Raw genomic sequence first — 57,671 nt, 5'->3', positions numbered from 1 at the left:
ACGCTATTAGCTCAAAATATAGCATTCATTATCGGTTCTTCAGGGGTTCCATATTGTTGGGAGTAGTAATTCTTGATAACTAAAGACTAGTCTGTATACTAGACTGATCAAAGCAAGGAGTTATGTTATGAATATTGAAATTGGATCATACGAAGCAAAAACAAAACTACCGGAGCTTTTGCGTGGTGTGCAATTGGGTAAGCGTTACACAATCACTCTTAGGGGTGAAGCGATTGCTGATTTAATACCATCAGGTACCTCTCAAAAAAATGAGGTTGCAGAAGCTATCATCCACATGAAGCAATTTATGAAGTCGTATCCTCCCATGCTTGGCCTTGATACTAAAGCGTTAATCGAGCAGGGGCGGGATTAATGTGTTTTATTCTTGATAATTCAGTTACGATGCGATGGCTTTTTGGAGATGGTTCGCCCAATGATAAGATGTACGCAGAGCATGTTCTGACCTCGATTACGGATGGAAATGTATTGGTACCTAGTGTTTGGTGTCTTGAAGTTGCCAATGTGATTGCAAGAGCGGAAAATAAATATGGATTGACTGAAGCACGTAGTTCAGAATTTATTCATACGCTTCAAAAGATGCACATAAAAGTCGATCCAGCAACATGCCTATATGCTATGGGGAATACTTTGCAATTAGCACGCAACTATAATTTATCAGCTTATGATGCTTCCTACTTAGAGCTTTCTCTAAGAGAAGGATGGCCGATTGCAACTCTAGACGAAGCACTTCAAAAAGCCGCAAAAAAAGCAGGAGCTAAGCTATTTAAGTGAACAACTCGACCCAAGCGGCTACATCCCATCTCCCCCCAAATTAACTCGCTAACGCTCGCTAGCTATGGACGGAGAATTTCGTGCAAACTGTTAAAATTTTTATTTCAAATAAGTTGATTCATATAGTGTTGTTAACAATGCTACGGCAATATAGCGTTAAGCAAATGAGCTAGAAGATAAAAAAAGATCAACAATCCATTAATACCTTCCCTTTCTGTGCCGAAAAGCAGTCTATTCTCGCACAGGCATAACAAGGCTTGCCGGTATTTTTCACCCCCCCGAATCAGGGCGGGATCCCACTTTAATTTGAACTCTATGTAGGCAGAATGCTCATAAGAGTATTTATCCTAATGAATACCTAACGATGAGCCTGTTTAAGCAATTAGCACTGCTCCCCGACCCGCGTAAAGATATCAATATTAAGTACCAATTGATCGATGTGATTTTCTTAGTTTTTGCCGCGATGTTAAGTGGCGCCTCGGGATGGAAATCTATCCAGGATTTTGGCGAAGCTCAGCTCGATTGGCTAAAAAAGTATGGCACTTATCAAAACGGCCTCCCACGAGGCCATTGCATTGCTAATATTATCAATGCATTAGATACGGATTTACTGGTTCAAACCTTGCTTTCATGGATTAATGAACGACGTGAGCGAACGGGTAGGACGCTGATAGCACTCGACGGTAAAACCTTACGCAGAAGCTGGTCTGAAGAGATTTGTACCGCCTTACATACCGTCAGTGCCTATGAGGTTGACGCCGGTATTACGCTCTATCAAAAAGCAGCAAACAGTAAGGGCAAAGAAGGCGAACTCGCTCGTCAAATCATCGATGCATTAGCGTTGGATAATGCGATTGTGACGCTCGATTCATTGCATTGCCAAACCTCAACGTTATCACTTATCACGCAACGCAACGCAACGCAACGGTGATTTTGTCGTGCAGCTTAAAGCCAACCAAAAGACACTGTTTGAACAGGTAAAACAGCAATTTGCTACCCTGGGTTCTGGATGTGGTGTTTAGAGAAGATGAACTCTCAATAAAGGCGCCGGAGGGCGCCGCACATATGGCTCTTTTCAATCGTGTTGCCTTGAGCCTGATTAAACAACATAAAGGCAAACAAGACAGCATTGCCAGTAAACGTAGAAAAGCCGCCTGGTCAGCCAATTTTCGCAGTCAACTTATTTTTGGATAAAATATCAGCAAAGTGGAATCCCGCCCTGCACTGCCCCCCGAATGGCTTTATCATCCTAGAGTGCTGTCATCTGGCTATATTTCACGTTGGTTACGGCAAGGTAAGGTAAACCGTTATCCTGTAGCCAATGTTGTACCACCCTCCACCTCTTCAGGGTGTTTCGGCACGGGCGGTAAAAATGCGCACTTCTTTTCCTTGATGCCACCATACAGAGCCGAAAACGACGATTTTCGCTTTTACCCTGTTACTCGCTCCGTAGGTAAGGGAGTTTCAAGCATTACATTAAGGTCTCGGGGAAAAGATTTCCTGCAGGATCTTGTCAACGCTACTTTAGATTGACCACTTTTTGCTACTTTAAAATGTCCAGTTTTTGCTAATTTTCCTGTTGGGTTTCTATTCCAGGCGCCTGGATAATATCAGTCGTTTTTATAGGCAACATGCCTGCTTTGCGTTTATTTTTGAGTCGATAGCTTTCTCCTTTAATATTCAATGTGGTTGAATGATGTAAAAGCCTGTCTAAAATCGCAGTTGCTAAAATGTGATCACCGAATACGTCCCCCCAATCAGTAAAACTTTTATTTGATGTGAGAATGATGCTCGCCTTTTCATAACGACGGCTCAATAACCTGAAAAATAGGCTAGCTTCTTCGCGATTCATCGGTAAATACCCGATTTCATCCAGTATTAATACCCTGGCATAGCACAGTTGCTGAAGTTGGCGTTCCAGACGGTTTTCTTGCTTTGCCTTCATTAAGGTACAGCAGAGTCTATCCAGAGGCATAAACAATACCCGATGCCCAGCTGTAGCTGCCTTGTGTCAGCGCTAATGATAAAAGACCGTAAATTGCTAATTTAATTTGTCCACTCAAGCCAGAATGCAGTTTCCTTTGTGGTGACAAAGCCATGAGGGAAATAAGCATGCTAAGAAGAGAGGACCACTACATGATAAAACAACGCCATCAACAGGGGGCATTTATTGTTGATATTGCCCATCAGATAGGGTGTTCAGAAAAGACGGTGAGACGGCACATTAGCTATCCTGCGCCGCCAACAGCAAAACGCGGTAAAAAACAGGTTGCTAAACTCGAGCCCTTTAAAGACTACATCGATTCAAGGTTGAGTGAACAGGTTTGGAATGCGGCGGTTATTTTTGAGGAAATCCGTGAAAAAGGCTACCGGGGTGGGAGTGCGATGCTCCGACGTTATATACATCCCAAACGTCCGCTCAGGGCCTCGAAAAACACGGTACGCTTTGAAACCCTCCCCGGTTATCAACTTCAACACGATTGGGGAGAAATCATCGTTGAGGTGGCAGGCTCTGCCTGTACGGTTAATTTTGCCGTTAATACGCTCGGTTTTTCGCGTCGCTTTCATGTCTTTGCTGCCCCTAAGCAAGATGCTGAGCACACGTATGAATCGCTGGTTCGCAGCTTCAATTACTTCGGTGGCAGCGTAAAAAATGTCTTGGTAGATAACCAAAAAGCCGCTGTTATCAAACATGGACAAAATGGCCACATCGAGTTCAATGCGGGCTTCCTGCAACTGGCTAATCACTATGGGTTTAGCCCTCGCGCCTGTAAGCCTTATCGACCGCAAACGAAAGGCAAAACCGAACGGATGGTGGGCTATGTTAAACACAATTTTTTCACTCGCTACCGTCAGTTTGAGAGTTTCGCTCATGTTAATCAACTGCTAGCGATGTGGCTGGCGAAAGTGGCAGACCAGCGTCATCTTCGTCAATTCAAGCAGACACCGGAAAATCGTTTTGCTGAGGAAAAAATAGCCTTGATGCCACTCCCTGCGACTGATTTCGATACCAGCTACTTCGACCTACGACAAGTGGCATGGGACAGCTATATCGATGTCAGAGGTAATCGCTATAGCGTGCCTTCATTCTGGTGTGGTCGTGCGGTTAATATTCGTATCGGTTTAGATAATACGCTACGTATTTACGGCGATGAGCAACTGCTCGCGACGCATCTCTTGCAGGAGGTAACGCAGGGCTGGCAAAAGGTGCCAGAACATCATCAAGCCCTTTGGCAACAGGTCAATCGAGTAGCGTCTCGTTCGCTCAGTGTGTATGAGGAGCTACTCTGATGGAAATGGAAAACTTGTTGATACGGTTAAAAATGGATTACCTGGGCGATGCGTTGGAGAGTTTATGTGAAGAAGCCACCAAGAAAGCACTGAACTACCGTGAATTTCTCCAGCAGGCATTAGCCCAGGAATGGAACGGGCGTCACCAAAAAGGCTTGGAATCGCGGTTAAAACAAGCACGTTTGCCGTGGATAAAAACCTTGGAGCAATTTGACTTTACTTTCCAACCAAGTATAGACAGGAAAATTATCCGCGAGCTGGCGGGGCTGAGGTTTGTCGAACATCATGAAAACGTCATTTTGTTAGGCCCACCTGGGGTAGGGAAAACGCATTTGGCGATAGCGCTGGCTGTCAAGGCAGCTACAGCTGGGCATCGGGTATTGTTTATGCCTCTGGATAGACTCTGCTGTACCTTAATGAAGGCAAAGCAAGAAAACCGTCTGGAACGCCAACTTCAGCAACTGTGCTATGCCAGGGTATTAATACTGGATGAAATCGGGTATTTACCGATGAATCGCGAAGAAGCTAGCCTATTTTTCAGGTTATTGAGCCGTCGTTATGAAAAGGCGAGCATCATTCTCACATCAAATAAAAGTTTTACTGATTGGGGGGACGTATTCGGTGATCACATTTTAGCAACTGCGATTTTAGACAGGCTTTTACATCATTCAACCACATTGAATATTAAAGGAGAAAGCTATCGACTCAAAAATAAACGCAAAGCAGGCATGTTGCCTATAAAAACGACTGATATTATCCAGGCGCCTGGAATAGAAACCCAACAGGAAAATTAGCAAAAACTGGACATTTTAAAGTAGCAAAAAGTGGTCAATCTAAAGTAGCGTTGACAAAGTAGCCAATATCAAGACGACCATCGCCATTAAAATCCCCCATCACAGCGTTATAGTCATCGGTATCCAGCTTTAATGTACTACTGAGCACCAGTGAACTGCCTGCCTGATCAACGACAAGTCGAGCGACTTGTTGCTGACGCCGCCCGGTAAATTGTGCTTGCACCGCATTACCGCTACCGTTATTCGCATCAATGCTATCATCGATACTCTGTAGATCATTGGGCGTATAAAATTGGTAGCTACTGTCTTTCAGGTAGGTATTAATAAACTCTTTTTGATTAAAATATCGACGCTGACGGTATTTCTCATGCACGCTTTCACTTTCTTCAGGCCTAATGTTGTCTTTAATTACCTGATTGTCAGTGTAATAGATCATCGGGGCGACATGCCGGCTGTTTAGGGTATGGGTGGCCGGTTGCCCCATCAACTGCTTATAAGGATGTGCTTGTAGGGTGACTTGGCCACGACTGTAATAAAGGGTACTGACATTACGGCCATGATTGAGGAATTGTTTTGCGTATTGCTCTTGTTGGTGATTGTACTGCTGACGTACCTGATCTAATGTCTGTTGGTAGCCTGCTTCATTTGAAATAGCCACATCCAGTGGCCGATTCCAGAAAAGCAACCAGCCGCTGTGCAACGTTTGCATGAAGGTGAGATTGACATGTCTTTTCAGCTCTTCGATCTGACGTATTGAAGAATAAAGCTGTGAGGTGATAATCAGTATCAGCCCTGCCGCCAGTGCCACCGGGCCTGCCACTGTGGCGGCGGTTCCCCCTAATGCACAAGCGATGGCGGTGCCGATACCCACAGCTGCCCCGATAAGCGAGAGTGACCCACTGACAATTAAATCTTGTCGTTCCTTTGCGTCAGTGGTATGGGATAAAGCGGAAAACGAATCCTGTGCATTGTAAATATCGAAACCACTGCCAATGACACTTAATGTCGGCCCACCAAATCTCACTATTTTTTGGCCAACGTTGAGCGATGACGATTTCAAGGGTGAGCTGACGGCAGCTGATCCCCCGGTTTTACTGGCATTTGATCCTGTAATCAATTTTTCTCCCAGTTTATTCAAACCATACTGGGTGCTATCAATAGTGAAATTAGAGAGTAAAGAAGCCGCTGACATCTCTAGCCGAAATAGCGCTTCTTGTTTCTTTTGATCTGATAAATTTTCATTTTCGAGTATGTCAAAATATTTTGTTAGATCATAAAGGCCACGTGCGTAACCGTATCCCTGCATGGTTGATCCGCCATAATGGCTGAATCGATTAATATGCGGATACTTGTTGGCCGGCGCTTGGGTATTTAGCCTACCTACCGCTATGGCGATTCTGGTTGGGGCTGAGCTATCGGCGAGCACACGATTACTGCTGGGGGCTAAATGTTCAACGCCCAATGCACTGTTTTGTTGTGGCACTGTTTTTTGCCCGGCGCTGGTTTGCCCCGGCACACTGGGCTGCCCTGGTGCAGAGGGTTGCCCCGTCGAGATGCTGTTACTGGAATGGGTGAGATAGTAATTAAGTCGTTCGAGATCAAAATGCATTCCTGAGGTTAAGGTAATATCAGCCAGCCCGGCGGCATTAATGGCATTACCTTCAATGGTTATCTTCATCTGATCCAGCAATTCAGTCGCGAGCTCCACATCATGAGCAGGCAAAGACACCGCCGATTGCTGTAAATTTTCTGAAAAATGATCAAATACAGTTTGCAACCCGTTTAGCGCTGGCCAAGCCTCTCTTGCCTGTAGGAGATCGATTTGGTAAATCTCGAAGGCGTATTGACCATTGACTTTGTCCACGCCATAACGTTGAGCGCGCGTTTGGCTGTTAACCTGGTCATTTTCCTCCTCCAGGTAATCATCGAGTAACGCCTTGAGTGCCTCGACCGTTTTTATGGCATAAACCCCACGAAGATGTACTTCCCCTATATGGGGATCATACAAATAATAAGCATGTTGCTCATTTTCAACACGAATAGATAGCATCAGCGCATGATGCGCTGTTTTTAACACATAATCACCCACGCCCGCGGTAAAAATAGAAACGGCAGAGCGGGTAAAAACAGGTCGTTTACTGATACCCATTTTCTTTAACTGATGGAAGGTTTTAGGTAACTCCCTCGCTAAAGTGGCTTGCGAAGCGGAATAAGTTCGCATTCTGTTAAAAAACAGTGCTCTGAAAAACTGTCTTGCATTTCCTGATGAGCGTGCATCAAGCCAAATCAAGCCGAGTGCCACTGCTTCAGCCCAGCTATGCCCCATATACAAACCGTGAAGTGCCTCACTGGTTTGTGCTTCAATGTCAGGCAGTCTCCCCGCTTTCATGCCCGCGTTTTGTAACGCCATTTCACCTGTTTTTTGATTGCGTTGCCAGGCTTCACTTTTTTCCAACGCTCGCTGCCCACTTAACGAACTGAGTTGAGAATGTATGCCCCCCAGCTGCTTCAATTGACGCACCTGAACACTCCATAACCAATATTCCATGTCATTGACTGTGGTTAACATTAATCTTTTGATATCCAGCTCATCATCACGGTGAAAAAAATCGAGCAGATCGGCACGCTGATTAGCCTCAAGCGAAAAAAGGCTCTTTTCAGGTGAAAAAGTCAGTTGAGAAACCAGCTTCCTGGTACGCTCTAAACGTGCTGCCAATGTCATGTCTGGCGCAGTAATTTCTTCTTGTTGTGAGGGGAGGGCATCGATTGCTGGAGCAATGGGCGTTGTCACTTGCTGATAAAAAATAGCTAGCTCCGATGTCAGTTGATCGGTGATTTGCAGGCCGAGCGATGTCACTGGGCTGACAGAGGGAACCGCATTCTGCGGGGAAGTAGCGGGAGCATTCAGTAGGCTAGTGAATAATTTTTGCATAATGGCATCGGCCTGTTGCTCAACAAATTGAGCAGGCTTGCCTATTTCATAGCTATCATAATCAAGTTGATGCTCATTCACCTTTTCTTTTAGCAAGGGCGTACTGATTTTTGGCAAAATGAGCGATCTTATCACCTGATCAATTTTGTCATGCAGTTGGGCTATCGCTTGCTGAAAAACAGCTTCGATCTGTATTAACTGCGGCTCTTCCTGTTGATCGACCCATTGTTGTAGCGATAACACTTGCACATGAAGTGGCAGTAGCATTGTCAGTCTTTTAAGCAGGGCGCGTATTTTTGGCGCGGTGGTGGAAAGGTGACGCTGTAACATACTCGGGATAATTTGATCCTGGATTTTTTTTGCAAAAATTTCGGCCAAAAACCGCTCCAGTTTTAATTGAGTGGTTATTTTTTTTATCAAAGATTCGGTCGTTTCGGCAGGAGGATCGGGTTTATTAAAGTCGGATAAACGATCTCCGGTCGGAAACTGGTAAATAGTACGGCCGAAGGTGGCTTTTTCTCCCCTTTGATGCACCGCAATATTGGCAGGCAAAGGAATGTTGGTCGGTAGATTTACCTGTTGTTGTGTCGCGCTGTTTTGTATTGAAATAAAGGTTGGCATTTCTAACAGCACAAAAGGGGTTTCTCCTGTGCCAATTGAGGCAACGGTAACGGAAAATTGAATCCCTTCGGCCTCGTCTTTAAATTTAATCTGTTGTCCGACGGCGGTTACCACGCTTTGTTGTAAACTTTTTTTTAGCTGTATTTGATAGTTATCTGTGCCAAAGCGTGGTTGAACGCTGAAATCTTCAGAAAGTGCCTCAGCGTCAACCCCTGATAAATGTAAATTGAAATTCCCCTTGGCAAAATCGATACGGGCAAAGGCGGTTTTTCCTGCCAATAAAGGTATTGCAATCGTGCTGCCCACATCTTCCTGGGCAAAATTTCGGTTCACTTTCCACCCGTTTTGTTGCCCATTAGGCGCAAAGGTGCACTCGATATGTAAAGGAACTAAGGGGGTTTTCAATAAGGTTGCCAACGATTTTAGAATAATTTTAGCCGCATCGATTTTTACGCTAGTGGAATACGGCGCGATCTGGCCGATCATTTCCGCAAGCGCCTGTTCAGGTATCCGTGGTAACAGCAAAACTTTGATGATAGTGGCCAGATAGATAGCCAATTGATCGAGCCGTTTTTGATAAGCTTCTTTGGAGACATATTGCACAGAGAGTAAATTATTTGGCTGATTTTTATAAATGAAAAGGTCTTGCAGCACCTGCGCTTGTTTGCTCTGTGGAAGCAGGGCAGTGATGATTTCCATTGTAGTCCCGAGTTGTTCCGGGCGTTGTAGCATACCGATAAAAATTGCTTTGAGGCGGTCGGAGGAAAGAACAGTCTGTTGCGGGGGTGGGGTATCTTGCTTTGTTGTCAGCATAATAATTCTCTCCTTAAATGATATGCTTCGTGTGTTAATGACAAACACAGGGACTCTATACCCTTCGCCTTTAAAGCCGCCGCGTTATTGGCTGCGGATGTTTGGCAACTCCATGATTTATCATTAAATATAGTTGATAAACAACCAGCATCAAGAAACGACAACATACCCAATGAATTTCGAGTCACGGCAAGGTGGCAATCAATCGAATCCCAGGAGTGTACAGGTAGTACATGACAGAGGATGAGTGATCGCTGCCAACGCCGCCGTAACTTGAAAGGCGAAGGTCTATTGAATCGATTTTTATCGTTAGTTTGGCTTTAAAATAAAGATGGCGAAAAAGCCAGGAGGGTTCTAGATTTAAAGGATTAGATTTGCTGTAAGAGCCATTTTCTACAAGAAATTTCGAAATTACTACGGAACAGCGTTATACCCTTCGCCTTTGAAGTTGCCTTCGGCTGCTAGGGCGTGCGACCGATGAGCGTAGATATCACTATGTGATTCGGGCGAGGGCTCGCAGCCAACAACGCGGCAGCTTCAAAGGCGAAGGGTATATACTAAGCAGACTAAGGATGCCTGCGATGCCCAAAATGCACACTTCAACAACCGTTCCCTTGCCCGCCCCCATTTACTATAACCATCACAGTGCCATTGAAATACATGCCTTTAAACAGTCGGCAGATTACCCTCAATTCAAAAAAGAATATCAGCAGGCTATTGATAATATCATCCGATTTTATAACCAATATAGTCCGGATAAAGGGCTTGGCATTATCACCTCGGAAATCGGGCTGAAGGCCACAGTTCAGGAGATGTTAACCCAATTTAAGCTTGGTCTCTTTGCCGATAACGTTGATGTGACTTATCTGCATAGTCTTTATTACGCAAAACGACATATGGAGGAGATTGCTCAACTTTTGCTAGCGGGGGAGGGTATAGAAAAGCCGCCGGTAGCAGCAAGCTCGGTTGCTCTGGAAAAAAAATTAGATGAAATTTGTGAATTGGCAAAAAAAATTAAGTGGTGTGGCTCTGGCGTTCAAAGCTACATCCTGAATACTAAACTTAGCTTGAGTACGCCATCAGGCGATCTGTTAAGCAAAATGGCTATTATCAGATTGAAAATCGCGCATAGTGTGGTCACTGAATTTACCAGTGGTGAGGCGATACCCGTCTATTACAGAGCCAGCGTACACACCTTTAATTTTTATCTTGATCAATTTAATGAAGAACTCAATATCCCTCCCAGTCAGGATCCACACACAAAATTTATGCAGATGGATCGACAAAACTACCAAGCTTGTCAGCAAGCGTTAATGGCGGCGGTTACCCCCTATCATCTGACTTATCAGCTGGCTACACACTATAGGGCGCATCTGCGTAACTTTCTTCCGCAAAATTCGTCTGATCACCTGCAAGAGTTTGGCTTAATACGTGACGTTGTCACTGATATGCGGCCGGGCTACGGCGAGATCAATCTCTCTTCTCTTATTGAGGAGGCGCCAGAGGGGCACTATCAATTACGCAAAGATATCACCTTATTGCAGGTCGATATGGCCAAACAACTCTCTCGGCTAGCGCGTTCATTGCCCAAAAGTAGCTGGCCAGACTGGTCAATAGAAACCTTAGAGGATGACGGTAAAGGAAATAAGATCCAGCGGATAGGGGATTTATTTTGGCAAGAACAGCAAGGTAAATTAAATCCGCTGGATATGACTCACTTAAAGCAATACAGCCACTATGTTGATCAAATGGCCTCAGGGCAGCTCATGGGGATCTTGCGGCAAGCCAGCGACCAAGATGCGTACTGGCTAAGCCAACTTGATCCTAAATACCTCCATGCAGCAGAGCCGAAAGACATCGCCTTATTTTTCTCAACGCTAGGGGAAGAAGAAAGTATTGCCTATGCTAAACGTCATAGTGGATGGTTCAAAACATTAGCCATCAACCCATTAATGCCGGTGCTATTAAAACGTCCCGGCGATCAATTGGCTGAGATCCCAGCGGATTTGTTACAGGCCGCGTCCCCTTCAGATATTGCGCTGTTTTTTCTGAAATTGGGTGATGAGGGCGGTATTGATTATGCTCAGCGTCATATTGAATGGTTTAAAACGTTAACAGCCAATCCATTGATGCCAGTACTGTTAACACTGCCTGATGAAAAACTGGCCACCATTTCTGTTGATTTATTGCCGGCGATGAATACAACAGAAATAGGCTATTTTTTTGAACAGCGGAATAATTATCGCGCTGCAGTTTATATTCAAAATTATATTATTTGGTTTAATAATCAGTATCAGAGAATATCCTATGATGCAGCAAATCCTTGGACTGCCGAGGATATTGAACCAAGGCGTCTACTGTTAGAAATCATCATTAAGCAGAGCCTGGCAGCCCCGAAGAGCCCCCCGATCAGCCATGCCGGTATTCTAGGTAACTTATTGATTTGTGCTATCGAATATGAAGATAAGTACATGGCGCAGTTGTTGCTGCAACGAAAAGAAATCGGTTTAACGCAGAGTCAATACGGGCACCATGAGAATCCTTTATTTTTGGCACTAAGAAAAAATCAAACGGCGTTAATCAGACTGTTATTAGCCCGACATCCCTTGGCGGATTATCAAGATCCGGGGCGTTATAATGTGCTGTATCATCCGGTTGCCCATAAAAACATTGAGATCCTCAGGGAGTTATTGATTGCCGGGGCTGATCCGAATGAAAAAAATGTGCTGACCCGAGATTTATTTAATACCCGTTTATTGACCAAAACCACGGTGTTGGAACAGGCGGTTTTGTCAAAAGATAGCAGAATGGTGAAGGTATTATTGGCGTATCAGGCTAAAGATGATTCCGCTAACGCCTTGATGCTGGCTATCGATCAGGGAAATATCGAGATGGTCAAAGCCTTAGCCAGCTTAAACCGCCCGTCGCCTTCCGATTCAGCACAGCTCAACATTTACCAGCAGGCAATAGCGCGCGCGCAGCGTAGGCCAAACGCGGCGGAGATGATCAGAATACTGCAATGGAAAAAAAATAACTTAACCTGGCCGAATAATCTGCCAGAGGAGGCAACTTCAGCGTTATTTCGTCATCGCGTCTTTTCCATCAATGAATTAGAGGTGCAGGCCGCGGTATTTGGTAAAACCATTGGCCAATCTTATAAAGAGATACAGCATTCTCTCGCTAAATTACAGCATCCATTGACATCAAACACTGAGCAGATCGAAACCGCTTTTATTTTGAAAAATCAGATTCAATTTTATATTCGCCTCTATCCGAATTCTAAGCGAAATCCCGCTTTTTTAACGCTGAATGATCAAATCGATAAGGTGCTATTTACCTCGGATGAGAAAAAATATATTCATCAGGCGATTGTTAATATTGCCCAAATACAACCGGCACTGGCGACTGATGTGTATCAAATGGTATTCAATGAGCCTGCTTATGTTCGGCCGATTTTAATGGATTTTCTTATCCGTGGGATGAAAAAAGATTATTACTTCCTAGCAAAACAAGGGATTGCTGGCGCCGCATCGGATGAAAATAATCTGGGCTTTGATATTGTCTTTCATATTCCGTTGACCGAAAAACTGAAAGATTTTGACACTGAACTATCAGCAGTACAGGGAAAGGGATTACTGAAAAAAATTGCGATCGATCGCACAAAAAAATGGATCCACGTCGGCTATAGCGTTGAAGAATTATACGCATTAAATTTTCAGCAAAAAGTGGCGACAAAGGTGATTGTTCCGCTGTTATTGGCGCTCCACGCCGAGCAACATCATTATAATGATGAATATAAAGTGTTAGATAAATATGCCAGCAGAGCTTATTTGCGCGCACAGCAAAAAATCCGTTTGCTACGCATCAAGCAGACTTATCACAGTATTTATCATACCGATATAGTGGCCTGGGACAGGCAATATTCAGATGAAGCATTGATCCGACTCAATCAAAGGCTACAGCAACAAAACGATGTAAAAGCGCAATTGGCGCTGTTGCTTGATGGGCGACGGGGCTTGTTGATGAATCTACAATTGGGTTTGTTAGATCGGCGTGATCTGATTATTCCACAGCTGGAGACACTAAAAGCATTGGGGGTGACCACCCTGGCTTTACCCTTGCGTGGCATAACACAGTCGTTTATTGATGATTACCAGCGTACCAGGCAGATGCCAATGTATTTACAGATGGTGCTGCGCAACCTTGATCTGGAAAAATTATTTGCTGCCGCTTGTGAAAAAGGCATGAAAGTCATTGCGCTGGGCAAGAACGTCTCCGCTTGGAGCACGATGTACAATAAAAGTGTGGCAAATAATCTGGCGGAGGAAAGGTTAACCTCGTTGCCGAGTGGCGAAAAATTTGTCGCCATTGCCGATGATACGCTTTTTTTATCTAATCCTGGCCGGGGGCGATTTTTGCCGGGTATTGCTCACCGTTTGAGACTGCCGGTGGTTGGTATCGATGAACATAATCAATTTGTTATTCGAGCAGACAACCCCTTGCAGCGCAGTGTTTACGACAATGTGGAGGAGGCTTACCGCCGAGGACTCAGTGATCCTCATGCGGTGTGGCGCAATCATGATGTTGATCAATGGGAAAAAGCCACATTTTTTCACCTTAGCCCACGCACTACCACTCGTTTTGATAGCCAACTGATTCTTCAGCTTGAAGATGACAGCGAAGTCAGAGATGCTGCCGCCAAACTGGCGGCTAAGCATCCCAATAAATCGGTACTGGTTCAGCTGGATAATAGCGGTAATTATCGTGTTATTTACGGTTCGTTGCGGCGATTGAAGGGTAATCTGCGCTGGCAAGTGGTGGGGCATGGCCGTGGTGGGATCAACCACATTAACCATCAAACCCTGGCGGGATATGATCCTGCTGGGCTAGCCGAAAAAATAAGCCAGCTGAGTACTCAGCTTCACCGCGATTATGGCATCCATGCTGTGCCTAACTACCTGAGCCTGGTCGGTTGTTCATTGGTTGACGAGACAGGGCAGACCGGTGGCTATGCTAAAAAATTTGGCTTATTACTGGCTAAGCAAGGGATTTATGCGGATATTGGTGCACGCAAAACGCGCTTGCTGGTCAATGAGTACGGCCAAAAACGCACAGCAGGGAGAGCAGGCGGCTGGCAAGAGACCAGCGGTGATGACAAGTTAGTATTGAGTTGGAATAAACAGGGGCAATTAATCGCCGCCAGTGATCTGACCTTGCGCTTAAAACGGGCTCTGGTGCTGGTTGATAGCTTGGCGGACGGTGAGATCAGCTATGCTGCATTGGATGGCCAGCAACGCCGTGATCTGACAGATTCTTTTCATTTAACAGACCATCACCTATCTGCAAGATCTGTAGGCAGCTTGGCGACGTTATCCTTGGACGTAAAACAAGTCATGCTCACCGTTTTTGACGATAAACACTATCAGCGGTGGCGTTACCAGGTTGATCAACTGTTACAACTACAGGGCGCTCATTCACAGCTAAATGCATTAAGCGGCCAGCGAGCACGACAACAAAGCCAACACTGGAATACCAGCCAGGCAAACAGTCTCGCTGCTTGGCAGATCGCCAGCGCCGATAATCGCCGATCCGGGGTAGAAATTCAGACACAACTTTCTCCGCAAGGGCTGTTTATTAGCAATAAAAGCGCCCGTGCGCGAGCCGCCGCCACGGTGCTAGGGCTCGCCTGGCTGAATGCTCACAGCTTAGGAGAAACTGAAATTCAGCGTTTTTTTCAGGGCTTGGTAACACATGCCATGACTAACGAACAGAGCGTAGCGGGCAATCTTCCTGATATCCCCCTCCAGCAAAGGGAGCAATTTCGCGATAAATTCCATCAATTGACCGCCATTGATTTCAATCAGCAAGGGATATTGACTCGCCTCCCTGCTGATGCTGTTGGTCATGATGAAGGCGCCTATTTATTAAAAACCGGCCACCATGTATTGATGTTGTTGAGCCGTTATCAAGAAGGGCGACACAGCTATTTTTTGTATGATCCTACGGTGGGGGAAATGAGGGTGAGTGGCTCTGATGTGATAAAAAACCGCCAGGTACTGGACGCGGCGTTAAAAAATTATCTCTCGGGTAAAATTCATCCAGAAGAGCAGCAAACTCGAGCGGAATATTATGCGGTTAAGCAACAAGATGATCACTATTTGTTTGACACTTATAAAATCGATATTGCCAAAGCAAGAAAGGCGCATCCGGCATTGATGGCGTTGCACAGCTCATTGAGCGAATTTCATCAGGCTCCCTCATTCCAGCAAGATCTCCCTTCTCATCAGCCGCCAAAAAGGTTAGCACGCGCCTTTAATGGGGTACTAAATAGCCTCCCTTTGGTGCCACTGATACTAAAAAATATCAGCAACACGTCAGGTTGGCGACGGGCGATAAAGTTTAGTCGTCGTGCAGGGGTAGGGATGCAGGGATACGGCTACCTACGCGGGCTTTATGATTTGAAGAGGTACAATGACAGGATTAATGGCAACGCTCGGACGTCAGAAGAAAATGCTGTTCAATCGGTTGATTTACCGGTTGACTTAACGTTTGAAAGAAATTTGGCGATGGCTTCTTTTGTTTCAAATATAGCGATTGATATCACGCAATATGGCCTGGGTAAACTGGGTGGCTATTTGGCGAACGGAATGATCCCAGGCTCTCGCCTCGGCCAAATAAGCGCCAGTGCCGGATCCAAGCTCGTTAGATTTGGCGGGCCGATATTAGGCGGATTATCCAGCGGTTTTGATATTTTCCAAGCGCAGCGATTATTTCGTGCCCAGGCGGCTATAGGCGATGCCAAAATACGACAGGATCTCATGGTGAGCGGCTCACTCGCCGTAGTAGGGGCGGCAATTAGCATAGGCAGTGCCATTGCTTTCGCGCTAGGCGGTACCGCGGCTTCTGTTGCAGCGCCGGTGAGCATGATTATTGGGGCAGGCATGATATTGGGAGCAGAAATCTATGCTGCCGCTCGTCAAATAGAAGAGATACAAAACCATGTCAAATTGAATTTTATGGAAATACTGAGCAACGGCTGGCGCGTTTTCACCGGGGAGGGGCTGGATAGCAGGGTAACCAACAGGTTGAATTTTAATCAACTGACAACCCAGGCACGCCAGCAATATGATCGTCTACTGAAAGAGCAAGCCGAGAAGATACTGCTGTCTAATGGAAATATCGATGTGCTTTACAGCACCCGCGGCCAGATCAAGTTACAACAGCATGACTACTGGAAAATAGTGGCCAAGGATCTGGCGGGCAGGGAACACATTATACGTGATCACCTGCTTTCTCGTGAGCGTGCCCAGGTGATGATGGTCAGTGCACTGTCTAAATATAGACAGCAACATGCGCATAATCAGTACTTACCCGAATTGGGGAAACTGTCAGTAATCCGCAGTGAACACCGCTATTACACCCCTGAACAACAGCTGCTCGGTACCGATGATAGCGTTAATGATAATGGCCATATTTCTGACCAGATCCTTAAAGCATGCTTTATGGGACAGCGAAAAAAAGTAGGCCAATTTGATGATATTGATGGAGAAAAAATAAAAATATACATCAATAATCAAGATCCTATCTATTACAACACAGGGGATCACAGTGTCATGGGGGATTTTAATGGCGATGGCTGGCGTGATATCGGCTATTTTTCTCCACAGGGGGTTTATCTGTTACTGGCCGATAAAAAAGGGGGCTATGCTCAGAGCCAGCGGATTGAGCAAATGGAAGAAATGACATCAATCTATCGAAATGCAGCAAAAAATCTGATAAAACCCCGACTTTTTGTCAGAGACCTCAACCACGATGGTCGTGACGATATTGTTGTCAAAGCGGGCAAGCAACAGCCGGTGCATATTTTGTTGGCGCAAGAAAATAATAAGTTTCTTATCAAAAAACCCAAGATAAATTTTCCTGCTCTATTGCAATTGCAGGCAACAACTGTTTTGGCAGACATTGATGGTGATTTACATGCTGATTTAGTGTCCTTTATTGGCGATCATATCAGTATTAATTACGGTAGTACTGACGGTGAGTTTACCTCGGCGATTAGGGTACCAGTGTCGGCATTACATGAACGCCGCGGGCATGACTATATTCATCACCTCTCGGGGGATATCGATGGTGATGGTTGTGACGATATTGTCTCCATTACGCAAGAAGGTGAATTACACATCCTGTTGGGTAAAACCGACAATTTTTTGTGGGAGCCATTTAAAAAGATAGCCAAGCAATCTCATCGCTCGGTTAAAAAACTACTGGCTAATTTTGACCGTCCGCGGGTGCAGTTGCATGACATCAATGCGGATGGTTATGCTGATCTGGTCGTGATACAGCATGATGGCAGCTATAGCATTTCTTACGGAGGAAAAGAAGGGGTATTCCGTGATGAGATTGATGATAACGGGCGTCAGAACAATGGCCAGATCCCAGTCTATCGCGCCAATTTATTAGCGACTGGCGAACAACCTATTCTTGGCATCAGCACAGATACTGATGGTCAAGCGGTGTTGTTGTCGCTTAATAAGCAAGGTGAAGTCAATGCACATACTTTTAGTTCCATCCTGGTGAAGGAGACTATCGCCTGGTTTCGCCTGGGCGAGGGTAACGATAGTGCTATTGGTCACCGACAGCAAATAAATCATTTCGACGTAGCGGCAGGAAGAAAACAGTTTACTGGCGGGCAGCAGGCAGACCGTTTCCTGCTGATGGGTAAAGCGACGCCTGATCAACCCAGTGTGCTGGACGGAGGAGACGCGCTGACCTCGACCGATCAGGCTGATGCCATCATCGCAGCAGCTAAACCGGTTAGCGGGGAGGGGTATAGCATCAACCTTGAGGTAGGTCAGGCAAAATATGTACAAAGCAAAGAAATTATTGCTGAGCTACGCAATATCGAACACGCCTACGGGCATAGTGACACCAACGACATATTAGTAGGTGATAACAGCAACAACATTCTCAATGGCATGGGGGGAAAAGACACCCTGATTGGCAACGATGGCAATGATATTTTAACGTTGCAGGCAGGTTTAGCTTCGGGAGGGCGAGGCATAGACAGTTATCACATTTTGCAAAATAACGGGGTTAGAAATGTGGCAATAATGGTGGAGGAAACGCAGGACTTGCCGGAAATTAGCAACATACTCCTTGATTATAAAGCAGAGCAAATCGCATCAATCACACTACAAGAGCAGGATATTTGGATCAGACTGCGTAATGATGAGGGGCGGCTTACTACCCTGATATTAAAGGCAATGTACAGCCCCACTGAAAATAAACAGAGAAGGCGTCAACACATTTATCATTTATCTACCCGTGACGGGCTGGTTATCACTGAATGGCCAGCGGTGATCCTTCAGCATCAGGTAGACGGTGGCGGGCGGTTGCCTTACTTAACAGCACAATATAAACCTGAACGTGATCGCCATTGGCAGCAACGTATTCAGGGTGAGAGAGCTGAAAACATACAGGTTCATCTGCGCGTAGGTAGCAAGGGGGGGCAAGGACAGGTTAATGTCAACATTGCTGGATCTAATGGTGCAAAAAAGACCAGTGCCATCATGCTACCCGGTTTTATTCAATTGGCGCTGGTAGGCACAAAATTTACCAATCAGCTGGAAGGAGATGATAACGCTAACGCGTTACTGAGTGCTCACAGTAAAGATCATCTGGTGGGGAGGGGGGGAGCCGATCACTATATGATTGGCCTTGAGCAGGGAGATATCACCATTAACAACTATGATGATGGTCGTTCAACCGATGGCGATCCGGCAGAGGACATCTTGTTATTGCCCTGGCAGTTTAAAGAGACTCGTCTGACGCGAGAGGGTGAAGATATGGTACTCAGTCATCGTCATGCGCCAGCCCTACACCCCCGTATCCGTCTGCTTAATTTTATGCAACATCCACATTATCGCCATCTCTGGTTGCAAGATGAAAACAAGGCATTGCAGCCGTTAATTTGTAACGATCAGGGTGGCGTCTCTTTGGGGCAGGTGCAGTTTAGCGCGGGTGATGACATTATTATGCTGTATCACGAGACCGCGCTGACGACTAACAAGATTAACTTACTGGCAGGAAATGATATTTTTATTGCCCGCAGTATCGGGGGCTATACGCTGGAAGGCGGGGAAGGGGATGATGTGATCATCGTTGAAACAGCTAATAATATTCTCATCGGCGGTAAAGGCCAGGATACGCTGATAGCAGGCGATGGCGATGATGTTTATCACTATCGCCGTGGAGACGGCCAGGATACGATCACTGATAGTGGTGGAGAGGATCGGCTATGTTTCATTGGCGCTGATATTAGCAAAGAGGATCTTAGATTTAAAAGACAGGCTAATGATCTGATCGTGTCGATTGATGGCGCCGATCAGAGTGACAGTGTCACGATAAAACATCATTATGCGCCTTCAGCGACAGGTGTATTAGCCTCCAAAATAGAAATGATCACCGTCGGCGCATTTCAACTTGCTCTCAGCGGTATTGATCACATGCTGATTGATTACATGGTTGAAGCGATGTCGGGTTTTGCTTCTACAGAGCAGGTTGCATTTCATCATGATGCGCTGCAAACACAGCTTAATAAGCTTTGGCTGGCGGTGCAGGCTTAAATCCTCTCTAGCAGGCAAAAATTGATGAAGATAACCGCAGATACAAATGTATTTTAAAGGTGTATTAACATGAGTAATTTGCCATTAGATTTTTCCCAAAATAAATTCCAGCCATTAGCCGCACGTATGCGCCCATCAACGTTAGCCGAGTATATTGGCCAACGTCATTTGTTAGCGCCGGGTAAAGCGTTCCCTCGTGCTATCGAAGCAGGGCAATTACATTCCATGATCCTCTGGGGACCACCGGGGACAGGTAAAACAACGCTGGCAGAGCTGATTGCCCGTTATGCTAATGCTGAGGTAGAACGTCTGTTGGCGGTCACCGCGGGGGTTAAAGAGATCCGGCAAGCTGTCGAACGGGCACAGCACAATCGTGACATGGGGCGACGTACGCTACTTTTTGTTGACGAAGTTCACCGTTTTAATAAAAGCCAGCAAGATGCTTTTTTACCCTATATAGAAAACGGCACCCTCATTTTTATTGGTGCCACAACGGAAAACCCCTCATTTGAGTTGAACTCGGCGCTGCTTTCACGTGCCAAGGTTTATTTACTTAAAATTTTAACCGCCGCTGAAATAAAGAAAGTATTGCATCAGGCGATGACCGATCGTCTGCGTGGTTATGGTGGAAAAAATATTATCTTGCCTGACGAGACCGCTTGCATGATAGCAAACTGGGTTGCTGGCGATGCCCGCCTTGCGCTGAACACGCTCGAAATGATGGCAGACATAGCGGAAATGGACAGCAATGGGGTTCGTGTCCTCACCCCTGAATTATTACAACAGGTTGCAGGTGAGCGCAGTGCACGTTTCGATAATAAAGGGGATCGTTATTATGACTTAATTTCGGCATTACATAAGTCGGTACGTGGCTCAGCCCCGGATGCGGCATTATATTGGTATGCCCGTATTATTACCGCAGGGGGTGATCCCTTGTATGTGGCACGTCGTCTACTGGCGATAGCCTCTGAAGATATTGGCAATGCGGATCCACGCGCCATGCAAATGGCGCTATCGGCTTGGGATTGTTTTACTCGAGTGGGTGCCGCGGAAGGAGAGAGGGCAATAGCTCAAGCCATTATTTATTTGTCCTGTGCGGCGAAAAGTAATGCTGTTTATAATGCATTTAATGCTGCGTTACGGGATGCACGTGAGAAGCCTGATTTTGATGTCCCCGCCCATTTGCGTAACGCGCCAACCCTTTTAATGAAAAAAGAAGGGCTGGCAGCAGGGTATCGCTATGCCCATGATGAGCCAGAGGCTTATGCCGCAGGAGAAAGTTATTTTCCAGCGGAAATGACTGAAACGCGCTATTACTTTCCATCCTCACGTGGCCTTGAAGGTAAAATCACGGAAAAATTGGCCTGGTTAGCGCAACAAGATGAAAACAGCCCGATAAAACGCTACTGATAACCAGAGCGTTATTTGGGGTTTGAGTTGGAATGAGGATTGCGTGCACCGGGCAACGCAGGATCCGTGTCACGCAGTAGGTTTCCAAAGAGGTCTATACCCAATGAATTTCGAGTTACGGCAAGGCGGCAAGGGCGACCGACCGATGAGCGTAGACATACTACGTGATTCGGCGAGCACCCGCAGACAACAAAGCCGTAACTTGAAAGGCGAAGGGTATATTAAATACTGGCTGGGCTGAATCCTCCCTCAATCAGTAAACGCTGGATGATAGGCCAACCATTTAATGTGTTGATCATGATCACGATACCCTGCCCTTTTTCAGGTATTAAGCTAAGTTGTGCAATGAACCCTTCAGTTTGACCGGCATGGCTAATGCAAAAATTTCCTTGATTTCGGCAGCAAAACCATCCTAAGCCTACGAAGTGATCGGCAGATTGCTCATGCGCCAGCTGAGGTTGCAGCATTGATTTCAGTGTATTTGTCGGTAGCCCCAGTTTGGATTTTTGCCCATGAAATATTTTCATGACCTCAATACCGAGCTTAGCGAGATCGGTCGCTGTGCTCCAAAGCCCTGCGGCTGCTAGTTCAGGATAAACAAAATATTTTCCAGCGATCGGGCGACCTGTTTCATCATGGCCACATGCAGCTCTTGCCGCTATTTCGGCAGGTAAAGGTTGTAAATAGGCACTATTGTCCATCTCCGTAGGCGCTAAAATGAGCTCCCGCATCAATGTCGAAAAGGGTTGCTGCATAACATCAACAATGGCTTGTTGTGCAATGGTCGTTCCCCCGCCAGAATACTGAAATTTTTTCCCCGGGCAGCCCACAATCTGAACTCGATTGGTGTTTGCAGGTGTAACACCATTAAGAATTTGTATTGGATCAGGAAGCGTATCGGTATTTTTATATCCAGGAAATCCCTGTACTGACAGTGCAGCGGTATGACTGAGTATATGACGCAATGAGACAGATTTATTATTTTTAGCGTGCAGCTTCCATGAACTTAAATAGCAATTAATATCCTCATCCAGCGTTATTTTTCCCCTATCAATCAATTTCATCACCGCAAGAGAAAAGACCGTTTTGCTTATTGAACCCGCTTGAAATAGGGTGTTGTTATCTATTTTTTCCATTCCCCCCATTTGCTTTTTTCCATAATGAGCACTGTTGACGATGTTTAAGTCTCTGATGTGACAAATTTGAATGGCGGGGAGGGGGGAATTGTGACTGCTCAGTATTTCTTTTAAAAATGTATGATTGATGGTTTCAATAGAACTCATATTGTAGCCTTGAAAAAATCGGTCGTAATTAATCCGACCGAACCAGTGTCTATGCAATAGTTGAATAGCGGCCTGGACTATTGCGGGTATGACAGCAGTGGCGGCGCCATTTTGTCTACGGCGATACCTGATGTAGACGATATATTTATTCTGTCGGACTGCATAGTGAATCCCGCCATCTGCTCAAGCAGTAAGCTGTTTTTTGTACCGTGATCTTCTGTAACTTTGCTGTGATCACCACTCAAACCGGCATCACGTCTGACTCTCTTTCCTTCTAATGTTAATGTGGTATAGGCCGGACTGGCGGGGGCGCGATCTATGCCAAGAATAAAACCATCGTGACGTATTGTCCCTGGTACTTTGCCCGCCAGCTCCATGATCAACAGTGATTGCGTATCTGGATTCTTCATTAATAAGCTGCGCCGAGCCGCTGGATTTTCCATAAACCTGATCGCGGCCTGCATTATACTATCGGCGTTCATTCCTTTAATGAAATTATTGGGTAATATATGCTTACCGTTCCCGGTGAAATAATTGAACCCTAACGCGGCCTGCGATATCTTTAATTGCTCATTTCTTCTGTTGGTCGTAGGGTGTGGAGCACCCTCTTGCTCTGCTTGAACGGGGCTTCTGAGATAATAGTAATCGGGCACGGGGGCGCCATCTACTTGAATACTTGCATGCACACTTTCGTGTAACAGGACTTGTAACCTTTCTATTGGATCCTTTTTAAAAAACGCATCATTAAACGCTACTTTATTGTCTGCTGGATTATAATAGGCAATAACATCCTCTCTTTTTTGATCGTGGATCGACACTCTCTTGACACTCATATCGTTGTTCTTCAACCATTCTCCGGTACCTTCAAGAGATTCTATATTTTTCTTAATATTGTTAATGTCGATATCAGTCAGTTCACTGGGATCTTCATATCCCAAATACGCCGCTGCTATTTTTTTCCCTTGTTCAGTATCCAGAGCATTCTTTGCCTTTTGAAGGCTCTCTTTCATATCATCTATCGCTTCACTAATTGTTCGGCCATTAACCATATCGTTTTGCCAGATAGCTTTGAGTCCTCGTTCATGTACCACAGTTCGACTTAACATACGATTGATACGGTCTGACATGCGATTGATAAATGTGCCTGAAACCTCCTCTGTAGGTATGTCCGGTGATGAAGCTCCGCTTGAAGGGGCAGGCAGGGAGTCATTTACATCAAAAGTTCGTGGGCCTGAGACGCCAGGTTCATCAATTCGTGCTTCTGTTCCTATTGCGCCAAACAGTATATTAACCCCGCCGTTAATAATATCACTGACACCCTGGCTGCGTTGTGACTGTGTATCACCGTTGAGGATTTCATCGGTACCCAGTTCAGTCTGAGTTAGGCCAATGCCCAACAGCGTCAGGCTTCCAAGCCCTGGAAAAATAAGTGCGCTTACGGCAGCTATATCTGCCGCCGGCCTTAGATTCATTAAGAGTTGTTCTTTGAAAACCTCACCATTGATGGTCGTCAGCGTATTGGTATCCGCTACCGTGCGTTCTTTAGCTTGCTGCGTCAACCAGGTAAACAGGTCTTCTTTAATAGGTTTGGGATCATAATTAATGTATTTACTGTCCCAGCGATTCTGAGCAAGCTCTTTGAGAGCCGTATCAACGCCGCTATAACTACTACCGTCTTGCCGATTATAGAGTGAAAAGTGATTGGCAAGTTCCTGGCGCTTACGATTGTCTCGAGCCTGTTCCAGCACCCAGCTATTAAGCTGTTGTTTATTATCAAGCTCATGAAACATTTTATTGGCACTGGGTTTGCATAAAATAATTTCTCCGTTGTCGCCGTGAATCAACAGCATGTCGTTTGCTGGGTAGCCATAAATATCAAAGGTAGTCAGGCGGTTTTTTTTGCTGTCATAAAATTTTTTTTCCAGCTCGGTCATGGAAATTTTTCCATCATTGAGGGTATCTCCTGCCACTGCCTTTAGTATCAGCGCTAACCCTTGTGACGATAAATCCCCTGATTCATACTGATGTTTGGCTGAAGCGATAAATAATCCTTTATTTACGATGCGAAAAGTATCTTCATTCGCTTGCCAGAATTGATTGAGTTTATCGATATATTTTTTGCTAAAGTTGCTTTCGGTGACTATTTTCATGAAATCAACGGGCAACAGGCGAACCTCATTATGTTTGCCAAATCCACGTGCTGACCGAGCTTCAGTATAAATCCCGGCGTTGCCACTGAGCGCATCGGAATCAAGGCGATCTTCGGCACCAAAATTACTTAACAGCCGTTCCGTTAATGTTTTTGATTCCAGGGGAGGATCATTATGCTCCCAGCCAGTAATAGTTTCAGATGAACTGGAGGCAAAATTAAATCTGTTAAAGAAAGTTTTATTGGGATCAATATTTAAACCGTATTTTTCTTTAATCGCATTTTTAAGATAGTTTGCCGCTGACTGGATTATTTGTGGATAATTTTCTTTCAGTTTGTTTACTTTTTCGAGGTAACTTTTTCTGTCTCTGGCAAGAAAATCTTCCTGATGCACGTAAATAACATCTTCAACAGGTGCTAAGCGGGATGGCGCTGCATTGTGTTTGTTGTAACCTATATACCATTCTGTATTTAAGGTGAGAGCATCAGGATTTTGAGTAGTTGGTTTAGATGGCATGTTTTTTTCCCTACTATAGGATGAAAAATCAGCTTTTCAGCATAGACCACATAGCCATTTTCTGCATGGAGGTTAGGGGCGTAAGCGTGCTTAGATAGCTTTCATTTTGCATAAAATTGGCGTAAATTCGGCAGAGAGTGGGGGGGTATAGCCGGAATCAGTTTAATTTGATTCAAGGCGGAGGCGCGCAGACAGTACAATGCGCCCTAAGGATTTCTTTCTGAGTGATAAGCGGGCGTGTTGCCCGCTTCGCTATCCCTCCCCCACCAAATTAACTCGCTATCTATGGGTGGATAATTTTGCAAAAACGCTATTAAAGGTGAAAAAATTAGTAACTACGATAGCTACCGTAGCCATAATCGTAACCATAACTACCGCGATTGTGGCCACGGTTATTGTTATCGCTACTGCTGCTACTGTCATCTTTACTGGTTGAAGTAGACACAGGAGCTGAAGCAGATACCGGTGGTGTTCTTATCAATTCACAAACTTCTACCCTATGACCCAATGAATTCATCCGATACTTACACTTGTATTTATCGTAACTTCGAATGTCACCAAACCATGCCAAAGCAGAAGTTGATAAAAGTAAAATGGGTAATGCTGTCAAACATACAGTGAATTTTTTCATACAATCTTCCTTATTTGTATTTGCTGCATTTAAAAAAACATGTCCTACGGTACTAGATTACTGTTTTATAGCTATGCCAACGTTTTCGCTGTTAGCTGCCTTACCTTAACATAAGCGGAATACATGCACAGGATTTATTCTGATTGAATTACTCCACAGGCAAAGCGAGCTGCTCCGCCGCCTAATGCTTTAGGATGATCGGAATAGTTATCACCATGCACATGGATCATCAATGCATGATGGTTAATTTCGGTGAGAGATTGAATACGTGGCGCTAAAACGGGGTAAGTAGCCGTCCCGTCGCTATTGACGACCAAGCCGGGCAAATCACCAAGATGCCCCTTCGTATCGTAAGGTCCGCGGTGGCTCCCTGTATTATTCGGATCAAAATGTCCGCCCGCTTGTAGGGCTGGCACGGTTTTACCCGCTTTCTGACCCGGAGCGCAATTAGGGTGGTCGTGAATATGAAAACCATGTATCCCGGGCGTTAATCCACTCAGAGCCGGGGTGAATAATAAACCTTCAGGCGTTTCAGTGATCGTGACCGTTCCTAAATTTTTCCCCTTTTCAGCAGAGGTGGTAGCCTCGTGCATCGTTACTTTGAGGCTGTTGGCAGAAACGACGCTTGCAAAACATAATAAAAGAAAAGCACTACATTGAGTTAATTTCATCATTTATTGTCTCTGTATTATTTATAAAATGTTTCTGATATAAAAAATCAAAACGGTGACAGTGTAATACTTCTCATTCTGTTTTATCAAATTTTCCTTATTTATCTTGAACCTTCCTAATAACGTATAACCAAATCAGTCTTATTTGATTCAATGCGGAGGAACACAAACAGTACGGCAAACGACGACGACATATACCCAATGAATTTCGAGTTACGGCAAGGCGGCAATCAAGCGAATCTCAGGAGTGTACAGGCAGTACATGACTGTGATGAGTGGGAGCCGCCAACGCCGCCGTAACTTGAAAGGCGAAGGGTATAGAATCAAATTAGACTGATTTGGCTATATTATATTTACTTTAGAGGGATCTATGACATGAAAAAATTTACTTTAACCAATGAAATACAAAGCATTGATGGCGTTACGCTGTATCGTATCAAAGCGCTCCATGCCTTTGATAATGTGAAAGCAGGCGATTGCGGAGGTTGGATTGAACACGAAGACAACCTTGCTCAGGAAGGTATTTGCTGGATCTATGATGAGGCGCGAGTTTACGGCAAAGCACGGGTTTCTATTAAGGCAAAAATTGCTAATAACGCCGCAGTTTACGGTCGTGCCCGGGTCTTCGGCGCGGCCAGGATCGCTGATAACGCCCAAGTTTTTGGTCGGGCTCATGTTTACGATGATGCAAAGATATCCGGTCAGGCAAAGGTATTTCATAAAGCTCAAGTATCTAACACCGCACGAGTGTACGGCCAGGCGAGTGTATTTAATGACGCTTGGATTTATGGCAGCGCCTGGGCGCGAGATCAGACTCAAATTCAAGGCGAAGCACGGGTCTATGGTCGTGCCCGCGTGATGGGTAGAGCATCCGTGTCCGGTCAAAGCCACATTTTCAGCACCGCGCAACTCTGTGGTGACGTTATCCTAGAAGGTAAAACACGGATTGGCGACCAGGCACGGGTGGCAAGCAACGCGCATTACCTCACGGTTTGGCTTATTGGCCAGCGTCAGCATGCAGTCACTGCTTTTAAACGACAAGACGGTACTATTGGGGTGCATGGCGATGGCTTTAATATCACCCTCGATCAATTTCTCGACACCATTCCTAGCCAATACGCTGACCGTCCAGAAAGTCGCGATTATCAGCATATAGTTGCGTTGATTAAGCTGGCCTGGCCGGCTGATTAAATTCACTACAAAAGATGTTGTTCAAAGTTGTTAAGTACTTCTTCAACAAATTTTAATCGTTGTCTTCTGTTGCTTAAATCTTGTATAAATTTAAGTTTGCTAGCACCGTCCAACCGATAAATATGCCGTTGGTTTTGTAGCAATTCGATTAAATAAGCGGGATCAACTTGATGATTGATGTCAAATTCAATAAATCCTCCCTGTTCATTACTTTCTATCCGTTTAATGCCTAATTTTTGCGCTCTTTTCCGCAAAGAGGCGGTTTGTAATAAATAGTTTGTTGCATCGGGTAATTTGCCAAACCTATCGATCAATTCCACTTTGAGTTCATTGAGCTCAGTATCATCACTCGCATTGGCAATACGTTTATAAAATGATAGGCGAATATTAACATCGTGAATAAAGTCATCTGGCAGCAACACCGGCATGCGCATTTCAATTTCTGTTTGTTGACGGGTTAAATTTTCAAGTGAGGGTTCGCGCCCTTCTTTTAATGCATTAACGGCATTTTCTAACATTTCCATATAGAGAGAAAAGCCGATGGTGGTCATTTGTCCACTCTGATCTTCACCCAATAATTCGCCTGCGCCGCGGATCTCTAAATCGTGTGTGGCTAGAGCAAAACCCGCGCCTAATTCTTCGAGTGAAGCGATGGCTTCAAGGCGTTTTTTAGCATCACTTTTGATACTTTTGATATTGGGCGTTAACAGATAAGCATAAGCTTGATGATGTGAACGCCCAACGCGACCCCGTAACTGATGCAGTTGCGCTAAGCCTAAACGGTCGGCACGTTCAATAATAATGGTGTTGGCATTGGGAACGTCGATTCCGGTTTCAATGATGGTGGTACAAACCAAAATATTAAAGCGTTGATGATGAAAATCATTCATTACACGTTCGAGATCGCGTTCGCGCATCTGTCCGTGACCGATAGCAATATGGGCTTCGGGAACTAATTCCGCCAGTTTTGTGGCGACGCCTTCAATTTTTTCAACGTCGTTATACAGATAAAAAACCTGTCCGCCCCGCAATATTTCACGGAGAATCGCTTCGCGTAGTAAAAGTTCGTCGTATTCACGTACAAAGGTTTTTACCGCAAGACGTCGCGCGGGGGGAGTGGCAATAATTGATAAATCTCGCATCCCACTCATTGCCATGTTCAGTGTGCGAGGTATCGGTGTTGCTGTCAGTGTAAGAATATCGACATCAGTACGCATGGCTTTGATTTGCTCTTTATGGCGTACGCCGAAACGATGCTCTTCATCGACAATCAATAAACCGAGATCTTTCCAATGCAAGTGAGGTTGTAATAATTTATGGGTGCCAATGAGAATATCAATTTTACCTTCATAGGCTTGTTGAAAAATGGCTTGTTGCTCTTTCGGGCTTCGGAAGCGTGACAACATCTCTATTTTTACTGGCCAGGTAGCAAAGCGATCGCGAAAATTATCGAAATGCTGTTGTGCTAGCAAGGTTGTTGGCACTAATACTGCCGTCTGTTTTTTATTGACGATGGCTAAAAATGCGGCGCGCATCGCCACCTCGGTTTTACCGAAGCCAACATCACCGCAGACCAAACGATCCATGGCTAAGGGTTGACACATATCATTTAAGACTGCATTGATCGTTTGTTCTTGATCTGGGGTGGTATCAAAAGGAAAGTCTTGGCAAAACAACCGGTATTGTTGGTGATCTTGTTGAAATTGAAAGCCAGGCTTGGCAGCGCGTTGTGAGTAAGTATCAAGCAACTCTGCCGCCACATCGCGTATTTTTTCGGCTGCTTTTTGTCGTGCGCGTTGCCAAACATCGCCACCCAGTTTATGTATTGGCGCATCTTGCTCTGATCCAGCGCAATAGCGGCTAATAAGATGTAGCGAGGATATTGGAATATAAAGTTTATCCTGCTCAGCATAGCTGAGTATTAAATATTCAGCTTTGATGCCGCCTGCTTCTAAGGTTGTCATCCCTTGATAACGCCCTACGCCCTGTTCTAGGTGTACCACCGGTTGGCCGGGACGTAATTCCGCCAAGCTGCGAATTAAGGTATCGGTATTGATGGTACGGCGATTATCTTGCTGCCTTCGGTTAACCCGTTTACCAAGTAGATCACTTTCACAGATGAAGGCTAATTGCCGCTCCTGATCAAGAAAACCTTGTTCAGCTTCCCCGATCATCAAATAATGTCCGGGTTGGCTTGCTTGGCATAGCTGGGTAATCAAGGTGGGATGGAGTTTGATTGGCGTTAATAAATCGAGCAAAATTTCTTTTCGGCCTTCACTTTCTACCGAAAATACGATACTGCCGGTAAATGTTTCGCTAAACCGGTGAAGGTTATCCAACGGTTTTTTTTGTCCGCTCTTGACGGCGAGTTCAGGCAGTGCTTGGTAAGATAAATTGGTATTGGCACTTTTGGTGGCTAATTTATCCTGTTTTAATTGTATCCGCGGCCAGGCTTTTAATTGCGAGAAAAGGGTATCGCTGTTGATCCATAATTTGTCTGGTGCGACTAATGGCCGCATCGGATCGACACGCCGACTTTCATAGCGTTGATTAAGATTGCGCCAAAACTCGGTGGCGGCAGATTCTAAATTACCGATAGTGATCAGCAGGGTATTGTTTGGAAAATAGCTAAATAATGTTGGCAAGGGTTGGCTAAAAAACAGCGGCTGCCAATATTCTATTCCTGCTGGCCAAATGCCTTTACTGACTTGTTGATACAGGTGTTCGGCCTCTCTGCGTATCTCAAAGTGCTCTCTCCATTGGCTACGAAACAATTCAATAGCACTCTGGTCGATAGGAAATTCGTGTGCGGGTAGCAAATTAATTTGCTTTACTTCTGCCAGTGTGCGCTGTGTGTCCACATCAAATAGGCGCAAACTGTCGATTTCATCATCAAAAAAATCAATGCGGTAAGGCTCATTACTGCCCATAGGGTAGAGATCGAGTAATGCTCCTCGGCTGGCAAATTCACCGTGTTCAATGACTTGATCTACACTACGGTAACCCGCCTGTTCAAGTTGTGCTCGTAGCTTATCGCGAGAAAGCTGTTGGCCTGTCTTCATGACGAGCGCGTGAGCCTGTAAAAATTGATAGGGACAAACCCGTTGCATCAAGGTATTGATGGGTAAAATGAGGGCGCCGCTATTCATAATCGGTAATTGATAGAGGCTCGATAAACGCGCAGAAATAATATCCTGATGGGGAGAAAAACTGTCGTAGGGTAAAGTTTCCCAATCGGCAAGGATAGCAATAGGTTGTTTGGTAAATTGCGGAATTTCATCACGTAAACGTAACGCACTTTGCATATCTGTCGTGATTAATATCACTAACCCTGGATGGCGCTCTATGATTTCTGCGCATTCAATTGCATAGGCGCTACCCACCAGCTGACCTATTTGGCGCTTATCGTTGGGCTGTTGCGGGAGTAAATAACGGTATTGTTTATCTATTATTGATTGTGACATAAATAGTTGAATCATCTCGGTTCGGCTAATATACCCTTCGTCTTTCAAGTTACGGCGGCGTTATTCGATTGATTGCCACTTTGCCGTAACTCGACATTCATTGGGTATAGGTATAAGCCGCTTATTTTAGTACTTGTGTTAATTTTGGGATAGGCTCCGCATATCTACACATGGGTGGTTTCATAAAATGGATGCAACCTTTATTATCACCGATCTCGTAATGTTAGCAATAGCCTCTAATAGTCTAAGGCGATTTCATGCATCAACCTATCTCATTATTTATTGGTCTGCGTTATTTGCGTGGACGAACTTCTAACGGCTTTGGTCGATTTGTTTCATGGCTTTCTACTATTGGTATCACGCTAGGTGTAATGGCGTTGGTGCTGGTGTTGTCGGTGATGAATGGTTTTGAGCGTGATTTACAAAATAATATTCTGGGATTGATGCCACAGGTTTTGATCACGACTAAGCAGGGATCGCTTAATCCAAATGAAATATCGGCTGCTACGCTTCAAGGGCTACAAGGTGTAACTAATATTGTTCCATTAACCACCGCTGAGGTGGTATTACAAAGCGCTCATCATGTAGGGGTAGCAGTCATGTTGGGGATCGATCCTCAGCAGTACGAGCCACTGACGCAATTTTTAGTTAATGCCGATAAAGAAGTGTTACAGCCCGGTAAATACAATCTTATTCTTGGCGGAAGATTGGCAGAGCAACTCGGTGTTAGGCAGGGCGATACCCTACGTCTTATGGTGCCAAATGCGAGTCAGTTTACTCCGTTAGGGCGGATCCCCAGCCAGCGTTTGTTTAATGTCAGCGGAATTTTTGTTGCCGACAGTGAAGTTGATGAATATCAATTATTGCTAAACCAACAAGATGCTTCACGTCTGATGCATTATGCGCCGGGCAATATCACCGGTTGGCGCCTATTTTTAGCGCATCCGTTAGCGGTTGACAGCCTAAAAAATCAGCCATTACCGGCAGGAACAATATGGAAGGATTGGCGCTCCCGTAAAGGTGAACTTTTTCAGGCGGTACGCATGGAAAAAAATATGATGGGACTGTTATTAAGCCTCATTATTGCAGTAGCGGCATTCAATATTATTACTTCATTAGGTTTATTGATTATGGAGAAGCAGGGCGAAGTGGCGGTTTTACAAACACTGGGTCTCAAGCGAGGCAAAATTATGATGGTATTTATGGTACAGGGTGCCAGTGCGGGTATTATTGGCGCGTTATTAGGGGCGATGATGGGGGTAGGGATCGCCAGTCAATTGGCGAACATAGTGCCGATGTTAGGTTTGCTGATGGAAGGGGCGTTGTTACCGGTTGCGATCGATCCTCTACAGGTCGCGCTGATTGCTTTGTTAACCATGTTGATTGCACTGTTAGCGACATTTTATCCTGCCTGGCGCGCCGCCGCTGCTCAGCCCGCCGAGGCATTACGCTATGAATAGTCCTCTTCAAAATAAAAATTTTTTGCAATGTGAAAAGCTATGTAAAAATTATCAACAAGGCGCCTTGTCTACTGAAGTATTACGTAATGTCACTTTTACTATGCAGCCTAACGAAATGATGGCCATTGTGGGAAGTTCGGGATCGGGGAAAAGTACCTTATTACATTTACTCGGCGGGTTGGATTCACCGACTTCAGGTGAAGTCATCTATCGAGATCGTTTTATTCATCGCTTATCCTCTAGCATGAAAGCAGAACTTCGCAATACTGAACTCGGTTTTATTTATCAATTTCACCATTTATTGCCTGATTTTACTGCGTTAGAAAATGTTGCCATGCCATTATTGATTGCAGGTCAGAATGCAAAATACGCGCAGGATAAAGCGCACGCGATGTTAGCAGAGGTGGGGTTAGCATCACGTGGCCATCATCGTCCGGCAGAACTCTCTGGCGGTGAACGTCAACGGGTCGCCATCGCGCGAGCCTTGGTTCATCATCCTTCGTTAGTATTGGCCGATGAACCTACCGGCAATTTAGATCAATATAATGCGGACAGTATTTTTAATTTGTTAATGGAATTGAATGCACGCCAAGGAACCGCTTTTTTAGTGGTGACCCACGATTTGCAATTAGCAAAACGTTTACACCGACAACTTGAAATGCGTGGCGGGCATCTGCAATTGCCCACGGAGGCACAGTAATGTTTGCTTGGCCACTGTCGTTTCTTATTGCTTTACGTTTTAGTTGTGGCCGCCGCGCGCGGGGAGGGGATAAAACCAACGCTAATGCGGGTAATCCCATTTTATCGCTGCTTTCGGTGATTTCGACTTTAGGGATCACCTTGGGGGTGGCGGTGTTGATCCTGGGCTTGAGTGCAATGAATGGCTTCGAACGCGAATTAAAAAACCGGGTGTTAGCTGTGGTACCGCACGGTAAAATCGCTTTTGTTGAACAGCCGTTTAATAGTTGGCCATCTCTCTTAGAGCGCATTGAGCAGGTCACAGGAATTATTGCAGCAGCACCTTATATTGAGTTTACCGGTTTGATTGAAAGTGGATCACAGCTACGAGCAGTACAAATAAAAGGGGTCGATCCACAAACGGAAAAAAAATTGAGCGCGTTACCGCATTTTATGATCGACTCTGCTTGGGATGATTTTCGGGCGGGGGAGCAACAAATCATTTTAGGAAAAGGATTGGCTGATGCATTAGGCGTAACACAAGGTGCCTGGTTGACGCTTATGATTTCTAATAATGATCCCACCATGAAATTACTGCAACCCAAACGTATCCGGTTACAGGTAGCCGGTCTGTTTCAGCTAAGCGGTCAATTAGATCATAGCCTCGCGATGTTGCCATTAGTGGATGCACAACAGTATTTAGAGATGGGTCAGAGTGTGACCGGTATTGCCATCAAAGTTTCTGATGTTTTTAATGCCCATCAATTGACACGTGATGCGGCTGAAGTGACACAGGCCTACGTTCAATTTAGTAGTTGGATGGGAACTTATGGCTATATGTACCGTGATATTCAAATGATCCGCTCTATTATGTATTTAGCGATGATATTGGTTATCGGTGTGGCCAGTTTTAATATTGTTTCAACACTCGTGATGGCGGTAAATGATAAAAGTCGTGATATTGCAATATTACGTACCCTAGGGGCTAAAGATAGTCTGATTCGTGCCATTTTTATTTGGTATGGTTTATTGACGGGGCTGGTGGGTAGTTTAAGTGGTGTGATAATGGGCAGTGTTATTGCTTTAAAATTAACCGCAATTATTAGTCAGTTTGAAAAATGGCTTGGCCGTTCTTTTCTCTCGGGAGATATTTATTTTATTGATTTCCTGCCTTCGGAGTTACATGCAAGTGATGTCATTTATGTACTAATAACGGCGATTTTACTGAGCTTGCTAGCAAGCTGGTATCCCGCCCGCTGTGCTAGTCGTCTTGATCCAGTGCGGGTGTTGAGTGGGCGCTAGACAGCATGTGAGATGTTATATCTCTACCCTTCGCCTTTCAAGTTACGGCGGCGTTGGCAGCGATTACTCATCCTCTGTCATGTACCATCCCCCTCGTCATTTGAAGCTGCCCGCGTTGTTGGCTGCGGGTGCTCGCCTTCATCAGGTAGCCTGTCTATGCTCATCGGTCGGTCGCCCTGGCAGCAGAAGGCAACTTCAAAGGCGAAGGGGATACACTCCTGGGATTCGCTTTATTGCTGCCTTACCGTAACTCGAAATTCATTGGGTATATGTTCACCGGCTGGGTATGGCTACCAACGCTATTGCTCTCTACTGCTTTGCAGTGCTCTGACTGGCAGCACCGGAAAAATTTGACATATGGGAGAATGATTCGACATAACTAGGACAGTAATATTAGGAGGCGACCCCAACTCGATGTTTGTAAGCCCTAGTTACTTGATTTTTGTTGTACCAGTGATTATCTGGTCGGGTTGGAGCTTCGATCAATAAATTATCATCTGCAAAGCAACAAGAACTCAGCTGATCGATACGGTTATCACAAGTAAACAATCGATAAATTTCATGATCAGTTATGTGATCTGCACCAGAGATATGTATATCGTCTGCTAGGTTAGCCTGATTTTCCTGGTGTTTAGAGCCACTAAGATAAGCGTAAATAAAATCATCATGAGTTTTCAAGTAACTATTTTTCATTAATATGTTGGGGGCATGTTCAATTTGTAAAGCGGATTTTTCATATACTTCGTTACGGCGTTTTTTTGTAGGAAAAATATACTGTTTACGAAAAAATTTTGGAACCATTGTTATTGGAGGATTCAGCGCCCGCTTTATTTCATCGTATTCTGGGATCCAGGACAGTGTTTTTTTAATGTCTTTTCTGCTCATAAACCCATATTTGTCAGGGTACATCGCATATTTATCATGCGATGTGCCAAATACAACGGTTTTACCAACTTTATTCTTACCAGATTCTACATTAATTTTGTAAATTCGTCTTTGTTCTAACCAACCATACATTCTTTCATCAGGAATTAAAATATCGTGCCCCTTATAATCTTTTAATGGAAAAATCTTGCTATTCCATTCTATTTTTCCATTTTGTACTGTTGCTATATGGCTACCAAGTTTAAATTTTTTACCTTCCTCAAATACTTTTTGTCTGTCATTATGTAGTTCATATTTATCTTGATCGAAAGGTTCTCCATATTCAACGTGTGGATATGTGTCCTTTCTTATATCATGGTCTGCGTTTTGTTTTTTATCCAATTCTGTTCCAGAGATGTTCAATATTCCTTTAATGATTTGGTGATCATCATAAACCTTATTGATATTCGAGTAAGATATCCATCCATACTGCCATTTTGATTGAGGAAGTAATTGATTGTTATCGCTATTGGTAATAACTGCTCCCCATACATACTTTGTTTTATTTGTATTATAGGATTCGAAAAAATCCTGGATTGACTCGTCATATACAACACCACATCCACTATTTATTTTTGTTATCCTGTGATGTTCAAGATTGTAGATTATTACCTGATTTTTTAAAAAACCAAATTTTCCGCTGTTACTTGGCATGTGATTAAATTGCTGTGTTTCTAATTCCAGTCTACCTTGTTTCATCGGCGTCATCACATGGGTTCCTTTAAATGTACCCATGTTTCCTATACTAGCCACTACTGGATTTTGACCCAATAATGCAGCGGCCATTGTATTACAATTACCTTGTTTATCACGGATAATATTTATACCACCAGAATGAATCCAAGTGTTTTGTTTATATTCTAGAGGGCGCTTCTCATCAGTTTTTAACTTAGCCTCTTCAAAATGAAGCCAATTTTGAACAACAGCACTCGGTTTTATTTTTTGTTCACGGATGGCTGTTTTTTTTGTGAGGCCGTGATATAGATGTCCAAATTGAACTAATATTCCAGAGAGCCTGGATGTTTTAAGAAAATCAGGATATTTCTGATTAAACATTGTTGTATCATTTTGTTGCTGAACGAGTCGACCCTTAGTCCACATTTCTTGAAATTTTGCATTTACTTGTTTGTTAAATTTGTTGTAGGTAAAAATATCCTTCTCTAGAAGCTGCTGAAGGGATTTTTTTTCTTGGCTTTCAGGGAGTAAAGCAAGCAATATATCTATAGCCTTGGAATCGAAATAGATATTTATCCATTCACCCTCTTTGTTTTTTTTTGAGAAGGTATTTGATATTTCTCTGTTATCTCCAAATCTATTGACGACATTTTCATGCGAATCTATTTCATACGATGAAAAGTAGTCTATTAATTCCTTTCTTAACTGATCAGATAACTTTAATTTTATTCGAGTAGGATCACCTGCACCGGATACAGATATACCTTCACCCAACTTGGGGTTCGCTATAGCCACACTACCATGAGACTTTATGAGAATATTTGCAACACTTGAGGATATAAAATAAACTTTGAACCCTGTCTCATCCAATAGTTTAAAAAATGGCTCTAATGACGCATTTGCTATATCCGTATACAGCTCAGGAAATACCATAATATCTTTTAAAATTATATAGATAAGTTCTTCTGCTGTTTTTTCCTTATAACTATCAGAATTATAAACCAATAAAAAATGCTCTTTCGTAAGCTCATTGATTTTTACTACACCACTTGTAACGGCACGGTATAAATTTTCTCTTTCTTCGCGTTTACTATTAATCAAATATTTATAAAGTTTTAAGCTATCTTCAAAAAATTCTGTGCCATTGCAATCTTCAGTAGCAATACTAGGGCTAAGAGAGCATTGCTCTATAAGACTAGATTATTCTGTAATATTAGGTGAAATACTTGATAAATATAACGACATTCTACTATTCCTACTTTTCTAGTATGATTGCATTAGCGGCAAGATATTATTTAATTAAAAATTAATTTTATTTATTCTATTGATGTCTATAATGAATTAATTTCAATCGTGCATATTAATGAATGATGTATGACCACCAAATCTAAATTTAATTAATATTGTGATTTTTTTAAAATTATTTTATTTATATCAATATTTTTATATTAATTTTCTGTGAATGAGGTAATGTTTTTTTATGCTAAAAACATTACCTAAAATTTTATTTTATAAATATAACAATGCTTATTCCATACCATATGAAAGGTATAGAAAACCATGTATCAATATAAGTCTACAATGAAGTAAACAGATTAATTTATAATATTAATTATCATTCTATAACCATATTGGATTAGTTTTGTCTCAATATTGAAATGTATTGCGGTTCTCCTTGTACTTCCCATGCGTCGTTAAAATATTAAGTTCTTTTTTTCGGCTATTAATTTTTATTTGAAATAGCTTAACGTTATTTTCATAAATGGGGTTTAAATACAGTATTAAATGTTCATTTTTTTGTGTAAAGGTAGCGTGAAATTCCGCTTTTTTTCCTTAGTACTTTAGGACTTACGCAAAATTGGGGATTAATATCGCATCTACCACTATGATAGTGGTTTCTTGGTTGTTTTCCTCAAAATATACTATATAGTGTCGTCATGAGATCTTGAGCCATAGAGCAAGGCATCGTATTTGTACAGCAGCGAGAAAAGAGGAGGTATTTTTTGCATAACGAGTAGCAATACCTCGCCAGCGCTTTAGGTGCAGAAAAGCATTTTCCACGAGATGTCGATGCTTGTAGAGCGCTTTATCGTACTCACGTTGAATTTTACGATTCTTTTTAGGTGGTATTACGATTTGCATGCCGGCTTCTTCTGCTTTTTTAATGATGTTATCACTGTCATAGCCCTTGTCAGCCAACAGATATTCTGCTGCAATACCTTTGGTTAAATTCGTTGCTTGCTGACAATCTGCTGTGGTACCTGATGTAATAAAAATTCTGACCGGCATACCATGCGCATCCACGGCCAGATGTATCTTACTGTTGAGCCCCCTTTTGTGCGCTCCATATCCTGATTACCGCCTTTTGCGCCTGCTGCATGAGGGTGAACTTTGCTATGAGTGGCATCAATCATCAGCCATTCAAAATCTGGCTCCACAATCAGCGCTTCGAGCAGAGACTCCCATAGCCCCTTGTCACGCCAGCGGCAAAACCGGCGATGAGTATTTTTCCAACCGCCATAATCAGGCGGTAAATCACGCCAGGGAGCGCCGGTTCTCAATATCCAGAAAACAGCATTAATAAACTGCCTGTTATCTCTGGCTATGCCACCCCAAGTGCCTTTTCTCCCCGGGAGATGAGCTTCCAATAGGCTCCAAACATGATCGGATATATCGTGGCGGCGATGGGCTAAATTCATTCCCGAATCATCTTTCATTATTGAATCATCTCAACAGTTGTCGTTATTTGTTACATGATAATATATTTTTTATTACGTGACGACACTACTTAGGCTTGCGTAGGTTCTATTAATAATGTTCCTGTGTTTAATTTTAGAATATCATGAGGTAATTTATGTTAGTTGATCAGAACGATGGAGTTACGGGTGTTACGTGCAGCGCGTCCGAGGCCGTGTTGAATGTAACGAATAAGCTAGACTTTGGCATTACAATGTGGCTTCAGTACAAGTGGTAGGCATAATATTATGGATCAGAACGGTATTGATATTTGTCAGCGGTGGTTTAGAGAATTTTGGGGGCAGGGTATTGCGTCAGTGGTTGATGAAATTGCTATTGCTGATGTTAAGCTTAGTTACCCATTGATGGGATGCTTGAAGGGAAGGGAGCCGTTAAAAACGGAAATAAAATCTTTTCATCAATGTTTCTCGGGTAGTAGCTTTAACCCTATTGGTCGTTTTATTGCCGGTGACACAATGATCGTAAGGTGGAAGGTCGATACCTTTTACAGTGGCGTTTTTGGTGGTTTACCTGAAGCAACGGGTAAAAAAATTCACTTTACTGGGATTTCTATTCTACGTGTTGTTGACGGTAAAATTGCCGAGGATATTGGAGAAGAAGACAGATTAGCCATAGTTCAACAAATTAATTCTAAAAATTAACGCTAAGAGCCTATTTGAAATCTTCTTAAGTGACGCTCAATTGACGAAAAAACAGGCGAAAAAGCGCAGTTTACATAGCGTAAATGAACATTTTGAGCTCGTTTTTGACGAAGTATAGCCGAATTAGTTTAATTTGATTCAAGGCGGAGGAGCACAGACAGTACAAATAGTACGGCGCCTAGCGGCAACTTCAAGGGCTGTGGGTATGGCACTGTTAACAAAGTGTATTCATTTAACTTATTGAAATAATTATAATTTAAATACATTCAAAGTAAACGGTTCCTCTTTAAAAAAACAGATGAATCGATTTTTTATGGCAGCGATCGGCGAATTCTTTCAATGATGAAGCCGATCACAAAAAGTATTATTTTTATCTCATCATTATTTTATGCGTCCTAAATATTTTTATAAATTCTTTGTTATTCAATAAGTTAACTTTGTTAACAGTGCCATATCAGCGAGCACAAGAGATTTCGAATTAATCCTATTGCCGTCCAAAACTCACCCGTATCCTAGCCCCGCCTAAGGGGCTATCGGCTACCGTTATTTTTCCTTGATATTGCTCAATAATTTCTGCCGCCATCGATAAGCCCAGCCCTTGCCCGGGGCGTAAGGTATCAACACGTTGGCCACGTTGAAATATCAGTTCTCGTTGGCTTGGCAAAATGCCAGGCCCATCATCATCAATTACTATCGTCAGTTGTTGCTCTGTCTGTATGCTGGTGACTTCAACAAATTCTAAGCAATATTTACAGGCGTTCTCCAAAACGTTACCCATAATTTCTATAAAATCATTTTTTTCGCCGAGAAAAGTAATTTCAGGCGACATATCTAATGTCAGCACCACCCCTTTGCGTTGATAGACTTTGTTTAAGGCATTACACAAGCTATCGAGCAGGGTAGGGACAGAGTGAATTTCTCTATTGAGCACATTATGTTCTGAATGCATATTGGCGCGATGAAGAAAATAGCCGATCTGTTGTGAAATTCGTCCTATTTGCTCCAGCATAATAGGCTCTACGCTTTCAATGGTGGTTTGTTTGTCAGTTCGCAGCGAGCGTAATGTACTTTGCAGCACGGCTAACGGTGTTTTTAGGCTGTGTGTAAGATCAGAAAGTGTAGTGCGGTATTTATTGTAACGCTGACGCTCATGTCTCAGTAAAATATTCAGATTACGCACCAGACTCAATAGCTCACGGGGAGGATTTTCATCCAACTGTTCGCGTGTTCCTTTCTCTAGCTGGCCAACTTGATTCACTAGCGCTTTGATGGGACGTAAACTCCAGTAAGCAGCCAGCCAGAGCAGAGGTACCACTAACAGTAAATTCGCCAGGAGAACATAAATAAACCAGTTCCAGACCTGATCTGAGCGTTGTAATTCTTGCGGCATGGTGTCGATGACCACGATGGTAAGCTGTGGTAATTTGAGGGTGGCAGGATAAATATTGACAGAAACTGAATGACTGAGTGCACTCGCCTCATATTTTCTTAATTGAGATTGCGCGGCAGAATTGTCACCTAGCATAACGCTACTGATATCGACGCCGGTATCAATTTCATAAAACCCGGGTTTTCTTAGCCAGCTCTTTTTAATATGCGGCTCTAATTCAGGCACATGTCGTTGGCGCCATAAGATATTGCCATTATCATCATAGATCAGCGCCAGCGTTGGGATATTAAGTTCGATATCAGCAGGAATAGCAACGGTCAGTTTATTATTTTTCCATTGCGCGAAACTGAAAAATAAATTGCTTTCTCCTCGATGATCACGAAAAGTATTTTTATTAAAATTAACAAGATAACCTACAACGGCCACGACCCCGTAAGATAAAGAAAGCGCAAAGATAACCCCCACCGTCGCTACAAGAAATCGAGCTCGAAGAGAAAAAGGGTTATTATTTTTTCTGAACATATTTTTATTGAAGACTATTCCTTCTTAGCGCCTATTCGAAATCTTCTTAAGCGACGCTCAATTGATGAAAAAACGGGCGAAAATAAGAGATCTCAAACAGGGTATATTCAATTTGCATCGAAACGATAACCCTGACCACGAATGGTGGTAATGACATCTCTATCGTGTTCCGCCAGTAATTTTTTACGTAAACGTCCCATTAATACGTCAATGGTATGGCTTTCGCGCAATTCTGCATCAGGATAGAGTTGTAACATTAGCGTAGATTTGCTTACCACCCTGCCAGCATTACGAATTAACGTTTCGATAATAGTATATTCAAATGCCGTCAATTTTATCTCTCGTTGTTTAGCGCGGAGTTCACGGCGTGATAGATCGATTTTAAATTGTAATTGTGGAAATTCGATAATTTGAGAGGCTAAACCAATATTACGTCGCATGAGTGCTTGCATGCGGGCGATAACTTCTTCTAAATGGTAAGGTTTGGTGACGTAATCATCAGCACCTTCTTTTAAAACTGCGACTTTATCTTGCCAGCTTTCACGTGCTGTTAGCACCAGAATAGGTAATTTTAATTGTTGACTACGCCAACGCCGTATTAGGCTTAAACCATCTTCTCCCGGTAAGCCAAGATCGACAATGGCCATATCTGGCACATGTTCTTCCCGAAAATAATCTGCTTCTTTGCTATCTTTTGCTGCATCAACTTGATAACCCATTTCTCGCAGTTGCACGGCAAGGTGATGTCTCAGCAGTGCATTATCCTCCACAACCAAAACTCGCATGTTATATCCTTCAACTAAAATAATAAAAAGCATATAATATATTTCAAGATAATTCTATATGCTTTTTATTATTTATAATAATTATTATATTTTTTAGTTAAACTAATACGCGATGAAATGTACTAATTAATGATGAGTATACCCTTCGCCTTTCAAGTTACGGCGGCGTTGGCGGCTCACTCTCATCCCAGTCATGTACTATTTGTACACTCCTGGGATTCGAATGATTGCCGCCTTGCCGTAACTCGAAATTCATTGGGTATATCAACCAACATCATCATTTGGCGGATTAGAATTTTTTACTAGCTCATTAACTAGATCGACCGCTTGACCAATATAATTAAGTGGGGTCATGCGCTTTAAACGTATTTTTTCTTCTTCTGGTAACGCTAATCCTTCAATAAATTTTTGGATATCCTGCCCCGCTATTTTTTTGCCTCGTGTCAGCGCTTTTAATTTCTCATAAGGCGCTTCAATGCCGTAACGTCGCATGACAGTTTGGATCGGCTCTGCCAATACTTCCCAATTATTATTCAGTTCAGTTGATAAATGTTCTGTATTGACCTCTAATTTTTTTATGCCTTTTAATGTTGCTTGATAAGCGATTAATGAATGCGCTAAACCGACACCAAGATTACGCAGTACGGTAGAATCGGTCAGATCGCGTTGCCAACGAGATAGCGGTAATTTTCTCGCTAAATGACCCAATATCGCGTTTGCTATCCCAAGATTGCCTTCGGAATTTTCGAAATCAATAGGATTGATTTTGTGCGGCATAGTCGAAGAGCCTATCTCACCCGCGATCGATTTTTGTTTGAAGTGATTCAAAGCGACATATCCCCAAATATCACGGTCAAAATCAATCAGGATAGTATTAAAGCGAGCAATGCAATCGAATAGCTCGGCAATGTAATCATGTGGTTCGATTTGTGTGGTATAGGGGTTCCAACTAATGCCGAGTGATTTGACGAAATTTTCGCTGAATTGGTGCCAATTAAGGGCAGGGTAGGCGGCAAGATGGGCATTGTAATTGCCTACTGCGCCATTTATTTTCCCCAGGATCGCTATTTTTTCTAACTGAGCATATTGACGCTGCAAACGGTGGACGACGTTGGCAAATTCTTTACCCACTGTGCTCGGTGTAGCCGGTTGACCGTGGGTACGAGATAATAGCGCTACCTCTCGATTCTCTTGAGCCAAGGTGTTGATTGCAGAAATAATCATTTTCCACTGAGGTAAAATGATATCTTGACGCGCTGTTTTTAACATTAAAGCATGACAAAGGTTATTGATATCTTCGGAAGTGCAAGCAAAATGAATAAATTCAGATACGGCTTTGAGTTCATCCACAGCCGCTACTTTTTCTTTTAAGAAATATTCAACCGCTTTAACGTCATGGTTAGTGGTGGTTTCGATAGCTTTGATGCGTTCGGCATCTTGTTCATTAAAGGTTTTGACAATGTGATTAAGGTAGGTTATTGCCTGGGAAGTGAAAGCGGGAATTTCGTCGATTTCCTGACAAGCCGCCAGGGTTTGCAACCAATCTACTTCAACTTGTACGCGAAATTTCAGCAATCCAAACTCGCTGAAAATGGCGCGTAAGGTGTCAACTTTATTGCTGTAGCGCCCATCAATCGGTGATAGTGCAGTGAGTGAAGATAGCTTCATCGGTATAACTCCTGATTTTATTGAATGCGGGCGAAAATAGTCTGTGTCTGTTTGAGCAACTGATGACGGCGAAACATTAATTGTAGGCGGCCTCCTCCCAACTGTTGCCAAAGCACACAGGAACGGATACCCGCCAATAAAATTGCTCGAATTTTATTTTGGATTAGCCTATTTTTTAGCTTTTCAGGCGAGCCCGTCACTTGAATGCGAGGGCCGAGAGGGCTGATGACATCAATGTATATTGATGCCAAAGCGCTTAGCATAGTGTCAGAATCAATATCAAAATGCGTCAATTGTCGATCAAGTTGTGAGATACGTTGACTTAAGGTATCGAGGGCGGATTGATTTGCATTGAGTTTACGTTCTAGCACCATTAGGCTAAGGGTATAGCGTGTAAGTTCAGCGGCTAAGGTCTCTCGATTAGCATTTAATATACTGTGTAGTGTTTCCAATCCCACTTGAAGTGCGACTTCGTTCCCGCCATAAACGGCAAGCGTGGAAGTAGAATCAATTTTTAGCAGGCTATTAAGTGAGGCGTGGAGGGCATGATTGTAGCGATCACTATCAAACAGTCCTTCATGAGCGGATTGCTGAACCAAGCGCGCCGATTGGCATATACCGGCCAGTGCGAGCGTAATATCATAATAATTTTTTGCCACTGTTACTCCTGTAAACTAAAGTTACGTCTGTAAGCGTTGTTCAATAATCCCCCCCCCGAGGCAAATATCGCCTTGATAAAAAACAGCGGATTGACCCGGCGTTACAGCCGCAATCGGTTGTTCGAAACGAACCTCAATACTGTTCTCCGCTTTAGAGAAAACAGTACAGGGAATATCTTGCTGACGATAACGGGTTTTTACCATGCAACGCAAAGGAAATGTCAGTGAGGGGAGATCGATCCAAGATAATTGTTGGGCAATTAATCCATGAGACATTAATTTGGCGTGCTTGTGGTCTTGTGCGACGAGCAAAGTGTTAGTGGCGATATTTTTATCGACGACATACCAGGGTGCGCCATTACCTTCTTTGATTCCACCAATGCCTAAACCCTTGCGTTGACCCAAGGTATGATACATTAATCCATGATGTTGCCCGAGATCTTGTCCATCAACACTGATAATTGACCCCGGCTGTGCGGGTAAATAGCGAGCAAGAAAATCACGAAATTTACGTTCGCCAATAAAACAGATGCCAGTGGAATCTTTCTTTTTTGCTGTGATCAAATTTAACTGTTCAGCAATGTTACGAACTTCTGATTTTTTCAGGTCACCGATAGGAAACAGGCTTCGTGCCAGTTGTTGTTGGTTCAAAGTGTAAAGGAAATAACTTTGATCTTTATTGTCATCTAATCCTCTCAGCAGGCAATTTTTACCCGCGCTAGTGTGGCGGCGAACATAATGACCGGTGGCAATATAATCGGCCTCGAGCTCTTCGCGCGCAAATGACAAAAAAGCATTAAATTTTATTTCTTTATTACACAAGATATCGGGATTAGGTGTTCGTCCCGCTTGATACTCTGCTAGAAACAATTTAAAAACGTTATCCCAATATTCAGCGGCAAAGTTAACCCGGTGTAAATTGATATTGAGCTTGTCACACACTGCTTGTGCATCGGCGAGATCTTTTGCTGCTCCACAATAGGTGTCGTTATCGTCTTCCTCCCAATTTTTCATAAAGAGTCCAGCGACTTGGTACCCCTGTTGCTTAAGTAGATAGGCGGCAATGGAAGAATCGACCCCACCGGACATACCGACTATAATCTTTTTCTGGCTATGATCTGACATATCATGCTCACTAATTTAACGAGAATAACCTACTGCGTGATGTGAATTCTGCGTTGCACGGTGCTCGCAATCTTCATGTACTCGCATGTACATAGCGGTTGCTACGCGCCGTGCGCCTTGACTTCACATCACTCGCTACGGTTTTACAAAAAGTCTTTTGTCAAAAACGAGCTCAAGAGATTTCGAATAGGCTCTAAAAAGCACAGAATTTTATCACGTTGCCTTGATGGGCGCATTGCAGAAATATTAAAGGAGAGGTTATATGACAAATGAAGCGATTATTCCGCCCGGTGGTGGAAAATTTACAGGAGGCTCACAAGGGACATTTGAAAATAAAGTGGTTGAGCCTTCAGTGGGTAAAAAAATGCGGTATGAGACGGATGGAAAACTATGGGTTCCAGACAATCCGATTATTCCTTTTATTGAAGGTGACGGCATTGGTGTTGATGTCACTCCTGCAATGATCAAAGTGGTGGATGCCGCGGTAGAAAAGGCTTATAAAGGCAAACGTAAAATAGCCTGGATGGAAATTTATGCCGGTGAGAAGGCGAAAAAAATTTACCAAAAAGATATTTATGGCAATGATACTTGGTTGCCAGCGGAAACGGTTGGTTTGATCAGAGAACATATTGTGGCGATCAAAGGCCCACTGACCACACCTGTCGGCGGCGGGATCCGTTCGTTAAATGTTTCCTTGCGCCAAGAGCTTGATCTCTATATTTGTTTACGCCCCGTCCGTTATTTTGATGGCGTCCCTAGCCCACTTAAAAATCCTGAATTGACGGATATGGTTATTTTTCGTGAAAATTCAGAAGATATTTATACCGGTATCGAATGGAAAGCGGGTTCAGCAGAGGCAGATAAGCTGATGAAATTCCTTTGTTGCGAAATGGAGGTGGCTGAATCTAAATTTCTGTGTAAGCAAGGTACAGCACATGATTTCAGTAAAAAATGTTGGTTTGGAATGAAGTTTTGCTCCTTTTTTTGTTCCCTTTTTTGTAAGAAAGGCGCAGTACATAACTTTCTTTGTCGTGCGCTGATAAAGAAAAATTATGTGCATAATTTCAATAAAGAATGTGGTCTCGGTGTGAAGTTTTGTACCAAAGAGGGTACGCAGCGTTTGGTTCGAGCGGCGATTCAATATGCCATCGATCATGATCGCCAATCTGTTACTTTAGTGCACAAAGGTAACATTATGAAATTCACCGAAGGGGCTTTTAAAAATTGGGGCTATCAGCTTGCGTGCGAAGAATTTGGTGCCAGTCCGCTCGAGGGTGGCGCTTGGATGAAAATTCAGAATCCTAAGAATGGCAAGGATATTATTATTAAAGATGTGATTGCCGATGCGTTTTTACAGCAAATCTTGTTGAGTCCTGAAAAATATGACGTGATTGCCTGTATGAATTTAAATGGTGACTATATTTCTGATGCGTTGGCGGCACAAGTCGGCGGAATAGGGATTGCTCCCGGTGCCAATATCGGTGATAGATGTGCGCTGTTTGAAGCAACCCACGGAACGGCGCCCAAATATGCAGGTAAAAATAAAGCCAATCCAGGCTCGATTATTCTTTCTGCAGAAATGATGTTACGTCATATGGATTGGAACGAGGCGGCCGATTTAATGATAAAAGGCATTACCAACGCGATTAAAAATAAGACGATAACCTATGATTTTGCTCGTTTTACGCAAGATGCTCAGGAAAGGAAGTGTAGCGAATTTGCTGATGATATTATCGAAAATATGTAATGTGTAAATAGGCGCTAAAATAATGATGGATCATAAAAAACGCTCGTGGAAAGAGCTTGATCGTATTGATCGTAATATCCTTAATGAATTACAAAAAGATGGCCGTGTCTCAAACGTTAAATTGGCGAAATGTGTCGGCTTGTCACCCACACCCTGTCTAGAAAGGGTGCGCCGTTTAGAGAAAAAAAATTTTATTCACGGCTATACCGCACTGCTTAATCCCCATTATTTGGATGCGGGACTGCTAGTTTTGGTTAAAATCACCTTAAATCGCGGCACCCCCGATGTATTCGAGCAATTTAATATTGCAGTGAGAAAATTGCCAGAGGTACAGGAATGTTATTTGGTGTCGGGTGATTTTGATTATTTGCTGAAAATTCGGGTGCCAGATATCTCCTCTTACCGTAAATTATTGTGTAACACCTTGCTACGTTTGCCAGGGGTTCATGACACTCGTACTTACGTAACAATGGAAGAAGTAAAACAAAGCAGTAGATTGTTTATTAAAACGAGTTGATAAAACGGATAACTGATTTGAAGGAGGTTGCTTGAACCAGGAGTATATACAAAATAATACTATGCCCGCTAAAAAACCAACGGTTAGAAGACGATTTTTTCTTGAAGCTTGGCTTATTATGATGGTGCTTTTTGCTGGCTATTTAATGGTATCGTTAATCAGTTTTAATCCTTCTGATCCGAGTTGGTCACAAACTGCTTGGCACGAACCCATTCATAATCTTGGTGGGGGAGTGGGGGCTTGGCTTGCCGATATGCTGTTTTTTATTTTTGGCATAGTCGCTTATGTGATCCCTTTGTTAGGCGTTACTTTTTGTCAGATTGTTTTGCGGCACAAAAAGAAGAGTAATGAACCTTTTGATTATTTTTTTATTTCTTTGCGTTTAATTGGTAGTTTAGCGTTAGTGCTTTCTGCATGCAGTTTGGCGGCATTAAGTATTGATGATCTTTATTATTTCCCTTCTGGTGGTGTCATCGGTAGTTTATTCGGTAATCTGATGTTGCTAAATTTCAATAGTACCGCTGGTACGGTATGTCTTTTGTTTATTTGGGGGGCGGGTCTGACGCTTTTTACCGGCTGGTCATGGTTGTTAATCGCTGAAAAGATAGGATGGGTGGTATTAAATGGCCTGCACTTTATTTGTGACTACCGTCATAAGAAAGGTTATCGCCATCAATCCGCTGAATTAGCTGTATCACCTACGGCAATTGAACAGACGACAATCACTGATGATGATCGATTGTTTTCTCTTTCATCGAGCGCTAAAAATGAAATAAAAGAAATAAAAGAAATAAATGAAGTAAAAGAGGTAAAAGAAGAGGAGCCTTCTGCCTGTTTTTTAGATGAACCTCCCTTAACCAGCGAAACAAGCTTGACCGATGAAGTAAATAAAGAAAAATTACCATCGATTGAATTCTTTACTGCGCCAAAAGAAAATATCGAAAATGCGTCGGTTTCTCAATCTGATGAGGCTACTTTATCTTCCGATAATACAAAAATGGCCGATGAGGCTATGGCTTCAGTCCCCGAGACCTTACCCGATACCTTAATTCATCCGTTTTTGATGCGTAATGATTCGCCTTTAGTCAAACCCACCACGCCTTTACCCACATTGGATCTCCTCTCGTCCCCCTCGAATGAAAAGCCGCCGGTAGACCGCGAGGCCTTAAAGCAAACCGCGCTTTTGGTTGAAACCCGTTTAGCGGATTACCGTGTTAAAGCAAAAGTGGTTGGCATTTCGCCAGGGCCTGTCATCACCCGTTTCGATTTAGATTTAGCGCCAGGGGTAAAGGCGGCGCGTATTTCAAGTTTATCGCGTGATCTGGCGCGATCACTTTCTGCCATTGCGGTACGAGTGGTCGAAGTGATCCCCGGTAAACCTTATGTGGGGCTAGAGTTACCGAATCCTTATCGGCAAACCGTTTATCTACGAGAAGTACTCGATTGCCCTGTATTTCGCGAAACCCGTTCCCCGCTTGCGATGGTGTTAGGTAAAGACATAGCGGGACAACCTGTTGTTGCTGATTTAGCGCAAATGCCCCATCTGTTGGTGGCAGGTACCACGGGCTCAGGTAAATCCGTTGGGGTAAATGCGATGATCCTCAGTATATTGTATAAAGCCACGCCGGATGAAGTACGCTTTATCATGATTGATCCCAAAATGTTGGAATTGTCCGTTTATGAAGGTATTCCACATCTGTTAACCCAAGTGGTCACTGATATGAAAGATGCGGCTAATGCATTGCGTTGGTGTGTGGCTGAGATGGAGCGGCGTTATAAACTGATGTCAGCATTGGGCGTGCGTAATCTGGCTAATTATAATGAACGTGTTTTGCAAGCTGAAAATATGGGTAGACCGATCCCTGATCCTTTTTGGAAACCGAAAGAGAGCATGGGGATCTCCCCACCTATGTTAGAAAAATTGCCCTATATTGTGGTGATGGTGGATGAATTTGCTGATCTGATGATGACGGTAGGTAAAAAAGTAGAAGAATTAATCGCCCGATTAGCACAAAAAGCACGAGCGGCAGGCATCCATTTGGTATTAGCCACTCAGCGTCCGTCAGTTGATGTGATTACCGGGTTAATTAAAGCGAATATTCCTACCCGTATTGCTTTTACTGTTTCTAGCAAAATTGATTCTCGTACTATTCTTGATCAGGCGGGAGCAGAATCCTTACTGGGTATGGGGGATATGCTTTACATGGCGCCGAATTCTTCTATTCCGATTCGGATCCACGGTGCTTTTGTCCGAGATCAAGAGGTGCATGCGGTAGTGAACGATTGGAAAGCCCGTGGTCGTCCGCAATATATTGAGAATATTCTCAGTGAAAGTGAAGAAAATGAAGGAGGGAATTCGGCGGGAGGAGAGGAACCATTAGATCCGTTGTTTGATCAAGCCGTCAATTTTGTGTTGGAAAAACGGCGCGCTTCGATTTCTGCGGTGCAACGCCAATTTCGTATCGGTTATAACCGTGCTGCGCGTATTATTGAACAGATGGAAGCCCAACAAATTGTCAGTGCTCCTAATCATAGCGGTAATCGTGAAGTATTGGCACCCGAGAGGTAATATAGCCAATCTGTGCTCCTCCCAGCTTGAATAAAATTAGACTGATTCGGCTATAAAAGGATAAATGTAATGAAAATAACGAAAAGGGGTAGGGCGTTATTGTGCTCTGGTTTATTTTTTTGTCATGCGATAGTTATTGGCTTCATGTCTACGCCGGTTTGGGCTGATGCCAGACAAAATCTACAAACTCGCCTGGCTAAAGTGAATAGTTTTTATGCCACTTTTTCACAACAGGTGACCAGTGCCGAGGGCGATGTAGTGCAACAAGGGGCGGGCGAACTATGGATAAAACGGCCGAATTTGTTTAATTGGCATATAACATCGCCAGATGAGAGTGTATTGATTTCCGATGGTGAAACCCTATGGTTTTATACCCCTTTGGTTGAACAAGCAACCGCCACCTGGCTAAAAGATGCCACCGATAATACGCCATTTATTTTGATGACGCGCAATAACCTGAATGATTGGATGCAATATAACGTCAAACAACAAAATGATGATTTTGAATTAACGCCTAAAAAGGCTAAAGGTAATTTAGAAAAATTTACCATTAGTGTTACCACAAGTGGAATGATTAAAACCTTTACCCTGATTGAACAGAGTGGCCAGCGCAGTGCTTATCGCTTGCAGGATCAGAAAAATACTGAGGTTGATATGAGTAAATTTACTTTTACTTTACCTAAGGAAGTGACGCTGGATGATCAGCGCCAATGAGTAAAAATGGCATTCAGCTCGCGTTTAAGTTGAATGCCATTAGCATCAAATCACATTGCTTATGCTTTTTTAGTCAACTGTACGTTGAGTCGTAACTTTTCAAAACAGTCAACGCTTTTATCAATCAAATCCTTGAATTCACCGCTATTGATTTCATCATGGGTGAGCCAACGTACTTTTTCTACTTTTTTATAAGAATAATGATAACTGTCATCCTTGCTTGGCTCACTTTTCATATCGATGTCAAACCAAGGTGAGCGTATCTCGCAATGCAGTGGCTGCTTACTGATATTGCCTCCGCGAAGTGTCGTTTCTAGCAAAATGGTTTGTGGATCACCGATAAAGACATCGGCTAAATTTCCTTCACGGCGGTATGCTGAAAACATTTTCCAGATTGCCGTTAGCTTATCGCTACTACGATGGTAAATGTATTGATCCGACACTTTTTGTAAGGCAGCAAGATCGGTTAGGGTGGCTGTCATTTTATAGTGTTCTGGCATGACGAAAGCGGTTTCGGCTCGCTTAATTTCACAATCTTGTGATTCTTTAGCGAATTGGCTGCATAGCTCTTTATCGACGCTAAACTTGCCATAATGTTGATCATCCTTACTCAGTTGCATCAGGGGATCGTTAGCCAGTTCTAAGTTCAATTCCACTTGTGCTTTTGTGCCATCACTGAAGCGTTCCTCACGTGTAACCTTTTGGTTTACATCAGGGGTTTCTGCCGGTATGGTCTCTTGCTTCACTTGTCCCGTTTCATCTGCTACAAACACCCAACGTTCTTGGAGATCACTCATGGTTCGACCCGGTGTAAAAACGGGATTAGTGGGATCAAGCCACCAGGTCTTGCCATTGACTTCAGCCCGTACAATAGCGTGATTGGGTGCTTTTATTCCTGGGATAAGTAGAGTAGGAGCAAAAACCCCACGTTTTATCCACGCAGGCTGAGCTTTGATCCCTGAGGCTTTAAGCATTGCGGTGAGAAGTATTGCCAAGTCTTTACAGTCGCCATAACCATGCTCTTCAATTTCAGACAAGCTAAATGGAATGTAACCCCGTTCGCTACCTCGCCAATCGCCCAAGTAACGGTAATTATCGTAAATGTGTTGCATCACTGCCGTTACTTTTTGTTCAGGAGTTTTTTCTTTTATATTACTCACAACTTCTGCGCTAAGAGGAGGCAGTTTGGCCGCCAATATTTCGTTGTAGCGCTTGGCAATAGCTCCAAAGTTATCTTGTAAATCAAGTGAACTGGCTAGCTCGATGCGAGGGATTTGGCGCACATAGCTGCCGTTTGCTTCATTAACATAATTAAGGTAGTACGGTGGTTTTTTTAGTGTAATGACCAGCTCTTTTTTATCTTTTTTATGCGTTATGTTGAAGTTTTCCATTCGTTCGCTGCGCCAGACGATAGGACGTTCAGCGGTAAATTTTACATTGAGACGGTCAATCCGTTGTGGAGAGGGGTACTCATTATAAATATAGTGAAATCCGTTGATCATCGGTTTGGCCGCGTAATCCTGTTGTAATGTATAGCTAACACGTGTTCCTATCCGTAAATTAGGAAAGGCAATTGAGGTTTGTTTTTCTCGCAAAAAACCTTTTGCAGGATTGGGAGCTAAGCGGGTATCGATGCGAGATTTATCTAATGGAACCGATTTTTTTCCTGGCTGGGTTAGCTCGGCTTTTTCCACAGTGAGATTGTCATCTTCATTAAAAGTAAAATCGATGCGTGATATTTCCTCGCGTCCGCTTGGCCGAAGAATGGTGTAATGATAAGTACTGGTACATTTAGTCGTACCATCATCTTTGAAATGACAATGGTGATCGATCTCACTTGCCAAGGGTGCTTCTTCAATCGGTTGCAGTGCAGATAATGCGGATGAACTGAAAAGCGCTAAACTTGCTTTAAAAAGCGAAAGACAGAATAGATGATATCGCATAATATTCCTGATAATAAATAACTATACCCACAGCCGTTAAGCGGCCAGGGCTTGAGGCCGATGAGCGTAGTACGTGATTCGAGCGAACCTCCGTAGCCAACAACACGGTGGTTTCAAAGGCGAAGGGTATAACAGGCGCATGTAATAGCATGCATTTAATAGATAATAAATCAAAATATAACATTTTCGTGAATATAATAGGATAAATATGCTCGATCCCAACCTGCTGCGTAATGAGCTAGACGTAGTCGCTAAAAAATTAGCCCGTAGAAATTGTAAACTAGATACAGATTCACTGCGCCACTATGAAAAAGAGCGTAAAGCCTTACAAATAGAGACAGAAAACTTGCAAGCCCAAAGCAACGCTCACGCAAAATTGATTGGCGCGGCTAAAGCAAAAGGAGAAGATATTGAACTTCTGTGTGAAGACACTAAGCAATTGGGTGAGAGACTGAATGTCGCAAGAGCAAAATTACAGGAGGTACAAAACAAGCTATTAGATGTGACATTGTCACTTCCTAATTTGCCTGACGATAGCGTACCTGAAGGTAACTGTGAGCAAGATAACAAAGAAATCAGTCGCTGGGGTGAGCCTAGTCAGTATGATTTTAAAATCCAAGATCATGTTGCTCTGGGCGAAAAAAGAGGGGAGCTTGATTTCGCTGCTGGCGTTAAATTGACTGGGACACGTTTTGTGGTGATGAAGGGAGCCATTGCGCGCTTACATCGTGCGCTATCACAATTTATGCTTGATCTGCATACCGAACAACATGGTTATCAAGAAGTCTATGTGCCTTATTTGGTCAATTCAAATTCTCTGTTAGGAACGGGGCAATTGCCTAAATTTGGTGAAGATTTATTTCATACTAAACCATTAGCAGAGGAATCATCGAGTAGCAATTATGCGTTAATTCCAACGGCAGAAGTACCGCTGACCAATTTAGTGCGTGAGAAGATCTTGGAAGGCGCTTCTTTACCATTAAAAATGACGGCGCATACACCTTGTTTTCGTTCCGAAGCTGGCTCTTATGGGCGTGATACTCGGGGTCTCATTCGTATGCATCAGTTTGATAAAGTAGAATTGGTGCAAATTACACGCCCAGAACACTCCATGGAGGCGCTGGAGGAGTTGACCAAGCACGCTGAAAAAGTATTACAACTATTAAAACTGCCTTATCGTAAAGTGCTGCTGTGTACGGGTGATATGGGAGCGGCTGCTTGTAAAACTTATGATCTGGAAGTTTGGTTACCGGCTCAAAACAAGTATCGAGAAATTTCTTCTTGTTCCAATATGGGGGACTTCCAGGCGCGTCGGATGGAGGCGCGTTATCGAGATAAGCAGGGTGAAAAACCCCAATTTGTGCATACGCTAAATGGTTCAGGTTTAGCTGTGGGTCGGACTTTGGTTGCTGTGTTGGAAAACAATCAACAGGCTGACGGTAAGATAACAATACCGGAAGTGTTACGCCCTTATATGCGAGGCTTGGAATGTATTGGTTAGTTTTTTAGCTAAATTAAAAGTAGTTGGGCTGTGCGCGTTAGCACTTTGTTAGCCGAAGCACTAACGCACACAGCTTATACCTGAAAGCTTTAGCCTTATTGAAGGTCTAAATCTATTAAGCCAGATTAAGACAGAACCTAGGTTGTTTTTTAAGTTGAGAAACATTAAAAGCGGTAGGATTGTCGACAATTATAGTTAAGCAGCGTGCTAATTTACCTTTATCTACATCATTGTTCATATCAACTTCAATTTTAAATGTTCCCACATTGGGATCAAAAAAGTAAATTTCTCTTTTTCCTTCATCATTTTCCTTACCGCTGCTATAAAATGCTATACGGTGCCCACCACTTGATTTATATTTTAAGCCCACAGTAAGAGCAGTCTCTTTAGTAGAAACTAATAAACACTTTTCTAACCAGGTGGAAAATTCCATAGTTAGTGATTCTTTATAACTGACGCTATCAGATTCTTCGATCTTTGCAGTGTAAATTTTTGCACATTCCACACCATGTTTATTTAAATAATTTTTTAAATAAGTTTCTGAACCTATATTGTCAACATAACGTATTTCTTCATGGAGATTAAAAATATTATCCAATATTTTTTTATCTGGAGACCCTTTTATGTCTCGATCCGGAGCGCCTTCTTCTCCTTTTACTTTATAAGTAGGATAAAGTTTTCTCAGAAAGCTGATGATTTCACCGTTAATTAAAAACTGTAATGCCCATTCAGTAGCAAATCCTGAGCAGAGAGCTTTTGTTGTATTTAGACCATATCTTTCTTCTATCGCATCCAGAATTTTTCCTTTACTTTGACTTGTTGATGGTTTTACTTGTATAGCACCCGCATTAATCAAATAATCTCTTCGTATTTTAACTATATGATTGTATTTTACTTTTCGCTTAGGGATGTTTTTTAAACTACAATCAGTAAGATTAATTTTGGTAATAGGTAGCTTTGATATATGGCAGATCCATAAAGCTTGATTTATTATCCTACTACTTTGTATTCCTGTTAAATCTAGTGTTCCTGTTAGCTTAGCTATTTTTATACGCTTTTGTACTTTATTAAATTGCATCTGTAAAGTAGGTTGTGCCTTTATTCTATTAGTCTGTGTTAAAGAGCACGGATTAATTTTTTTTAAACCACTATTTTTAGGCGTTATCGGTTTTTTATATTTATCAGGATGATGTAAAAAAATTATTCCATTTTCGCTAACCTCACCCGTTATCACAAATCCTGCCTCTTGCAGCTGTTGTTTAATTTTATCTATAGAGAGTTCTTTAAGTTGTGAGTTATTTAGTTTCAGTGAATCCAATGATTTTGGTAGATGGTTCGCATTAAAGTTTTCTAACGGATTATCCCTAAGGTTAAGTTTTTTTAATTTGTCAAGATAACTTATATTAGGTAGTACTCTAATTGCATTCCCTGCTAAATTAAGTGTGCGTAATTTCCTACTACTTAATATAGAGTTACGCCAATTGCTGATGTCTTGCTCTGTGAGCTGATTGTTGCCAAGGTATAAATATTCTAATTGTTGTAAAAGTGTTAACTCGGCAATACTGAGATCTCTAACAGTAATGCTTGCTATACCAGATCCTATTTTTTCTAAATTCAAAAATTTTACATGAGAAGGAAGATAATTAATGATACCAAGCGCCGCTTCTGCTTGTTTCCGGTTATTTAAAACATTATGATCATTTATTTTTGAATGGGTAGTAAGGGGAGTAAAATTATGATGTTGATTAGTAGTGGGTGAGAGTAACACGGATATTGTCCTTTTCTGATTAATTGAAAGAGTTAATCAATATGATATATAAAATAAACTGAAATAGTTTCAAAAACCGATTTTTAGTCACTTTTACAAGCTAATGTTCTCACCGTTCATGCATGTATGTTAAATAGATGAAGTCTTTCTGTAAATCAGGATTGAAATTTTTAGCGGATTTTTTCATTTGAAATTTTTTCACTTAAATGTATTTTTCTTTTTTTTAATTAAAATATTTTCATTTTACATATTTATTTTTTAAAAAACATTTATTTCCTTAAAATATCTTTGAGTTTTAAAAAAAAATAATTTATCAATAATATAATAAATTTTTATGTAATATTTTTACAAAAAATTTACATTTATATGTTACTGAAAAATAAAATTATCTTTATTTTAGCGATTTTTATTTTGGATCGATAACGGATTTTTAATAAGGATAAAAAAGGAATGGGTGGGTTATGAAAAAAAAGATTAAAGATTTAGCAGAAAGATTAAAGAGTGGATATCGATGGAATAAAAATATCGGCGAAGAACTGGTACTGAAATTTAAATATTTAACGCCCCTTTATCAGGAGAGTGCAACTTATAACGAATATCAATCCTATACTAATTTAACCCCTTTTACCGAGGAACAACGGGAAATAACCCAATTTGTTCTTGATGAGATTGCCGTGAAGACAGGTTTAGAATTCAAAATGGTAGAAGGTACTGAATTTAGCAATCTTACTTTTGGTAATTACAAAGCTATCAATAATTCTCTTGCTGGTTATGCTTTTCGTCCTAATAATTATTCTGGCGTTAGTCCAATATGGGTAAATTTGGCACATGTGGATAGTTTTAAAAAAATTATTACTCATGAAATAGGGCATGCTATTGGATTACAGCACGTTACTCAAGTGGGCTATTCTAGCGCTGACAGCATTATGTGGCCTAGAGTTTCTTTCACAAAGGAATTACAACCGGCTGATATTTTAGCTTTGCAACAATTATATGGCCAAGATACCAATCCTGATCCCCAGGAGCGAGAAAAGATACTGAAACGCCAGCAAGAACGGGAAAAAAAGCGAGAGCTACGAAAGAAGGAACAAAAAAAGCGACGAGCGGCACAGGAACAAGCAGAACAGCTACTTGCAAAGGAG

General features: G+C 42.9%; 33 protein-coding genes and 4 pseudogenes (1 of these 37 only partly in view). 20 read left to right on the top strand and 17 right to left on the bottom strand.

Going from position 1 to position 57,671, the window contains the following annotated elements; translation table 11 throughout:
- The first annotated feature begins 127 nt into the window (after window positions 1-127).
- From AACL30_RS14100 to AACL30_RS14090, 3 genes and pseudogenes are all read left to right on the top strand, one after another.
- Window positions 128-373, top strand: a complete 246-nt coding sequence (locus AACL30_RS14100) for a hypothetical protein (protein WP_339057045.1) — start codon at window positions 128-130, stop codon at window positions 371-373.
- On the top strand, window positions 373-792 hold the full coding sequence (locus tag AACL30_RS14095) for a type II toxin-antitoxin system VapC family toxin (RefSeq protein ID WP_339057044.1): 420 nt from the start codon (window positions 373-375) through the stop codon (window positions 790-792). The genes AACL30_RS14100 and AACL30_RS14095 overlap by 1 nt, the downstream gene beginning before the upstream one ends.
- Window positions 793-1,156: 364 nt before the next feature.
- Window positions 1,157-1,986 (top strand): annotated as a pseudogene (locus AACL30_RS14090) (ISAs1 family transposase).
- A gap of 373 nt (window positions 1,987-2,359) precedes the next feature.
- Here the strand turns inward: AACL30_RS14090 and AACL30_RS14085 are convergent.
- A pseudogene (locus AACL30_RS14085) lies at window positions 2,360-2,800 on the bottom strand (ATP-binding protein); the annotation flags it as partial.
- Window positions 2,754-2,906, bottom strand: coding sequence for a hypothetical protein (locus AACL30_RS14080; RefSeq protein ID WP_339057043.1), 153 nt, complete (start codon window positions 2,904-2,906; stop codon window positions 2,754-2,756). The pseudogene AACL30_RS14085 and the gene AACL30_RS14080, both read right to left, overlap by 47 nt.
- On the opposite strand from AACL30_RS14080, the gene istA reads away from it, so the two are divergent.
- The gene (gene istA, locus AACL30_RS14075; RefSeq protein ID WP_339056344.1) at window positions 2,905-4,083 is read left to right on the top strand and encodes an IS21 family transposase; all 1,179 of its coding nucleotides are present in this window, start codon (window positions 2,905-2,907) and stop codon (window positions 4,081-4,083) included. The genes AACL30_RS14080 and istA overlap by 2 nt on opposite strands.
- A complete protein-coding gene (gene istB / locus AACL30_RS14070; protein WP_339058365.1) occupies window positions 4,080-4,877 on the top strand; it encodes an IS21-like element helper ATPase IstB in 798 nt (265 codons plus the stop codon). The genes istA and istB overlap by 4 nt, the downstream gene beginning before the upstream one ends.
- A gap of 34 nt (window positions 4,878-4,911) precedes the next feature.
- Here the strand turns inward: istB and AACL30_RS14065 are convergent, their stop codons facing one another.
- Window positions 4,912-9,243: a hypothetical protein gene (locus AACL30_RS14065; RefSeq protein ID WP_339057042.1), complete on the bottom strand. Its 4,332-nt coding sequence runs from the start codon at window positions 9,241-9,243 to the stop codon at window positions 4,912-4,914.
- Window positions 9,244-9,833: 590 nt separating this feature from the next.
- Here AACL30_RS14065 and AACL30_RS14060 point away from each other — a divergent pair.
- The 3 genes from AACL30_RS14060 (at window position 9,834) to AACL30_RS14050 (ending at window position 21,519) form a co-directional block, all read left to right on the top strand.
- A complete protein-coding gene (locus AACL30_RS14060) occupies window positions 9,834-19,868 on the top strand; it encodes a C80 family cysteine peptidase (protein WP_339057041.1) in 10,035 nt (3,344 codons plus the stop codon).
- A gap of 69 nt (window positions 19,869-19,937) precedes the next feature.
- Window positions 19,938-21,278, top strand: coding sequence for a replication-associated recombination protein A (locus AACL30_RS14055; protein ID WP_339057040.1), 1,341 nt, complete (start codon window positions 19,938-19,940; stop codon window positions 21,276-21,278).
- A gap of 103 nt (window positions 21,279-21,381) precedes the next feature.
- On the top strand, window positions 21,382-21,519 hold the full coding sequence (locus tag AACL30_RS14050) for a hypothetical protein (protein WP_339057039.1): 138 nt from the start codon (window positions 21,382-21,384) through the stop codon (window positions 21,517-21,519).
- On the opposite strand, the gene AACL30_RS14045 is transcribed toward AACL30_RS14050, so the two are convergent.
- The 4 genes from AACL30_RS14045 to sodC form a co-directional block, all read right to left on the bottom strand.
- Window positions 21,500-22,561, bottom strand: coding sequence for a serine hydrolase domain-containing protein (locus tag AACL30_RS14045; protein ID WP_339057038.1), 1,062 nt, complete (start codon window positions 22,559-22,561; stop codon window positions 21,500-21,502). The genes AACL30_RS14050 and AACL30_RS14045 overlap by 20 nt on opposite strands.
- 77 nt (window positions 22,562-22,638) lie before the next feature.
- Window positions 22,639-25,227, bottom strand: coding sequence for a dermonecrotic toxin domain-containing protein (locus AACL30_RS14040; RefSeq protein WP_339057037.1), 2,589 nt, complete (start codon window positions 25,225-25,227; stop codon window positions 22,639-22,641).
- 328 nt (window positions 25,228-25,555) lie between these two features.
- Entirely contained in the window at window positions 25,556-25,744 is a 189-nt protein-coding gene (locus AACL30_RS14035; protein WP_339057036.1) for a hypothetical protein, read from the bottom strand.
- Window positions 25,745-25,992: 248 nt separating this feature from the next.
- On the bottom strand, window positions 25,993-26,529 hold the full coding sequence (gene sodC, locus AACL30_RS14030; RefSeq protein WP_339058490.1) for a superoxide dismutase [Cu-Zn] SodC: 537 nt from the start codon (window positions 26,527-26,529) through the stop codon (window positions 25,993-25,995).
- A gap of 375 nt (window positions 26,530-26,904) precedes the next feature.
- On the opposite strand from sodC, the gene AACL30_RS14025 reads away from it, so the two are divergent.
- Window positions 26,905-27,720, top strand: a complete 816-nt coding sequence (locus AACL30_RS14025; protein WP_339057035.1) for a hypothetical protein — start codon at window positions 26,905-26,907, stop codon at window positions 27,718-27,720.
- 5 nt (window positions 27,721-27,725) lie between these two features.
- Here AACL30_RS14025 and mfd read toward each other — a convergent pair whose 3' ends face one another.
- Window positions 27,726-31,169: a transcription-repair coupling factor gene (mfd, locus tag AACL30_RS14020; protein WP_339058489.1), complete on the bottom strand. Its 3,444-nt coding sequence runs from the start codon at window positions 31,167-31,169 to the stop codon at window positions 27,726-27,728.
- A gap of 272 nt (window positions 31,170-31,441) precedes the next feature.
- Here mfd and lolC point away from each other — a divergent pair, with 272 nt between their 5' ends.
- The 3 genes from lolC to lolE are packed head-to-tail and all read left to right on the top strand — an operon-like array spanning window position 31,442 to window position 34,624.
- Window positions 31,442-32,644, top strand: a complete 1,203-nt coding sequence (gene lolC / locus AACL30_RS14015; protein WP_339057034.1) for a lipoprotein-releasing ABC transporter permease subunit LolC — start codon at window positions 31,442-31,444, stop codon at window positions 32,642-32,644.
- Window positions 32,637-33,344, top strand: coding sequence for a lipoprotein-releasing ABC transporter ATP-binding protein LolD (lolD, locus tag AACL30_RS14010; RefSeq protein WP_339057033.1), 708 nt, complete (start codon window positions 32,637-32,639; stop codon window positions 33,342-33,344). Before lolC ends, lolD begins: the two co-directional genes overlap by 8 nt.
- Window positions 33,344-34,624: a lipoprotein-releasing ABC transporter permease subunit LolE gene (gene lolE, locus AACL30_RS14005; protein ID WP_339057032.1), complete on the top strand. Its 1,281-nt coding sequence runs from the start codon at window positions 33,344-33,346 to the stop codon at window positions 34,622-34,624. Before lolD ends, lolE begins: the two co-directional genes overlap by 1 nt.
- Before the next feature lie 393 nt (window positions 34,625-35,017).
- On the opposite strand, the gene AACL30_RS14000 is transcribed toward lolE, so the two are convergent.
- Together AACL30_RS14000 and AACL30_RS13995 are read right to left on the bottom strand one after the other, a co-directional pair.
- Window positions 35,018-37,324: a hypothetical protein gene (locus tag AACL30_RS14000; RefSeq protein ID WP_339057031.1), complete on the bottom strand. Its 2,307-nt coding sequence runs from the start codon at window positions 37,322-37,324 to the stop codon at window positions 35,018-35,020.
- An 834-nt stretch (window positions 37,325-38,158) separates the two neighbouring features.
- Window positions 38,159-38,922 (bottom strand): IS5 family transposase gene (locus AACL30_RS13995; protein WP_422389587.1). Its coding sequence is split into 2 segments (ribosomal slippage): window positions 38,159-38,562 and window positions 38,562-38,922, totalling 765 coding nucleotides; the frame shifts between segments, so codons are not numbered across the junction.
- Between the two features lie 285 nt (window positions 38,923-39,207).
- Between AACL30_RS13995 and AACL30_RS13990 the strand changes: the two genes are divergently transcribed.
- Entirely contained in the window at window positions 39,208-39,621 is a 414-nt protein-coding gene (locus AACL30_RS13990) for an ester cyclase (protein WP_339057030.1), read from the top strand.
- A 484-nt stretch (window positions 39,622-40,105) separates the two neighbouring features.
- Here AACL30_RS13990 and phoQ read toward each other — a convergent pair whose 3' ends face one another.
- The 5 genes from phoQ to mnmA form a co-directional block, all read right to left on the bottom strand.
- A complete protein-coding gene (gene phoQ / locus AACL30_RS13985; RefSeq protein WP_339057029.1) occupies window positions 40,106-41,533 on the bottom strand; it encodes a two-component system sensor histidine kinase PhoQ in 1,428 nt (475 codons plus the stop codon).
- Between the two features lie 107 nt (window positions 41,534-41,640).
- A complete protein-coding gene (phoP, locus tag AACL30_RS13980) occupies window positions 41,641-42,318 on the bottom strand; it encodes a two-component system response regulator PhoP (RefSeq protein ID WP_339057028.1) in 678 nt (225 codons plus the stop codon).
- Between the two features lie 264 nt (window positions 42,319-42,582).
- Complete coding sequence (purB, locus tag AACL30_RS13975) at window positions 42,583-43,986, bottom strand: adenylosuccinate lyase (protein WP_339057027.1); 1,404 nt, start codon at window positions 43,984-43,986, stop codon at window positions 42,583-42,585.
- A gap of 17 nt (window positions 43,987-44,003) precedes the next feature.
- The gene (hflD, locus tag AACL30_RS13970; RefSeq protein WP_339057026.1) at window positions 44,004-44,645 is read right to left on the bottom strand and encodes a high frequency lysogenization protein HflD; all 642 of its coding nucleotides are present in this window, start codon (window positions 44,643-44,645) and stop codon (window positions 44,004-44,006) included.
- Between the two features lie 21 nt (window positions 44,646-44,666).
- The gene (gene mnmA / locus AACL30_RS13965; RefSeq protein ID WP_339057025.1) at window positions 44,667-45,770 is read right to left on the bottom strand and encodes a tRNA 2-thiouridine(34) synthase MnmA; all 1,104 of its coding nucleotides are present in this window, start codon (window positions 45,768-45,770) and stop codon (window positions 44,667-44,669) included.
- A 364-nt stretch (window positions 45,771-46,134) separates the two neighbouring features.
- Here mnmA and AACL30_RS13960 point away from each other — a divergent pair, with 364 nt between their 5' ends.
- From AACL30_RS13960 to lolA, 5 genes and pseudogenes are all read left to right on the top strand, one after another.
- Window positions 46,135-47,517 (top strand): isocitrate/isopropylmalate family dehydrogenase, encoded by a 1,383-nt coding sequence (locus tag AACL30_RS13960; protein WP_339058488.1) that lies wholly within the window; start codon window positions 46,135-46,137, stop codon window positions 47,515-47,517.
- 22 nt (window positions 47,518-47,539) lie between these two features.
- Entirely contained in the window at window positions 47,540-48,034 is a 495-nt protein-coding gene (lrp, locus tag AACL30_RS13955) for a leucine-responsive transcriptional regulator Lrp (protein WP_339057024.1), read from the top strand.
- A gap of 31 nt (window positions 48,035-48,065) precedes the next feature.
- A pseudogene (locus tag AACL30_RS16595) lies at window positions 48,066-48,674 on the top strand (DNA translocase FtsK 4TM domain-containing protein); the annotation flags it as partial.
- A gap of 399 nt (window positions 48,675-49,073) precedes the next feature.
- A pseudogene (locus AACL30_RS16590) lies at window positions 49,074-50,603 on the top strand (DNA translocase FtsK); the annotation flags it as partial.
- 144 nt (window positions 50,604-50,747) lie between these two features.
- A complete protein-coding gene (lolA, locus tag AACL30_RS13945) occupies window positions 50,748-51,317 on the top strand; it encodes an outer membrane lipoprotein chaperone LolA (RefSeq protein WP_339058487.1) in 570 nt (189 codons plus the stop codon).
- Between the two features lie 59 nt (window positions 51,318-51,376).
- Here lolA and AACL30_RS13940 read toward each other — a convergent pair whose 3' ends face one another.
- Window positions 51,377-53,260: a DUF3857 domain-containing transglutaminase family protein gene (locus tag AACL30_RS13940; protein WP_339057022.1), complete on the bottom strand. Its 1,884-nt coding sequence runs from the start codon at window positions 53,258-53,260 to the stop codon at window positions 51,377-51,379.
- 208 nt (window positions 53,261-53,468) lie between these two features.
- Between AACL30_RS13940 and serS the strand changes: the two genes are divergently transcribed.
- Window positions 53,469-54,761, top strand: a complete 1,293-nt coding sequence (serS, locus tag AACL30_RS13935; RefSeq protein ID WP_339057021.1) for a serine--tRNA ligase — start codon at window positions 53,469-53,471, stop codon at window positions 54,759-54,761.
- A 115-nt stretch (window positions 54,762-54,876) separates the two neighbouring features.
- Here the strand turns inward: serS and AACL30_RS13930 are convergent, their stop codons facing one another.
- Window positions 54,877-56,529, bottom strand: coding sequence for a hypothetical protein (locus tag AACL30_RS13930; RefSeq protein ID WP_339057020.1), 1,653 nt, complete (start codon window positions 56,527-56,529; stop codon window positions 54,877-54,879).
- 461 nt (window positions 56,530-56,990) lie between these two features.
- Between AACL30_RS13930 and AACL30_RS13925 the strand changes: the two genes are divergently transcribed.
- On the top strand, window positions 56,991-57,671 hold the 5' portion of the coding sequence (locus AACL30_RS13925; protein ID WP_339057019.1) for a matrixin family metalloprotease. The gene runs 570 nt beyond the window's last position; 681 of the gene's 1,251 nt are visible here — the first part of the coding sequence; its start codon is at window positions 56,991-56,993; its stop codon lies beyond the right edge, outside the window.

The organism is Candidatus Regiella endosymbiont of Tuberolachnus salignus (genome assembly GCF_964020115.1).
Taxonomy (GTDB): Bacteria; Pseudomonadota; Gammaproteobacteria; order Enterobacterales; family Enterobacteriaceae; genus Regiella; species Regiella insecticola.
Note: the sequence above shows the minus strand (reverse complement) of the source record. Positions and strands in the feature narration are given on the sequence as shown.

Bases quoted from the DNA above. Each gene is read 5' to 3' on its own strand.
- AACL30_RS14100 (WP_339057045.1), top strand. From the start codon at position 128: ATGAATATTGAAATTGGATCATACGAAGCAAAAACAAAACTACCGGAG.
- AACL30_RS14095 (WP_339057044.1), top strand. From the start codon at position 373: ATGTGTTTTATTCTTGATAATTCAGTTACGATGCGATGGCTTTTTGGA.
- istA (WP_339056344.1), top strand. From the start codon at position 2,905: ATGCTAAGAAGAGAGGACCACTACATGATAAAACAACGCCATCAACAG.
- AACL30_RS14080 (WP_339057043.1), bottom strand. From the start codon at position 2,906: ATGCTTATTTCCCTCATGGCTTTGTCACCACAAAGGAAACTGCATTCT.
- AACL30_RS14065 (WP_339057042.1), bottom strand. From the start codon at position 9,243: ATGCTGACAACAAAGCAAGATACCCCACCCCCGCAACAGACTGTTCTT.
- AACL30_RS14060 (WP_339057041.1), top strand. From the start codon at position 9,834: ATGCACACTTCAACAACCGTTCCCTTGCCCGCCCCCATTTACTATAAC.
- AACL30_RS14055 (WP_339057040.1), top strand. From the start codon at position 19,938: ATGAGTAATTTGCCATTAGATTTTTCCCAAAATAAATTCCAGCCATTA.
- AACL30_RS14050 (WP_339057039.1), top strand. From the start codon at position 21,382: ATGAATTTCGAGTTACGGCAAGGCGGCAAGGGCGACCGACCGATGAGC.
- AACL30_RS14045 (WP_339057038.1), bottom strand. From the start codon at position 22,561: ATGAGTTCTATTGAAACCATCAATCATACATTTTTAAAAGAAATACTG.
- AACL30_RS14040 (WP_339057037.1), bottom strand. From the start codon at position 25,227: ATGCCATCTAAACCAACTACTCAAAATCCTGATGCTCTCACCTTAAAT.
- AACL30_RS14035 (WP_339057036.1), bottom strand. From the start codon at position 25,744: ATGAATTCATTGGGTCATAGGGTAGAAGTTTGTGAATTGATAAGAACA.
- sodC (WP_339058490.1), bottom strand. From the start codon at position 26,529: ATGAAATTAACTCAATGTAGTGCTTTTCTTTTATTATGTTTTGCAAGC.
- AACL30_RS14025 (WP_339057035.1), top strand. From the start codon at position 26,905: ATGAAAAAATTTACTTTAACCAATGAAATACAAAGCATTGATGGCGTT.
- lolC (WP_339057034.1), top strand. From the start codon at position 31,442: ATGCATCAACCTATCTCATTATTTATTGGTCTGCGTTATTTGCGTGGA.
- lolD (WP_339057033.1), top strand. From the start codon at position 32,637: ATGAATAGTCCTCTTCAAAATAAAAATTTTTTGCAATGTGAAAAGCTA.
- lolE (WP_339057032.1), top strand. From the start codon at position 33,344: ATGTTTGCTTGGCCACTGTCGTTTCTTATTGCTTTACGTTTTAGTTGT.
- AACL30_RS13990 (WP_339057030.1), top strand. From the start codon at position 39,208: ATGGATCAGAACGGTATTGATATTTGTCAGCGGTGGTTTAGAGAATTT.
- phoQ (WP_339057029.1), bottom strand. From the start codon at position 41,533: ATGTTCAGAAAAAATAATAACCCTTTTTCTCTTCGAGCTCGATTTCTT.
- phoP (WP_339057028.1), bottom strand. From the start codon at position 42,318: ATGCGAGTTTTGGTTGTGGAGGATAATGCACTGCTGAGACATCACCTT.
- purB (WP_339057027.1), bottom strand. From the start codon at position 43,986: ATGAAGCTATCTTCACTCACTGCACTATCACCGATTGATGGGCGCTAC.
- mnmA (WP_339057025.1), bottom strand. From the start codon at position 45,770: ATGTCAGATCATAGCCAGAAAAAGATTATAGTCGGTATGTCCGGTGGG.
- AACL30_RS13960 (WP_339058488.1), top strand. From the start codon at position 46,135: ATGCGGTATGAGACGGATGGAAAACTATGGGTTCCAGACAATCCGATT.
- lrp (WP_339057024.1), top strand. From the start codon at position 47,540: ATGATGGATCATAAAAAACGCTCGTGGAAAGAGCTTGATCGTATTGAT.
- lolA (WP_339058487.1), top strand. From the start codon at position 50,748: ATGTCTACGCCGGTTTGGGCTGATGCCAGACAAAATCTACAAACTCGC.
- AACL30_RS13940 (WP_339057022.1), bottom strand. From the start codon at position 53,260: ATGCGATATCATCTATTCTGTCTTTCGCTTTTTAAAGCAAGTTTAGCG.
- serS (WP_339057021.1), top strand. From the start codon at position 53,469: ATGCTCGATCCCAACCTGCTGCGTAATGAGCTAGACGTAGTCGCTAAA.